Origin of the sequence: Pseudomonas sp. D2002 (assembly GCF_013385735.1) — a bacterium.
In the GTDB taxonomy this organism is placed as follows: Bacteria; Pseudomonadota; Gammaproteobacteria; order Pseudomonadales; family Pseudomonadaceae; genus Aquipseudomonas.
The window spans coordinates 115,344-173,014 of the sequence record NZ_JACAPL010000006.1 but is presented as its reverse complement, the minus strand read 5'-3'; the positions used below and the strand labels follow the sequence as shown (position 1 = coordinate 173,014).

Sequence of the window (57,671 nt, the reverse complement as noted above, 5' to 3'; positions counted from 1 at the left end):
CGAGCACGGTGCCGTGCTTGATGGCTTTCCAGATAACCGGCTCGTTCTTCTCGGAGAGGTCGATGCACTTGGCATAGCAACCGCCTTCGATGTTGAACACCACGCCTTCGCCCCAGCCGTGTTCGTCGTCACCGATCAGGTAACGGCTTTCGTCGGCCGACAGCGTGGTTTTACCAGTGCCCGACAGACCGAAGAACAGGGTCACGTCGCCTGCTTCGCCGATGTTGGCGGCGCAGTGCATTGGCAGCACGTCGGCGGCCGGCAGCAGGAAGTTCTGCACCGAGAACATGGCTTTTTTCATTTCACCGGCGTAGCGCATGCCGGCGATCAGGACTTTTTTCTGTGCGAAGTTGAGGATCACGCAACCGTCGGAGTTGGTGCCGTCACGCTCTGGCACGCACTCGAAATTGGCTACGTTAAGCACTTGCCATTCATCACGGCCGGCCGGGTTGTACTGGGCCGGGTTGATGAACAGGCAACGACCGAACAGGTTCTGCCAGGCAGTCTGGGTGGTCATTTTTACGGCCAGGTAGTGGTCTTCTGCAGCCCCTACGTGAACGTGGGAAACGAAATGCTCTTGCGCGTTGTTGAAGGCCTCGACGCGAGCCCACAGCGCATCGAACTTGTCGGCCGGGAACTTGCGGTTGATCGGGCCCCAGGCGATTGCGTCCTGGGTGGAAGGCTCTTCAACGATGAAGCGATCGACCGGCGAACGACCGGTACGGTGACCGGTTTCTACGACCAGCGCGCCAGTATCGGCAAGCACGCCTTCACCGCGCTGCAGGGCTTCTTTAACCAGATCGTCAACACTCAGATCGGTGTATACGGCGTTATTGGCTTGCGTCATGAGGTTCCCCGTCGGCCTATGGCCGAGTGCTCCAAACGTTTTGTAGTAGAAAGTTGCGCACTACTACCGCGAAAAAAGTGGGCCGGATTATGCCAGAAAAGCCCAAAAAGAGTAGGGCCCTCCCGTCAGAACTGCGCTAATCCGGCGTTTGTCAGGTGATTTACCTGTGCTTAAACGTTTTAGTGGCGGGTGTCGGAAGGGGTGTCGATGCCTGCGCCGGCGAATAATTGGGCTACATCGGCCGCATCGAACAGGTAACGCTGGTTGCAGAACTGGCAGTCGATCTCGATATTGCCACCGTGTTCCACCACCAGATTCTGCGCATCTTCCAGGCCCAGGCTGACCAGGGCATTCGCCGAACGCTCGCGCGAGCAGCTGCAACGGAAGCGCAGGCCCTGTGCGTCGAACAGGCGCACGGCCTCTTCGTGGTACAGGCGATGCAGGATGGTTTCGTTGTCCAGGCCCAGCAGCTCTTCCGCGGTCAGGGTGCCGGCCAGGGCAGTCAGTTTGCGCCAGCTGTCGGTGCGCTCATCGTCATCCTTGATGCGGTCGGCCGGCAGTTGCTGCAGCAGCAGGCCACGGGCGCGTTTGCCGTCGGCATTCAGCCAGAACTTGGTGCCGACCTGCTGGGACATCACGAAATAGTTGGTGAAGCAGTCCGACAGGGTTTCGCCGTCAAGGTCGACGATGCCCTGGTAGCGCTGGCCTTCAGTCGGGTCGACGGTAATCGCCAGCACGCCGTTGGCCATCAGGTCGGACAGGGTCGCGTCCGGCGCAATGCGGTCGGCGTCGTAACGGGCCAGGCCACGGATTTCGCGCTCGCTGGAGCACTCGATCATCAGCATCGGCACCGGCCCTTCGGAACGCGCCTGCAGAATCAGCAAACCGTCGAACTTCATGGTGCCCACCAGCAGCGAAGCCGCCGCCATCAGCTCACCGAGCAGCTGCGCGACCGGCTCCGGATAGGGGTGCTTGGCAAGGACTTCGGCATAGCTGCGCTCCAGCGAGACCAGTTCGCCGCGGGCGTCGTTCTCGTCGAAGATGAAGCGTTGGGTGAAGTCGGTATCCGGTAGATCAGTCATAGGTCTGGGTATCTGAATTGATGACAAATTGATTACAAGGTTTATAAAATTAACCGCTTTAGCACCATATTGGTGCGGCTTTCTCCTGAAAACGGAGAGCTAAATAGAGCGAAGAGGGACAGTTTATGAACAATCCGGGTTTGTTCCAAGCCAAGTGGAACCTCCGGCGATGGGCTCTGTGCAATCTACTCGCTATCGGCCTGCTGTGTTTTTGGCTGTGGCCCACGGGCCAGATGCTGTGTGTGATTTTCGACGAATGGCTGTTCCATCTGCTTAATGATCCACTGGCGAGCAATTCGGCATGGCTGCATGTGTGGGCTGTCGCCAGCTTGCGGCCATTTGACGCGGTGGTCGGGGTGATTCTGCTGGCGCTGTTGATTCGCGGTGACTGGGTGTTCAAGGCGGTGCAGGTGCGCCAGGCATTCTTTGGCTTTTTGGGCATTCTGCTGTTGCTGCTGTTCATCCGCATGCTGTTTTCCAAACTCGCGGCGCAGATGGGCTGGCAGCACAGCAGCCCGTCGATGGTGATCAGCGGAGCCATTCATATGAGTGACTCCTTCCCAGGGCTTGAGAAAACCTGGGAACTGAAGGACCGTTCAAGCCAGAGCTTCCCCGGCGATCATGCTTCAGTCCTGCTGATTTGGGGCATGTTCATGACGGTGTTTGCCAAGCGTATTGGCCAGGTGCTGGTGATCTGGGGTTTGGCGCTGCTGTTCATGATGCCGCGGCTGGTAGCGGGCGCGCATTGGGGGCAGGACGATTACATCGGTGGCGTGTTGCTGGCGCTGTTGGCACTGGGCTGGGGTTATTACACGCCGTTTGCGGCGAAGGTGTCCGGTGCGTTGTTGCGGGTGACGGCGCCGATCTTCGGGTTGCTGGGCAAGCTGCCGGTGATTGGGCGATTGAGCGTGATGCGCCAAACTGCGTAACTGCACAGGCTCAATGTGGGAGCGGGCTTGCTCGCGAATGCGGTATGTCAGGTTAAGAGTTTTTCACTGATCCACCGCTTTCGCGAGCAAGCCCGCTCCCACATTTGATCTCCATTGGCCGGAAGATGTGCGCAATCAATCGTCATTGCCGCTGCCGCGAAACTTGAACAAATCGCGGCGCTGTTTCTTGCTCGGCTTGCCATCGGTGGTCATTCCGGTGGCACCGGCCTTGCGCATGGCCGCTGCGTTTTCGCGCTTGGCAATGCTGGCTTCGGTCTCGGTGTATAGCGCCTGCGCCTCGGGTGCACCACGGCGCACAACGGAAAGCGCCTGCACCACCACGGTCTTTTCATCAAACCCTGCACGAATCTGCAGTTCATCACCGACGCGCGGTTCCTTGCCCGGCTTGCAGCGCTCGCCGCGATGATGCACCTTGCCACTCTCGATGGCGGCCTTGGCCAAGGCACGGGTTTTAAAGAAACGCGCCGCCCACAGCCACTTGTCCAAACGGACTTTTTCTTCCTCTTCCTGCTTTTGAGCCACTTGAATTCCTCGCTCTGAAAAATGTCGCAACTTTACCGTTGAAGCTCTTCGACGCATAAACCCCAACGCTCACCTAAGATACGCCAGGCACCACCCTGTTTTCGCGAGGATACGCTGTGACCGACTTCCCCACTTCACTCACCTCGCCCAATCAGCGCTGCGTGGGTTGCCAGCAAAGCGAACCCCTGGGTTTCGATTTTGCGTTCGCCTATCAGCCTATCGTAGACCTTCGCGACCATTCGATCTTCGCCCATGAAGCGTTGGTGCGCGGCCCTCAGGGCGAAGGCGCGCTGTCGGTGCTGGATCAAGTCAACCAAACCAACCGTTACCGCTTCGACCAGCGCTGTCGCACCCAGGCGATTGCCGGGGCCGCAGCCTTGGGGATGCAAACCCATCTGTCGATCAACTTCATGCCCAATGCCGTGTACCGGCCGGAACTGTGCATCCGCAGCACCCTGGAGGCAGCCCGGGCGCACAACTTTCCGCTGGACCAGCTGATTTTCGAGACGCTGGAAAGCGAGCACGTAGATAACTATCGCCATTTGACCAATATTCTGCGTGAATACCGCGAATTCGGCTTCAAGACCGCCATCGACGATTTCGGCGCGGGCTATTCGGGGCTGAACCTGCTGGCCGATTTCCAACCTGACTTGATCAAACTCGACATGGCGCTGATTCGCGATGTCGACAAGGATCGTGTCCGCCAGGTCATCGTCCAGGGGATTGTCACAATCTGTGAGCAGTTGGGCGTTACTGTCATTGCCGAAGGCATCGAAAGTGCTGGCGAGCGCGACTTCCTGTCCGACTGCGGAATATTTCTGATGCAGGGTTATTGGTTCGCCAAGCCTGCATTCAAAGCCCTGGCCGAGGTTCCACCTCACGCCTGGGCGAACTGATCGGTTACCCATATTGAAGACATTTGACCATTTGACCGTTGTGGGTCTGCGTGAGTGGGTGGCACTTCCCGATTTGGGAGTGGCAGGCCTGCGCGCCAAGATCGACACCGGCGCCAGCACCTCAAGCCTGCACGCCACCGATATCGAGCCGTTTGAGCGCGACGGCGAGAAGTGGGTGCGCTTTACCGCGCACCTGGGCAGCGTAGTGCAACTGCGTCACCGTCGCTGCGAAGCGCCCTTGGTGACGATGAAAACCATCAAGAGCTCCAACGGCCATGCGCAGGTGCGCTATGTGATCAGCACAACGCTGGCGTTGGGTGATCGGGTGTGGCGGGTGGAGTTCACCCTCGCCTGCCGCAAAGCCATGCGTTACCGCCTGTTGCTGGGTTCCAAAGCGTTGATTGACGGCCACCTGGTGGTCAATCCCGGCGTCAAATACGTTCAAGACAAGCCGGTGTTCCCGGTCTCTACCATTTCTGCCCCAGGTGCTGCATGAAGATTGCTGTGCTGTCGCGAAACCCGCGTCTGTATTCCACCCGCCGCCTGGTTGAGGCCGGCACCGAACGTGGCCACGAAATGGTGGTGATCGACACGTTGCGTGCCTACATGAACATTGCCAGCCACAAGCCGCAGATCCATTACCGGGGCAAGCCGCTGGAAGGCTTCGATGCGGTAATCCCGCGTATCGGCGCCTCAGTGACGTTTTATGGCTGCGCGGTGTTGCGCCAGTTTGAAATGATGGGCGTATTTCCCCTGAATGAATCGGTGGCCATCGCTCGCTCGCGGGACAAGCTGCGTTCGCTGCAACTGCTGTCGCGTCGCGGTATCGGCCTGCCGGTGACGGGCTTTGCCCACTCCCCCGACGACATCCCCGACCTGATCGACATGGTCAACGGCGCGCCGCTGGTGATCAAAGTGCTCGAAGGCACCCAAGGCATCGGCGTGGTGCTGTGTGAAACCGCAACCGCGGCGGAATCGGTGATCGAGGCATTCATGGGTCTCAAGCAGAACATCATGGTGCAGGAATACATCAAGGAAGCCGGCGGTGCGGATATCCGCTGCTTCGTGGTGGGTGACAAGGTGATTGCGGCGATGAAGCGCCAGGCCAAGCCGGGGGAGTTCCGTTCCAACCTGCACCGTGGCGGCAGCGCCAGCCTGATCAAGATCACCCCGGAAGAACGCATGACCGCGCTGCGGGCGGCCAAGGTAATGGGGCTGGCCGTAGCGGGTGTGGATATCTTGCGCTCCAACCACGGGCCGTTGGTGATGGAGGTGAATTCATCCCCAGGGCTTGAAGGGATTGAGACCACCACCGGGAAGGATGTGGCGGGGATCATCATTCAGCATCTGGAGAAGAATGGTGGGCCGAATATGACGCGGACCAAGGGTAAGGGCTGATACAGAGCAAGCTTTCTCACACTGCAAAACTAATGTGGGAGCGGGCTTGCTCGCGAATGCGCCGGATCAGTCAATATATCTGTTGACTGACACTCTGCCTTCGCGAGCAAGCCCGCTCCCACATTTGATTTTTGTCGCTTATTAAACCGCGTCTCTCGGCAGCATCAAGCCCAGCGGCAACCGCACGCGCGCTTCCAGGCCGCCCTCTTCGCGGTTGCGCAGTTCAACATTGCCGCCATGCATCGAGGCAATCCGCCGCACAATCGCCAGGCCCAAGCCTGTGCCCTTGCCACCGCGAGCTCGATCGCCACGGGTGAACGGGTTGAAAATCCCTTCCAGTTCCGCCGGGTCGATGCCCGTGCCACGGTCCATCACACTCAGCACCACATACGGCGCAGCACTGTCGCCGGACACATACGCCGCCACTTCCACATCGGAACCGGCATGGTGCAAGGCATTGCCGATCAGGTTGTTCAACAGGCGCTTCATCGACACCCGGCGCAACGCGAACGGCTGGATCGGCTCCAGGCGCATACGCACTTGTTCGCCGTTCTGGTTGTAGGGCGCCACCACCTCACGCACCAGGTCCGTGAGATCGACTTCTTCCACGACCTCATCGCGGCCATCACGGATGAACGCCAGGAACTGATCGAGAATCGCGTCCATGTCCTCGATGTCACGCACCATGTCATCGGTCAGGTCGTTATGGTTGCCCATCAACTCCAGGGACAGCCGCAACCGCGTCAACGGCGTGCGCAGGTCGTGGGACACGCCCGCCAGCATCAGCTCGCGCTCGCGGCCGGCCTGTTCGACATCTTCCGCCATCTGGTTGAAGGCGCCGTACACTTCGGTCATCTCACTGGGCGTGTCGCTGACCGGCAGGCGCACACTGCGGCCCTGCCCCAGTTGGCGTGCTGCGAATACCAGGCGTTTGAGCGGTTGGTTAAGCTGACGCACGAAAATCCACGCAGACGCCGTTGAAAGCAGCCCGATGGCGAGGAACCAGCCCAGCACGTTCCAGATCTTCTGCCCACGCAACGGGTGCGGGTACAGCGGCACTTTCAGCCAATCCTGCCCCAGGCTCGGTGCCCGCACCCACAACGCCGGTGAGACATGCATACGCAGCCGCACCTCGGTGTCTTCACCCAGTTCGGCCTGCATCTGGCGCTGATAAATCTCACTGTAGGGCCAATGCTGTTCGCCTTCCGGCACGCCTGCGCCGGCCACACGCACCAGGGTCGCAGCCTTGGCGATCTTTTCGCGATTCTCTGGGTCGGCCGCCCAATAGGCGCGCAACGTCAGGGCGACGCCGTGGCTGTACTGCCTGTCTACCAGCACGTCTTCGTTCATCAACAGATAAACCAGCGTCAGCGCCTTGGAAAACAGAACGACGATCAGCACCAGCCAAAGGGTGCGTGAGAAGAAACTTTGCGGGAACCACAACGGGGTTTTCATAGGAGACTGCCAGACAGCTTGCAGAAACGAGCGGCGCTCGCAGAAATGCAGACGCCGGGCAGCCCGTTGACCCTTATGGAGTCAAACGCCGGGCTGCCCGCGCCTGCAAATCATCGATTACTTGGTTGCAGTGCCATCCGGCACAAACACATAACCCACGCCCCACACCGTCTGGATATAACGCGGCTTGGACGGATCGGGCTCGATCATGCGGCGCAGACGGGAAATCTGCACGTCGATGGAGCGCTCCAGGGCGTCCCATTCCCGACCACGGGCCAGGTTCATCAGCTTATCGCGCGTCAGCGGTTGGCGAGCGTTCATCACCAGAGCCTTGAGCACGGCGAATTCGCCGGTGGTCAGCATGTGCACTTCTTCGCCACGCTTGAGCTCACGGGTCGCCAGCGACAGTTCGTAGTCGCCAAAGGTGACGCTTTCATCTTCGCTGCCTGGCGCGCCCGGGACCGGGGCAGCCTGGCGGCGCAATACGGCTTTGACCCGTGCCATCAGCTCGTCCGGATTGAACGGCTTGGCCAGGTAGTCATCAGCGCCCAGCTCGAGGCCCTTGATGCGGCTCAGCTCATCGCCCTTGGCGGTGAGCATGATGATTGGAATCTGGTTGTTCGCACCGCGCAGGCGTTTGCAGGCGGTGAGGCCGTCTTCGCCGGGCAGCATCAGGTCGAGCACGACCAGATTGAACACTTCACGCCCCAACAGGCGGTCCATCTGCTCAGTGTTCGGCACCGCGCGGGCACGGTAGCCCTTGGAGTTGAAGAAACGCTCCAGCAGGCTGCTCAGCCCCGGATCGTCGTCAACGATGAGAATTTTTTCGCCTTCAGCAGTTTGTGCAGTGCTGCTCATTAGATGCTCCTCTTATCTCGGCGCGCATTATGGCGTAGCTGCCGTTATACGCACCGTGTGCATTGTTAGCAGATTTTTCCTCTACCGCCAGCGAACCCTTACCCTGCAACCTGCGGCGCATTCCCCACCCGAGGCGGAACGCTGGTTATAATGCGCCGCCTTTGTGCAGGGTAATGTCAGACTTTACTGCTTACTGCCTTATTCGTTTTTTTCAGCGGCGGGCAGCAAATTTCCGATTTCGAGGGTCAATAGGCAGCCTCTTGACCCAGGCAGCGGCGCCAGACGGGCCGCTCAACCAGCCTCGCAAGGCCTTGTTTTCCGGGCCTGCGAGCTGCTTTCAGAATTTCAGGTGGTTTTATGGACAGCATCAACAGCCGCATCGCCGAGGAACTCGGTGTACGCCCACAACAGGTCGAAGCGGCCGTCGCTCTACTGGATGAAGGCTCTACGGTGCCCTTCATCGCCCGTTACCGTAAAGAAGTGACCGGCAGCCTCGACGACACCCAGTTGCGTCACCTGGAAGAGCGCCTGCGCTACCTGCGAGAACTCGACGAACGGCGTATCAGCATCCTCGCCAGCATTGAGGAACAAGGCAAGCTGACCCCGCAACTGGAACGCGACATCAAGCTCGCCGACACCAAAACGCGCCTCGAAGACCTTTACCTGCCGTACAAACAGAAGCGCCGCACCAAGGGCCAGATCGCCCTGGAAGCCGGCCTTGGCGACCTGGCTGACGGCCTGTTCAATGACCCGTCGCTGACCCCGGAAACCGAAGCCGCGCGCTTCATCGACGCAGAGAAAGGCGTCGCCGACGTCAAGGCTGCCCTCGAAGGCGCCAAGTACATCCTGATGGAGCGCTTCGCCGAGAACGCCGGCCTGCTGGAAAAACTGCGCACCTACCTCAAGCAGGAAGCCACCCTCAGCGCCCGCGTCATCGCCGGCAAAGAGGAAGAAGGCGCCAAGTTCCGCGACTATTTCGAACACGACGAACCGCTCAAGAGCATGCCGTCCCACCGTGCGCTGGCGATTTTCCGCGGCCGCAACGAAGGCATTCTCAGCTCCGCACTGAAAGTCGGTGACGAGCTGCCGGGCACCATGCACCCGTGCGAAGGCATGATCGGTCAACAATTCGGCATCCAGAATCAGAACCGTCCTGCGGACAAATGGCTCGGTGAAGTCGTGCGCTGGACCTGGAAGGTCAAGCTCTACACCCATCTGGAAACCGACCTGCTCGGCGAACTGCGCGACGGCGCCGAAACCGAGGCGATCAACGTTTTCGCCCACAACCTGCATGACCTGCTGCTGGCCGCCCCGGCCGGCCCGCGCGCAACCCTGGGCCTCGACCCCGGCCTGCGCACCGGCTGCAAGGTCGCGGTGGTCGACTCCACCGGCAAATTGCTCGACCACGCCACCGTGTACCCACACGTGCCGCACAACAAGTGGGATCAGACCCTGGCCATCCTGGCTGCCCTGTGCGCCAAGCATTCGGTGGACCTGATCGCCATCGGCAACGGCACCGCCAGCCGTGAAACCGACAAGTTGGCCGCCGAGCTGATCAAAAAATACCCAGCCATGAAGATGACCAAGGTGATGGTCTCCGAGGCCGGCGCGTCGGTGTACTCCGCCTCGGAACTGGCTTCCAAGGAATTCCCGGACCTCGACGTGTCGATCCGTGGCGCCGTCTCCATCGCCCGTCGCCTGCAGGATCCGCTGGCCGAGCTGGTGAAGATCGACCCTAAATCCATCGGCGTCGGCCAGTACCAGCACGACGTGTCGCAGCTGAAACTGGCGCGCGGCCTGGACGCGGTGGTGGAAGACTGCGTGAACAAGGTCGGCGTGGACGTGAACACCGCCTCGGTGGCACTGCTGGCCCGTATCTCCGGCCTGAACACCACACTGGCGCAGAACATCGTCACTCACCGTGACGAAAACGGCGCGTTCAAAACCCGCGCGGCGCTGAAAAAAGTCGCTCGCCTGGGTGAAAAAACCTTTGAACAGGCCGCCGGCTTCCTGCGCGTGATGAACGGCGACAACCCGCTGGACGCCTCGGCGGTTCACCCGGAAGCCTATCCGCTGGTGCAACGCATTGCCGCCGAGACCGACCGCGACATCCGCTCGCTGATCGGCGACGCCGCGTTCCTCAAGCGCCTGGACCCTAAGAAGTACACCGACGAAACCTTCGGCGTGCCGACCATCACCGACATCCTGCAAGAGCTGGAAAAACCTGGCCGCGACCCGCGTCCCGAGTTCAAGACCGCCGAGTTCCAGGACGGCGTCGAAGACCTCAAGGACCTGCAGCTGGGCATGATCCTCGAAGGCGTGGTCACCAACGTGACCAACTTCGGCGCCTTTGTGGACATCGGCGTGCATCAGGACGGTTTGGTGCATATCTCTGCGCTTTCGGAGAAGTTCATCAAAGACCCACGCGAAGCGGTGAAAGCCGGTGATGTGGTCAAGGTCAAGGTGATGGAAGTTGATATCCCGCGCAAACGCGTGGGCCTGTCGATGCGCATGAGCGACACCCCCGGCGAGAAAATCGACGGTGCCCGTGGCGCACGCCCAGGTTCGGCGCCGCGCCAGTCGCAAAACAACGCGCCACGCAAAGAAACCGCCACCGCAGCGCCGAGCAACAACGCCATGGCGTCGCTGTTTGCCAATGCCAAACAGTTGAAGAAACGTTGATGGAAATCCCGGCCGGTTTGACCCAGAGCGCGTTCAGCGAACTGATCGGCTGCCGCCTGCAACGCCTTGAAGAAGGCGTTGCCGAGGTGGCCCTGACCCTGGAGCCGCACTTGCGCAACCGCGCGGGCAAGCTCCACGGCGGGGCAATTTTCAGCCTGGTGGACATCACCATGGGTCTGGCGTGTTCCAGCGCCCATGGTTTCGACCAGCAGAGCGCGACTATCGAGTGCAAAATCAACTATATCCGAGCTGTGTCGGATGGCGACGTGCTGTGCACCAGTCGCGTGATTCACGCCGGTCGACGTACGTTGGTGGTCGAAGCCGATGTGCATCAAGGCGAAAGACTTGTCGCAAAAGCACAAGGCACCTTCGCTGTCCTCTAGCTCCCCGCCCTCGATTTGAGTTAATTTCGGCGCTGCGACAACAGCGTCGGAATTTTCTTGCTGCGCTATAGCCCAATTCATGGAGTGAAGTAGGCTTTTCCAAAGCGGGTCAAATCGACTCAAAACCAGGCGATAACGCCAGTTTCAACTTCACCCTTGTAGACCGTCCTGCCCACCCCCATATTGGGGCGACTGACGCGTGAAGGAATCCAACTTGAGCGAACTTCTCAACCGCCGCCTGGCCTTGCTCGGCAAGCGCGAACACCTCTCCCTGCTAGAGCAGTGCTTGCACGGCATCGAGCGCGAATGCCTACGCGTCACCGGTGAGGGTCGCCTGGCACAAACGCCGCACCCCGAAGCCTTGGGCGCCGCGCTGACCAACGAATTGATCACCACCGACTACTCGGAATCGCTGCTGGAGTTCATCACTCCCGCCCTGCCCAACCCGGCCGATACCCTGAGCAGCCTGGACAAGATCCATCGCTTTGCCTACAGCAAGCTCGGCAACGAGTACCTGTGGAGCCCTTCGATGCCGTGCCCGTTGCCGGCCGAAGAAGATATTCCGATTGCCTACTACGGCACCTCCAATATCGGCCAGCTCAAGTACGTGTACCGCAAGGGCCTGGCCCTGCGCTACGGCAAGACCATGCAGTGCATTGCCGGCATCCACTACAATTTTTCGCTGCCGGAAGAGTTGTGGCCGCTGCTCAAGGAGACTGAAGGTTTCGTCGGCACCGACCGCGACTACCAGTCCACAGCCTATATCGCGCTGATCCGTAACTTCCGCCGCTACAGCTGGCTTTTGATGTACCTGTTCGGTGCCTCACCAGCCCTGGACGCCGGCTTCCTGCGCGGTCGTTCGCACCAGTTGGAAGTGCTCGACGCCGACACGCTGTACCTGCCGTACGCCACCAGCCTGCGCATGAGCGACCTGGGTTACCAGAGCAACGCCCAGGCCGGCCTGACGCCGTGCTACAACGATTTGAGCAGCTACACCGACAGCCTGCGCGAAGCGGTGGCAACGCCCTACGCGCCATACGTCGAAGTCGGCACGCATAAGGACGGTGAGTGGGTTCAGCTCAACACCAACATCCTGCAGATCGAAAACGAGTACTACTCCAACATCCGCCCCAAGCGTGTGACTTATACCGGCGAGCGGCCGATCCAGGCGCTGATGGCGCGTGGCATCCAGTACATCGAAGTGCGTTGCCTGGACATCAACCCGTTCCTGCCGATGGGCATCGACCTGCCGGAGTCGCGTTTCCTCGATGCGTTCCTGCTGTATTGCGCGCTGAACGACAGCCCGCTGTTCGCCAACAACGAGTGCGGCAACGCCACCTCCAACTTCCTCAGCGTGGTCAAGGAAGGCCGTCGCCCAGGCCTGCAATTGCAGCGTCAGGGCCAGCCTGTGGACATGAAGGAATGGGCCACCGAGTTGCTGGAGCAGATTGCGCCGTTGGCGGCGTTGCTGGACGAGAGCCACGGCATCACCGAGCACAGCCAGGCGCTGGACGCCCAGTTGGCGAAGGTCAAGGATTCGTCCCTGACGCCGTCGGCCCAAGTGTTGGCGGCAATGGCCGAGCGCAAGGAGAGTTTTGCGCAGTTCTCCCTGCACCAGAGCGAGGTGCATGCCGAGTACTTCCGTAAAGAGCCGTTGGCGGCTGAAGAGCAGGCGCGTTTTGAAACGTTGGCGCGCACTTCGCTGGCGCAGCAGGCGGAGCTTGAACAGAACGAAGTCGGCGATTTTGATGTGTTTGTCGGGTCGTATCAGGCGAGCATTCTGGCGATCAGCAACTAGAAGTCTTGCACAAAACCCTGTGGGAGCGGGCTTGCTCGCAAATGCGGTGGATCAGTCGAAATATTTAGTGACTGACACTCCGCATTCGCGAGCAAGCCCGCTCCCACATTTGGCCTGTGCGAACTCGTGGTTTGCGCTTACTTCCTCTCATAAGCTAATTCGAAAATGTTATTTATTTTCTGATTCTTAGATCATTTAGTCTCCTCACACGCCGACCCTCGGCCGCCTGATTGAGGAGCTTCCCCTTGAAACTGTTAACCCCTCTGCGCCTCTTGGCCGCATTGTCCCTGGCCGGTGCCAGCCTGTTTGCCCAGGCGGCGGATGTAACCATCGCTTACCAGACCACCGTGGACCCGGCGAAAGTCGCCCAGGCCGACGGCGCGTACGAAAAAGCCACCAACGCCAAAATCGACTGGCGCAAATTCGACAATGGCGCCGACATCATCGCCGCCATCGCCTCCGGTGATGTGCAGATCGGCTACCTCGGTTCCAGCCCCCTGACCGCAGCTGTCACTCGCAAAGTCCCGGTGGAAACCTTCCTCGTCGCCACCCAGATCGGCGGCGCCGAAGCCCTGGTGGCGCGCAACGGTTCGGGGATCAACAGCCCGCAGGACCTGATCGGCAAAAAAATCGCCGTGCCATTCGTGTCCACCGGCCACTACAGCCTGCTGGCCGCGCTGAAGCACTGGAACATCGACCCGTCGAAAGTGACCATCCTCAACCTCGCGCCACCGGCCATCATCGCCGCCTGGAAACGCGGTGATATCGACGCCACCTACGTGTGGGACCCAGCCCTGGGCGTGGCCAAGGAAAACGGCAAAGTGCTGATCACCTCCGGCGAGCTGGCCAAGTTCGGCGCGCCGACCTTCGACGCCTGGATCGTGCGCAAAGACTTCGCCGAGAAGCACCCGGAAATCGTCACCGCCTTCGCCAAGGTCACGCTGGATGCCTACGCCGCGTACCGCAAAGACCCACAAGCCTGGCTCGCCGACAAAGGCAACGTCGACAAACTGGTGAAACTCTCCGGCGCCAAGGCCAGTGACATCCCACTGCTGCTGCAAGGCAACGTCTACCCGCTGGCCGCTGACCAAGTGACCCTGCTGGGCGCACCGACCACCAAGGCCGTTACCGACACCGCCGCGTTCCTCAAGGAACAAGGCAAGGTCGACGCTGTGCTGCCGGACTACGCCCCTTACGTCAGCGCCAAGTTCATCACCAACTGATTCAGGAGTTCATTGCGATGGCCTTGCTACAACTGGAGCGCATCAGCGCACAGTACCCAGGCGCCACAGAACCGGTACTGTCTGACATTTCACTCGACCTTGGGCCCCAGCAATTGCTGGTGGCCCTCGGCCCGTCCGGCAGTGGCAAGACCTCGCTGTTGAACCTGATTGCCGGTTTCGTCGAGCCTTCTGCCGGGCGCATCACCCTCGATGGCGTGCCGGTCAAAGGCCCGAGTGCCGAGCGTGGCGTGGTGTTCCAGGACGACGCCCTGCTGCCCTGGCAGGACGTGCTCGCCAACGTCGGTTTCGGCCTCGAGCTGGCTGGCGTACCCAAGGCGCAACGCGAAGTGCGCGCCAAGGAAATGCTCGCCCTGGTCGACCTGGCGGGTTTTGACAACCGTCGTATCTGGCAGCTTTCCGGTGGTCAGAAACAACGTGTGGGCCTGGCCCGCGCCCTGGCAGCCGACCCGCGTGTCTTGCTGATGGACGAACCCTTCGGCGCCCTCGATGCCTTCACCCGCGAACAGATGCAGGAGTTGCTGCTGCAAGTCTGGCGGCGCACAGCCAAGCCGGTGTTCCTGATTACCCACGACATTGAAGAAGCGGTGTTCCTCGCCACCGATTTGATCCTGCTGGCGCCCAACCCGGGCCAAATCGTCGAGCGTCTGCACCTGGACTTCGGCCAGCGCTACGCCGCCGGTGAATCGGCACGCGCGATCAAATCCGACCCGCGCTTTATCGAAACCCGCGAACACGTGCTGGGCAAAGTGTTCTCGCAACGGCAGGTGTCCGCATGAGCAGTTACGAACTCCCCGTCACCGCCGCCAGGCCGGTGGCCCACCCGGTGATTCCGGTGCGTCGCAGCCTGAGCACGCGCTGGATCAGCGTACTTACCTTGGTCGCCTTGCTGGCGATCTGGTGGGCGGTGACCGCCACGGGTTTGATCGAACCGTTGTTCCTGCCGCCACCGTCCGCCGTGCTGCAAAAAGGCTGGCTGCTGGCGACCACGGGCTACATGGATTCCACCTTGTGGCAGCACTTGGGCGCAAGCCTGCAGCGCATAGGTCTGGGTCTCGGCTTTGCGGTGCTGACGGCCGTGCCGGTGGGCATTGCCATTGGCGCAAACCGTATCGCACGCGGCATTCTCGACCCGCTGATTGAGTTCTATCGGCCGATTCCGCCGCTGGCCTATCTGCCGCTGATCGTGATCTGGTGCGGCATCGGCGAGCTGTCCAAGGTACTGCTGATTTACCTGGCGATCTTCGCGCCCATTGCCATCGCCACCGCGACCGGCGTGCGCACCGTCGACCCGGCCAAATTGCGTGCTGCGCAGTCGTTGGGTGCCACCCGTGCCCAGCTGATTCGCCATGTAATCCTGCCGAGCGCCCTGCCCGACATTCTGACCGGCGTGCGCATCGGCCTCGGTGTGGGCTGGTCGACACTGGTCGCGGCCGAGTTGATCGCGGCCACCAGCGGCTTGGGTTTCATGGTGCAGTCGGCGGCGCAGTTCCTCGTCACCGACGTTGTAGTGCTGGGGATTTTGGTGATCGCCCTGATCGCCTTCGCCATGGAAATGGGCCTGCGCGCCCTGCAGCGCAAATTAGTGCCTTGGCATGGCCAGGCACACTGAGTGAGAACAGCATGAGCAGCCTGACCGTTACCCCGATAAGCACCGCCCTGGGCGCCCTGATCAGCGGTGTCGATATCACCCGGCCGCTGAACCCCGAAGAACGTGACGCCATCGAGCACGCGCTGCTCGAACACTCGGTGCTGTTCTTCAGAGGCCAAGCCATCACCCCGCAGCAACAGGCGCGGTTCGCGGCGAACTTTGGTGACCTGCACATTCACCCGATTTACCCCAACGTGCCGGAACAGCCGGAAGTGCTGATCCTCGACACCGCCGTGACCGACGTGCGCGACAACGCGGTATGGCACACCGACGTGACCTTCCTGCCCACTCCCGCCCTCGGCGCGGTGCTCAGCGCCAAGCTGCTGCCGGCGTTTGGCGGCGACACGTTGTGGGCCAGCGGCATTGCGGCGTATGAAGCGCTGTCAGAGCCATTCAAGCGCCTGCTTGATGGTTTGACGGCGACCCACGATTTCACCAAATCCTTTCCGCTGGAGCGCTTTGGCAACACTGCCGAAGACTTGGCGCGCTGGGAAGAAACCCGCAAAAAAAACCCGCCGCTGTCGCACCCGGTGGTGCGCACGCATCCGGTGAGCGGGCGCAAATCGCTGTTTGTCAGTGATGGGTTTACGACGAAAATCAATGAGCTGGAACCGGCCGAAAGCGAAGCCATCCTCAAGCTGTTGTTTGCTCACGCGACGCGGCCGGAATTCACCATCCGCTGGCGCTGGCAGGAGCATGACGTAGCGTTCTGGGATAACCGCGTGACGCAGCATTACGCGGTGGATGACTACCGGCCGCAACGCCGCGTGATGCATCGCGCCACGATCCTCGGCGACGTGCCTTTTTAGGGCCAGGCCACTACCAAATGTGGGAGCTGGCTTGCCTGCGATAGCGGTAAACCAGCCACTACTTCATCGACTGACCCACCGCCATCGCGGGCAAGCCCGGCTCCCACAGTGTTCGAGTAGATCGTTCCCACGCTCTGCGTGGGAATGCAGCCCAGGACGCTCTGCGTCTGCTTGTAGAGCCGTGACGCGTAGCGTCACAGGAGGCATTCCCACGCAGAGCGTGGGAACGATCGGGTGGGTTACTCAGCGGTGGATGGCTTTTCCCACAAGTTAATCCCGCCTTCCTGCGCAAACCGATCAATCTCCGCCAGCTCTTCGGCACTGAAGCTCAGGTTCTTCAACGCGCCGACGTTCTCGATGATTTGCTCCGGCCGGCTCGCGCCGATCAGCGCACTGGTCACCCGCGGGTCACGCAGGGTCCAGGCCAGCGCCAGTTGCGCCAGGCTCTGGCCGCGACGCTTGGCGATTTCATTCAGCGCGCGCACGTGGGCGATGTTGGCGTCGGACAGGTGCTTGGCTTGCAGCGAACCACCCCCTGGGCGATTAACCCGCGCATCGGCCGGTACGCCGTTGAGGTACTTGTCGGTCAGCAAACCCTGGGCCAGCGGCGTGAACGCAATCACCCCGGCACCGAGTTCTTCGGTGGTGTCCAGCAGGTCTTTTTCCACCCAGCGGTTGAGCAGGTTGTAAGCGGGTTGGTGGATCAGCAGCGGCACTTTCCACTCTTGAAGCAGCGCCGCCATCTCACGGGTTTTCACGCCGGAGTATGAAGAGATGCCGATGTACAACGCCTTGCCCTGTTGCACGGCGGTGGCGAGGGCGCTGGCGGTTTCTTCCAGCGGGGTGTCGGCGTCGAAACGGTGGGAATAGAAAATATCCACATAGTCGACGCCCAGGCGTTGCAGGCTCTGGTCCAGGCTCGCCAATACGTATTTGCGCGAACCGCCGCCCTGGCCGTAAGGGCCGGGCCACATGTCCCAGCCGGCTTTGCTCGAGATGATCAATTCATCACGATAGTGCTTGAAGTCTTCGCGCAGCAAACGGCCGAAGTTGATCTCGGCGCTGCCGTAGGGCGGGCCGTAGTTGTTGGCCAGGTCGAAGTGGTTGATCCCCAGGTCGAACGCGGTGCGTAGCAAGGCGCGCTGGGTGTCGATCGGAGTGCTGTCGCCAAAGTTGTGCCACAGCCCCAGGGACAGTGCAGGCAGCACCAATCCACTGCGGCCTACGCGGCGATAAGGGATAGATTCATAGCGGTTTTCGGCAGCAATGTACGTCATCGAATCCTCTCTGGGCTTAGGGCAAATAAGGCCTGGGAATAAGGTTATTCCCAGGCCTTTTAACCAGCTGAATCGCTTAACTATGCCCTTCTCTTTTACAGCAATTCCCTACCAAAGTGGAACGACGTAGCTCACATAGAAGCGGTTTTCATCTTGCACGGTGGCACCGGTAATATCCGGGCTGGCATGGGCATTTTTCCAGGTCACGCCCAGGCCTTTGAGGGTGCCGGTGGGTACTTGGTAGGCCACGGCAATGTTGCGCTCCCATTCGCTGGTGGTGCCTTGCGCCGTGCGGATGTCATCGCCGTGTGCGTAGGCCGCAGAGAACGTCAGGCCGGTGAGGCCGAGCTTGCCGAAATCATATTTGTACTGCGCCAGCCAGGTGCGCTCGCCGGCGTGCTGGAATTTGTTCAGCTGCATATTGGTCAGCGCCGGGGTGTCGGCGCCCGAGCCTGGGCCCTGCCGCGCGTCGCCGCTGTTCAGGCCGGAATCCAGGTACGGGAAGTCGCTGTCGCCGCTGTTTTTCTGGATACCGAGGCCCACGGTGTGACCGTCCAGGCTGTAACTCTCAAGCAAGCTGGCGGTGGTCTGGTTGATGCGGCCTTTGCTGGTGCCGTCACCGTAGAGGCCGGCGCCGGCAAAGTCCTTGTCGCCATCGGCGTTGGCACCGACACCCAGGCTGCGGAACACGCGCACATCAGTGTCGAATGCACCCACGGCCACCGCGTCATGACGCTTGGCGCCGAGGAAAAACTGCTGGTAGTAATCCTCAAGGTTGGAGTACCACAGGCTCACGGTGGTGTTCTGGATGCCGGTGTAGTCCGCACCGCCGAACAGGAAGCGATCGCTCTCTTTGGTGCCGCCGGCGGTGATCATGCCCTGGTCGCCGGTTTCGTTGCGGATCTTGGTCTTGAAGATATCGCCGCCGGTGAAGGTGAAGTCGGTAAGGTCCTTGGACACCAGTTGCACACCGGTATTGGTCTGCTGGTACAGGCGGCCGTCGGTGTTGGCCAGCACCGGGTTGTTGCCATACAGCGTGCCCACGCGCAGCTCATCCTTGGCGAAACGCATCTTGAATGTGGGGCTGAGTACACCGAACTGGTCGGCGGATTTGCCGTTGTCCAGCGGGAACATGCTGCCGGGGTAGCGGCCTTGGTGATCCTTGTCGTTAAGGTCGCCGCCGGAGTCGAGTTTCAAGCCGTAGAACGCCTGCAGATCGAGGCCGAAACCGACCGGCCCCTCGGTGAAGCCGGACTTGAAGTTGAACTCGAAACCCTGGCCCCAATCACGCACGCTGTGGGCCTTGGCATTGCTGTTGACCACATCACGCCCCTGCTGGTTGAGGTAGCGATTGAGCAGGGTCACATCGGCGTGGCTGTCGTCGATAAAATCGGCGTGGGCGGACAGCATAAAGCTCGCCATGGCGGCACCCACCATGGGGCTTATTAACGTCTTCATTGTTACCGGTCTCCGTCACTGTTCTGAAATGAAAGCGTCAAACGCTTCACACAATTACGCAGTGGCCAGATGACAGTTCGGAGTCAAATCGGGGTTTCGACGAATGAAATTAAATTTAAAAAAAGCCCCGTAGAACGGGGCTTTGCGAGCTTTTTTGTGAGAGCGGGCTTGCCCGCGATGCAGTCAACTCGGTGCCTCTCAAACACCGAGCATGATCGTTCCCACGCTCTGCGTGGGAACGCATCCCGTGACGCTCCGCGTCACTTGCGCGCAGGGCTTGAACCTTGCGCCAACAGAGAGGCGCGGAGCGCCTCGGGCGGCGTTCCCACGCGGAGCGTAGGAACGATCATTTAAAAAAGCCCCGTAGAACGGGGCTTTACGAGCTTTTTTGTGGGAGCGGGCTTGCCCGCGACGCAGTCAACTCGGTGTCTCTCAAACACCGAGCATGATCGTTCCCACGCTCTGCGTGGGAACGCATCCCGTGACGCTGCGCGTCACCCGCGCGCAGGGCTTGAACCTTGCGCCAACAGAGAGGCGCGGAGCGCCTCGGGCGGCATTCCCACGCGGAGCGTAGGAACGATCACTTAAAAAAGCCCCGTAGAACGGGGCTTTGCGAGCTTTTTTGTGGGAGCGGGCTTGCCCGCGATGCAGGCAACTCGGTGCCTCTCAAACACCGAGCATGATCGTTCCCACGCTCTGCGTGGGAACGCATCCCGTGACGCTGCGCGTCACCCGCACGCAGGGCTTGAACCTTGCGCCAACAGAGAGGCGCGGAGCGCCTCGGGCGGCGTTCCCACGCGGAGCGTAGGAACGATCATTTAAAAAAGCCCCGTAGAACGGGGCTTTGCGAGCTTTTTTGTGAGAGCGGGCTTGCCCGCGATGCAGTCAACTCGGTGCCTCTCAAACACCGAGCATGATCGTTCCCACGCTCTGCGTGGGAACGCAGCCCGTGACGCTGCGCGTCACCCGCACGCAGGGCTTGAACCTTGCGCCAACAGAGAGGCGCGGAGCGCCTCGGGCGGCATTCCCACGCGGAGCGTAGGAACGATCATTTAAGTGCGAACTAGCGCACCAGGTGCAGGAACTGCAGGTGCCGCTCGTACTGGTCAAGGATGTCGTTGATGATCTGCTCCTTGGTGTAGCCCACCAGGTCGTAGTCCTGGCTACCCTCGCTCAAATGCACTTCCGCCCGATAGTAGCGGCGGTTGTTGAGCTGCTTGGAGCCCATGCCACCGCGCGCAAAGGACGGCGTGAAGTAACCGCGCATCTGCACCTGGTAAACGAACGGATGCTCTTCACCGTGGCCGATTTCCAGGCTGACGCTGTCGTTGGACGGGTCAGGCTGGGTGACGACGCTGAGGCCTTTTTCGACAAACACCGCCGTCACTTCTTCGATGGCCGGGCGCACCGTAGTCTCAAGGAACCGGTACACCTCATCGCGCGACGGGAAATGCACCGCCTGGCTCAAACGCTGGCGCCAACCGCCCGTGCCCTTGCGTGAGCCCGACACCGGCGCCAGCGAATGCAACTGCGCGATCTGCTTTTGCGACTCGAGGTAGAAGGCTTTGTGCAGCCCCCACATCATCAGCAGCAAAATCAGCGAGAACGGCAACGACGTCAGCACCACCGCGGATTTCAGCGAGTCGATACTGCCGGCAAACAGCAACGCACTGGTGACCAGCGCGGTCATCGCGCCCCAGAACACCCGCAGCCACTTTGGCCCGTCCTCATCGGCATTGCCGCCTTTGGACGACAAGGTCGACAGCACCACGGTGCCGGAATCCGCCGAGGTGACGAAGAACACGAAGCTGATAAACACCGTGACCGCGATGACGGTCTTGCTCCACGGGTAGGTTTCCAGCAGCAGGTACAGACTCATCGACGGGTCGTCGATGGCCGACTGGCCGAGGGCGGTCAAACCGTGGTTGAGCACTTGGTCGATAGCGCTGTTGCCGAAGATCGACATCCACGCCAGGGTGAAGCCCAGTGGGATCAGCAGCACGCCAAACACGAATTCGCGGATGGTACGGCCACGGGAAATCCGCGCGATAAACAGACCTACAAAGGGCGACCACGCGATCCACCAGGCCCAATAGAACACCGTCCAACCGCCCAGCCAGTCGCTGGGTTTGTCGTAGGCGTACACATCGAAACTCTTGGTCGGCAAGGCGCCCAGGTAATCACCGATGTTCTGGATCAGGGTGTTGAGCAAGTGCTGGGTGGGACCTGCGAACAACACGAACAGCAGCAGCGCGCAGGCCAGCAGCATGTTGATGTCGGACATCACCCGCACGCCCTTGTCGACGCCGGCGACGGCGACGAGGATCGCGGCGCCCATCATCAGCGTGATCAGGCCAACCTGGATCCACTGGGTGTGGGCAATGCCAAACAGGTAATCCAACCCGGAGTTGAGGTGCAACACGCCAAAGCCCATGTCGGCGCCCAGGCCAAACACCGTGGCGATGATGCCGAAGCCGTCCACCGCGTAGCCGATGGGGCCGTTGATGCGTTTGCCGATCAGCGGGTACAGCGCCGAGCGCAACGCCAGCGGCAGGTTATGCCGGTAGGCGAAGTACGCCAGGGCCATGCCGACAAAGGCAAACACGCCCCAGCCGTGCAGGCCCCAGTGCAGAAACAGAATCTGCATGGCCTGGCGCGCGGCATCGGCGTTCATCGGCGCGCCCTGGGGCGGTTGCACCAGGTGCGTCAGCGGCTCGGAAACGCAGAAGAAGAACAGCGTGATGCTGATCCCGGCGGCGAACAACATGCCGGCCCAGGACAGGTAACTGAACTCGGGCTCGTCGTGGTCGGCACCGAGTTTTATCTTGCCGTAGCCCGATAGCGCGGTGACCACCACGAAGACCAGGTACAGCGTCATCGCGAGCATGTAGTACCAGCCGACCGTATTGGCCGCCCAGTTTTGCGCGGCCAGCAGCCAGGCACCGGCCTGTTGCGGGATCGCGATGACAGTGATGCCAAAGAGCAGGATGAAGCTGGCGGCAAAGTAGAAAACGGGCGCATTCATGCGCACCAAGCCGCTGGATGGGGTGGACGATGCACTCATGAACGATGCACCCCGAAGGTGTGGGATGTGGCTGTAAATAACGGACTCAGCAAAGGTAAGCCTCCTGTTGTGAGCGGGCAGCGAACCACCGGTTTAACTTGAACGAACATTCAAGTTAAACATGGATAGGCGGTCTGGGACTAATCGCAGGGCTGAGTGGTAGACAATTCCTACACTAGCTCAAGGATTGGTATGACGGGTGGGGATGGCAAATCGTTCAGCGATTGCGGTGTGAATTCGGAATGCGCTTAAAAATGTGGGAGCGGGCTTGCTCGCGAATGCGGTTTGTCAGAAACATGTTCAGCGACTGACACTCCGCTTTCGCGAGCAAGCCCGCTCCCACAGTTGATCGGTGTTTGGCTCAACGACTACTTCTGCGCCCCATCCTCATGCTGCAGATTCGCCTGGGTAATATTCGCCCCCGCCGGCACGCTGCGGGTCAGCCACACATTGCCGCCAATCGTCGAACCTTTGCCGATGGTGATCCGCCCCAGAATCGTCGCCCCGGCGTAGATCACCACATCGTCTTCTACAATCGGATGGCGTGGATGGCCCTTCTGCAACTGCCCATCTTCATCCGCCGGGAAGCGCTTGGCACCCAAGGTCACTGCCTGATAGATACGCACTCGCTCGCCAATGATCGCGGTTTCGCCAATCACCACGCCCGTGCCGTGATCGATAAAGAAACTCGGGCCGATCTGCGCGCCAGGGTGAATGTCGATGCCGGTGGCCGAGTGCGCAATCTCCGCGCTGATCCGCGCCAGCAATGGCAACCCGGCGCGATACAGGTGGTGCGCCAGGCGATGGTGAATCACCGCCAGAATCCCCGGATAGCACAGCAGCACCTCATCCACACTGCGCGCGGCGGGGTCGCCGTGGTAGGCGGCCAGCACATCGGTGTCCAGCAGGCTGCGCAGGGAAGGCAAGGCCAGGGCAAAATCCTGGATCAGGCGGATGGCCAGGGCGTCGACCTCGCGGTCATCCTGGCCGCCTTGGCGTGCGGCGTAACGCAGCTCCAGGCGCGCCTGGCCGAGCAGGGCATTCAGGGCGACGTCGAGGGTGTGGCCGACGTAGAAATCTTCACTTTCCTCACGCAAGTCCACCGGCCCCAGGCGCATCGGAAACAACGCGCCGCACAGCGACTCGAGAATCTGCGCCACCGCCTCGCGCGACGGCAACTCACGCCCGCCGTGCTCACCACTCAAGCGGCCATTGCGCGTGCGCCACTGGTCTCGGGCGCTGCGCAGTTGGCTGACGATGGTTTGCAACTGCCAATGGCTGGAACGCTCACTCACGGTATTCACTCCTGACGTAATGGCCATCACTTTACGGTATGCACCCTGGCCGCCCTTAAGAACCAATGGTGTGATGTACAGAACCATACGGAATAAGCGATTGGCGGTTGCCCGATGAAAAGTGCCTGCCTATAGTCGCCCAATCACTTAGCCAGCGTGCCTCGCCATGATCAAACAACAGCTCGACCGTTTTAACCGCTTGGAACTGCTGGGCGGCGCCACTGCCCTGGAAAAACTCGAGCGGCTGTCGGCCTGGCTGGGCAGGGATATCTACGTCAAGCGCGATGACACCACGCCGCTGGCCATGGGCGGCAACAAGCTGCGCAAACTCGAATACCTGGCGGCCGATGCCATCGCCCAAGGTGCCGACACCCTGGTCACCGCCGGCGCCATCCAGTCCAACCACGTGCGCCAGACCGCTGCGCTGGCCGCCAAGCTGGGCTTGGGCTGTGTGGCGCTGCTGGAAAACCCCACCGGCACCGAAGACCCTAACTATCTGGGCAACGGCAACCGCCTGCTGCTGGAGCTGTTCGACGCCAAAGTGGAATTGGTCGAGAACCTCGACAACGTCGACGCGCAACTCAACGCCCTCGCCGACCGCCTGCGCAGCAACGGCAAAAAGCCGTACCTGGTGCCTATCGGCGGCTCGAATGCACTGGGCGCGCTGGGTTACGTGCGCGCCGGGCTTGAGCTGGCCGGGCAGATTGAAGACAGCGGTATCGAATTTGCCGCCGTGGTATTGGCCTCAGGCAGCGCGGGCACCCACAGCGGTCTCGCGTTGGCCTTGAGTGAGGTGCTGCCGAATTTGCCGGTGATCGGCGTTACCGTGTCGCGTACCGATGAGGCCCAACGGCCGAAAGTGCAGGGCCTGGCCGAACGCACCGCCGAGTTGCTCGGTGTGGACGTTCCCGAGGCGTTCAACGTGATTTTATGGGACGAATATTTCGGCCCGCGCTACGGCGAACCGAACGCCGGCACCCTCGCTGCGGTCAAGCTATTGGCGAGCCAGGAAGGCCTGCTGCTGGACCCGGTCTACACGGGCAAAGCCATGGCCGGCTTGCTGGATGGCCTCGGGCGTCAGCGGTTTGAGGACGGGCCGATCATATTCCTGCATACCGGCGGGGCGCCGGCGTTGTTCGCCTATGACTCGGTCCTAACGGACTGAACACGGATCAAATGTGGGAGCTGGCTTGCTCGCGAATACGGAGTGCCAGCCAATACATTCGGCGACTGACACACCGCATTCGCGAGCAAGCCCGCTCCCACACTAGATTGATGGCATATTCTAAAAAAACATAACAAATTAATTTTATATTATTTTCAAGTCTTAAAAACTGGCTTTATAGTCGCGCCGAAGGCGAAGACGCGCTTCGCGCTTTAAGGCAGGATACGACTACTGCGTCACCTGCTTCGCTCAACATAAAAACACAGGGGCTGTTCATGACTATTTCTGTATTCCGCCGCACGTTGTTGGTTGGCACATTGGGCCTGGCACTCGGGGCTGGCTGGTTGGGCCAGGCGGTTGCTGGCGAGCAGTTGGATAACATCAAGAAAGCCGGCGAGATCAAGGTTGGCCTGGAAGGCACCTACCCGCCGTTCAGCTTTGTCGGTGAAGACGGCAAGCTCACCGGTTTTGAGGTCGAGTTCTCCGAAGCCCTGGCCAAGAAGCTGGGCGTCAAGGTCAAGCTCAGCGCGACCCCTTGGGACGGTATCCTTGCAGCCCTGGAATCCAAGCGCCTGGACGCTGTGATCAACCAAGTGACCATCTCCGAAGAGCGCAAGAAGAAGTACGACTTCTCCAAGCCCTACACCGTTTCCGGTATTCAGGCGCTGGTGCTGAAGAAAAACGTCGACACCATCAAGACTGCCGACGACCTGGCCGGCAAGAAAGTTGGCGTGGGCCTGGGCACCAACTACGAGCAATGGCTCAAGGACAACCAACCCAAGGCCATCATCAAGACCTATAACGATGACCCAACCAAGTTCCAGGACCTGCGCATCGGCCGTATCGACGCCATCCTGATCGACCGCCTGGCCGCTCTGGAATACGCCAAGAAAGCCCCCGACACCGCCACCGCAGGCGATGCGTTCTCCCGTCAGGAAGCCGGTATTGCCCTGCGCAAAGGCGAGCCTGAACTGCTGGCCGCTGTGAACAAGGCTATCGACGAACTGCGCGCCGACGGCACCTTGAAGAAGCTGTCCGAGAAATACTTCAACGCTGACGTCACTCAATAATGGAAGCAGGTTTCCAACTCGCGCTGGACTCCGCGCCCTTTCTGCTCAAGGGCGCGTATTACACGGTGATTCTTAGCCTCGGCGGGATGTTCTTCGGCTTGCTGCTGGGCTTCGGCCTGGCCTTGATGCGCTTGTCGCGCTTCAAGCTGGTCAGTTGGATCGCTCGCGTCTACGTGTCGTTCTTTCGCGGCACGCCCTTGCTGGTGCAGCTGTTTTTAATCTACTACGGCTTACCGCAAGTGGGCATCGAGCTGGATCCGATTCCGGCCGCCATGATCGGCTTCTCGCTGAACATGGCGGCTTACGCCTGTGAAATCCTGCGCGCCGCGATCAGCTCCATCGAGCGCGGCCAATGGGAAGCTGCGGCCAGTATCGGCATGACCCGCGCGCAGACCCTGCGCCGGGCCATCCTGCCGCAGGCCATGCGTACGGCGCTGCCGCCGTTGGGCAACAGCTTTATCTCGCTGGTCAAGGACACGGCGCTGGCCGCTACCATCCAGGTGCCCGAGCTGTTTCGCCAGGCTCAACTGGTGTCTGCGCGCACCTTCGAAATTTTCACCATGTACCTCTCCGCTGCCCTGATCTACTGGATCCTGGCAAGCATCCTGGCGCACTTTCAAAATCGCCTGGAAGACCGGGTCAACCGGCATGACCTGGAGTCTTGAAGCATGATCGTGGTTGAAAAACTGACCAAACAATTCAAGGGTCAGGTGGTGCTCAACGGCATCGACCTTGAGGTCAAGGAAGGCGAAGTCGTCGCCATCATTGGCCCCAGTGGTTCGGGCAAGACCACCTTCCTGCGCTGCCTGAATTTCCTCGAAGAGCCCACCAGCGGCCGCATCAAGGTGGGTGACATCGAGATCGACAGCAGCAAGCCGCTCAACCAGCAACAAGGCCTGGTGCGGCGCTTGCGCCAGCACGTGGGTTTTGTGTTCCAGAACTTCAACCTGTTCCCCCACCGCACCGCGCTGGAAAACGTCATCGAAGGCCCGATCGTGGTCAAGAAGATGCCACGTGAAGCGGCAACCGAGCTGGGCCGCAAGTTGCTGGCCAGGGTGGGCCTGGCGGGCAAGGAAGCGGCCTATCCGCGGCGTTTGTCCGGCGGCCAGCAGCAGCGTGTGGCGATTGCCCGTGCATTGGCCATGGAGCCGGAGGTGATTCTGTTCGACGAACCCACCTCGGCCCTCGACCCGGAACTGGTCGGTGAAGTACTGGCGACCATCCGCAGCCTGGCTGAAGAGAACCGCACCATGGTCATCGTCACCCACGAAATGAGCTTTGCCCGCGATGTCGCCAATCGGGTGATCTTCTTCGACAAGGGCGTGATCGTGGAACAAGGCGAAGCCAAGGCGCTGTTCGCCAACCCGAAGGAAGAACGCACCAAGCAGTTCCTGAGCAAATTCCTCGCCCACTGACACCCGAAAAACCTGTGTGGGAGCTGGCTTGCCTGCGATGCAGGCACCTGGGTGTGTCAGCCACACCGCAGCGATGCTATCGCAGGCAAGCCAGCTCCCACCCAAGCGCGTTCCTACATGAAATCCTCGCGCTAACGCATAAAACGCACCGCCGAATCCACCTTAAAATCCCCCGCCTCGTCAGCTCTTTCTGAATCTGCTCCAGCCCGCCGTTTAGCCTTCTGCCGCCATTGACGCCCCAGGGGCAACCCTCTTATCTAGCACCCAGAGGATTGGATCCTATCCTGGCTATTCACTGAATCGTTCCTTTCGGCACCTGTGCGCAAACGCGTACCGGCGCCGGAACGATTGCTGCTGGCTGCATCAAGGAGATTACTTATGACGCGCACTGCAACCCTGGCCATGCTCACCGCCCCAACCCTGCCCCAGGCCCATCGACACGGCATCAACGCCCTCGCCGCCACCCAATTGCAGGTGGATATCGCCCCGTACCCCGGCATGGAGGAAGGCGACCTGATCGAGCTGTTCTGGAACAACTGCTTTGCCGACTCCCGGCGCGTAACGGCGTGCAAAATCGGCACAGCCACTCACCTGCGAGTACCCGAAAGTTTTGTGCTGGACGGCCCCGCGCAGGTTCACTACCAAGTCATGCAGATCGGCCACGGCCCGGCACGCTCGGCCTTGACGCGGGTGCAGGTGAAAACCAATTATCCGGGTGGCCAGCCGGTGTTCCCGCCCAACCACGAAAACAACGACGAAAACCAGAACCTCGCCCCCGTCGACCTGCCTGAAACCATCCGCCGCTACGGCGTCAACGGTCGCCAGGTATTGCGCGGTATTCCGTTGAGCATCGAACCCTACCTGAACATGGCCAGTGGTGACGCGATCACGTTGCGTTGGGGTGACGTGCGCCTGGACCTGCCGAAAATCGAGGCACAAGACGTTGGCCTGGCGGTGCACGTGTGGGTGCCTTCGACGGTCATTATCGAGGCCGGCGACGACAGCCGCCTGGACGTGACGTACTGCATTCTTGACCGCGTCGGCAATAATTCGCGCTGGGCACCGGCGCGCACCCTGAACATTTCCGCCTGTTCGCCACAGACCCCGCCCCGCCCGGCCAGGGCCGCATCGGCCTACCAACCGCGCCAACCCGGTTCGCCTTGTGAACCAGGGTGACGACCCTTCTATGCATATTCCTAGAAGTTAGTTTATTTAAAGATTTAACACGCTTAGGGTATATACACCGGACCACCGGACATCTCTGATTTTTCTGTTTTTATTTCATTGAATGCGAGGTCGGTATGGTCAGAATTACCCCGGTGCATAACGCCAGGGCATTACGTGCAGCCAAGGAGCGGCGCTGATGTCTAACTTGGCTCTAACACCCCCCCAGAGTGATCTGGATGTAGCCCCACTACTTTTGCCGGCCGCTGTGCTGCGCGACGACGCCCAAGCGTTGAGCGCAGCCCGCGAACTGGCCCAGGCCGCGCGCCTGCAGGCCGCCAAGCGCGACCAGCAGCGCAAGCTGCCATGGGCGCAGATCGAACAGTTCACCCGCAGCGGGCTCGGCAGTATTTCCATCCCGCGTGAATACGGCGGCCCACAGGTTTCATTCGTGACCCTGGCCGAGGTGTTCGCGATCATCAGTGCGGCAGACCCGGCCCTTGGGCAGATCCCGCAGAACCACTTCGGCATCCTGCACGTGCTGCAGGGCGCCGCCACCGAGCGCCAGAAAAAGCAGCTGTTCCAGAGCGTGCTCGACGGCTGGCGCATCGGCAACGGCGGCCCGGAACGCGGCACCAAAAACACGCTGGAGCTCAAGGCGCGCATCACCGCCGAGGGCGACGGCTATGTCATCAGCGGCCAGAAGTTCTACTCCACCGGCGCGCTGTTTGCCCATTGGGTGGCGGTGAAGGCACTGAACGATGACGGCAAACAAGTCATGGCGTTTGTGCGCCGTGGCACCGAAGGGCTGCGCATCGTCGACGACTGGTCGGGCTTTGGCCAACGCACCACGGCCAGCGGCACGGTGCTGCTCGACCGCGTGCCGGTGGACGCCGAGCTGGTGGTCGACAACTGGCGGATCGGCGAAAGCCCGAACATCCAGGGCGCTGTCTCGCAATTGATCCAGGCTGCCATCGACGCCGGCATCGCCCGTGGCGCCCTGGACGACACCATCGCCTTCGTGCGCGAACGCTCACGCCCGTGGATCGACGCCAAGGTCGAACGCGCCAGTGATGACCTGTATGTGATCGCCGACATCGGCAAGCTGAAAATCGAATTGCATGCCGCCGAAGCGCTGCTGCGCAAGGCCGGCAAGGTGCTGGACGAGGTCAGCGCCGCGCCGATCACTGCGCAATCCGCCGCCCGCGCCTCGATTGCCGTGGCCGAAGCGAAAGTGCTGACCACCGAGGTGTCGCTGCTGGTCAGCGAAAAGCTCTTCGAACTGGCCGGCAGCCGCGCCACCCTCGCCGAATTCAACCTCGACCGCCATTGGCGCAACGCCCGCGTGCACACCCTGCACGACCCGGTGCGCTGGAAGTATCACGCCATCGGCGCCTATCGGCTGAACGGCACGTTGCCGGCTCGCCATTCCTGGATCTGACCGACCAGACATCTGGAGAACATCATGACTTTCTCTACCAACGTCGCGGTTATCACCAGCGATGAACAAGCCCTTATTGTCGCCAGCGACCTGGCCGAAGACTTGTGCCGCGACAGTGCCCAGCGCGACCGCGAACGCCGCCTGCCCTTGCCCGAGCTCGACGTGTTTTCGCGCTCCGGCCTGTGGGGCATCAGCGTGCCGAAGGAACACGGCGGCGCCGGGGTCTCCAACGTCACCCTGGCCAAGGTCATTGCGCTGATCGCCCAGGCCGACGCCTCGCTGGGCCAGATTCCGCAAAACCATTTCTACGCCCTGGAAGTGCTGCGCGTGAATGGCAGCCCGGCGCAGCAAAAACGCCTGTACGCCGAGGTGCTCGCCGGCCAACGCTTCGGCAACGCCCTGGCGGAGCTGGGCACCAAAACCGCTCACGACCGCGTGACCGCCATCACCCGCGATGGCGATGGCTTTCGTATCAGCGGCCGCAAGTTCTATTCCACCGGCGCCATCTACGCGCAACGCATCCCCACCTCAGTGGTGGACGAACACGGTGTGCAGCAACTGGCGTTTGTGCCCCGCAACAGTGAAGGCCTGAGCGTGATCGACGACTGGAGCGGCTTCGGCCAACGCACCACCGGCAGCGGCTCCGTGGTGTTCGATAACGTATGGGTCGCCGCCCAAGACGTAATTCCGTTCCAGAGCGCCTTCGAGCGCCCGACCACCGTCGGCCCGCTGGCGCAGATCCTTCACGCCGCCATCGACACCGGCATCGCCCGCGCCGCCTTCGAAGATGCGCTGCACTTTGTGCGCACCAAGACCCGCCCGTGGATCGATTCCGGCAATGACAAGGCCACCGAAGACCCGCTGACGCTCAAGAGCTTCGGCCACCTGAGCATCCGCCTGCATGCCACCGAAGCCTTGCTGGAACGCGCAGGCGAATACCTCGACCGCGCCCAGGCTGACAGCACTGCCGAAACCGTGGCGGCAGCCTCCATCGCCGTCGCCGAAGTGCGCGCCTTGAGCACTGAAATTTCCCTGGCCGCCGGCAGCACCTTGTTCGAACTGGCCGGCAGCCAGGCCACCCTGGCCGAACACGGCCTGGATCGCCACTGGCGCAACGCCCGCGTGCACACCCTGCACGACCCGGTGCGCTGGAAGTACCATGCGGTGGGCAATTACTACCTCAACGATGAAAACCCGCCACTGCGGGGGACCATCTGATGGCGAAGAAAAAGATCCTGCTCAATGCCTTCAACATGAACTGCATCGGGCACATCAACCATGGCCTGTGGACACACCCACGGGACACCTCGACGCAGTACAAAACCGTCGAGTATTGGACCGAACTGGCGCAAACCCTGGAACGCGGGCTGTTCGATGGTTTGTTCATCGCTGACATTGTCGGCGTGTACGACGTCTACCAGAACAGCATCGACGTGCCGCTCAAAGAGTCGATCCAGCTGCCGGTCAACGACCCCTTGCTGCTGGTCTCGGCCATGGCGGCCGTCACCAAAAACCTCGGCTTCGGCCTCACCGCCAACCTCACCTACGAGCCGCCGTATCTGTTCGCCCGGCGCATGTCCACGCTCGACCACCTGAGCCGTGGCCGGGTTGGCTGGAATATCGTCACCGGCTATCTCGACAGCGCCGCCAAGGCCACGGGCCTGACCGAACAGGTCGAGCACGACCGGCGCTACGACCAGGCCGATGAGTACCTGGAGGTGCTGTACAAACTCTGGGAAGGCAGCTGGGAAGACGACGCGGTCATCAACGACCCACAGGCGCGGGTCTATGCCCAGCCGGGCAAGGTGCACAAGGTTGAACACCACGGCGAGTTTTATCAGGTCGAGGGTTATCACCTCTGCGAGCCGTCGCCGCAGCGCACGCCGGTGCTGTTCCAGGCCGGCAGCTCGGACCGTGGCTTGCTGTTCGCCGGGCGGCATGCCGAGTGCGTATTCATCAGCGGGCAAAACAAGGCCGCGACCAAGGCCCAGGTCGACAAGGTGCGCGCCAGCGCGGTCGAGGCTGGGCGCAACCCGGATGACATCAAGGTGTTCATGGGCCTCAACGTGATCGTTGGCGCCACCGAAGAACAGGCCTGGGCCAAGCATGCCGAGTACCTGAGCTACGCCAGCCCGGAAGCCGGCGTGGCGCACTTCTCGGCGTCCACGGCGATTGATTTTGCCCAATACGAACTGGACGAACCGATCCAGTACGTGAAGAGCAACGCGATCCAGTCGGCCACCAAGAACCTGCAAAACAACGACTGGACCCGACGCAAACTGCTTGAGCAGCACGCCTTGGGCGGCCGCTATATCACCTTGGTCGGCTCGCCCGAGCAGGTCGCTGATGAACTGGAATCGTGGATCAGCGAAACCGGGCTGGATGGCTTCAACCTGACGCGCATTGTCACGCCGGAAAGTTACGTGGACTTCATCGACCTGGTGGTGCCGGAGTTGCAGAAGCGTGGGTCGTACAAGACGGCTTATGAAGCCGGCACCTTGCGCGAAAAAGTCTTCCAAGGCGGCGCCCGCTTACCTGAACAACACACCGGCTCTAATTACCGACACTAAACCAAAACTGTGGATCTTCATCGCTTGCCAAAACACCTTATGACTGGAAATCGATTATGAAAAAGACCCTGCTCACCCACCCAGTCAAAGCACTGGCCCTGGCCCTTGGTTTATTCAGCTCGGCGGTATTCGCCGCCGATGCACCGCTGAAAGTCGGCACCACCGCCGCCTTCGCGATTCCCCTGGAAGCCGCCGTCGCCGAAGCCGGCAAGCAAGGCCTGAAGGTCGAGCTGGTGGAGTTCACCGACTGGATCGCACCCAACGTCAGCCTGGCCGCCGGCGATATCGACGTGAACTACTTCCAGCACATCCCATTCCTGGAAAACGCCAAGGCCGCCGCCGGTTTTGACTTGGTGCCGTATGCGCCGGGCATCATCAATAACGTCGGGCTGTATTCGAAGAAGTACAAAAGCTTCGACGACCTGCCCCAAGGCGCCAGCGTGGCGATTGCCAACGACCCGATCAACAGCGGGCGCGGCCTGCAACTGCTGGCCAAGGCTGGCTTGATCACCCTCAAGCCGGGCGTGGGCTACAAGGCCACCGAAGAAGACATCGTCGCCAACCCGAAGAAGATCAAGATCCTGCAAGTGGAAGCCGTGCAACTGGTGCGCGCCTATGACGACGCCGACCTGGTGCAGGGCTACCCGGCGTATATCCGCCTGTCCAAAACCTTCGATGCCGAGTCGGCGCTGCTGTTCGACGGCCTCGACCACCCGGAATACGTGATTCAGTTCGTGGTCCAGCCCAAAAGCAAAACCGACCCGCGCGTGATTAAGTTCGTCGACATTTACCAGCACTCGCCGGTGGTGCGTGCCGCCCTGGATAAATCCCTCGGCAAGCTCTACCAAGTCGGCTGGGAAGATAAAAAATGACCGCCGCCCACTCTCAACTGCGCGACCTGGGCTTGCCGCCCAGAGACGCCGAGCAGACAGAACTGCACCCGGATTTGAACCGCGCCCATGTGCGTTTTATCAACCTGGGTAAAACCTATGACGGCAGCGTGCATGCCTTGCAAGGCATCGACCTGGCGATCCAGCGCGGTCAAGTGTTCGGCATCATCGGCCGCAGCGGCGCCGGTAAATCCTCGCTGATCCGCACCATCAACCGCCTGGAGCAACCGAGCAGCGGGCGCGTGTTGATTGATCAGGTGGACATCGGCGAATACGACGAAGACCGCCTGGTGGCCCTGCGTCGGCGCATCGGCATGATCTTCCAGCACTTCAACCTGATGTCGGCCAAGACCGTGTGGCAGAACGTCGAGTTGCCGCTGAAAGTCGCCGGCGTGCCCAAGCCACAGCGCGAGCAAAAGGTGCGTGAGCTGCTGGAGCTGGTGGGCTTGCAGGACAAGCACAAGGCTTATCCGGCGCAGCTCTCCGGTGGGCAAAAACAGCGCGTGGGGATCGCCCGCTCGCTGGTGCACGACCCGCAGATTCTGCTGTGCGACGAGGCCACCTCGGCCCTCGACCCGGAAACCACTCAATCGATCCTCGGCCTGCTGCGCGAGATCAACCAGCGCCTGGGCCTGACCATCGTGTTGATCACCCATGAAATGGCGGTGATTCGCGAAATCTGCGACCGCGTGGTGGTGCTCGAACACGGGCGCATCGTTGAGCAAGGCCCGGTGTGGCAAGTGTTCGGCAACCCGCAGCATGAGGTCAGCAAAACCCTGTTGGCGCCGCTGCAACACGGCTTGCCGGAAGAACTGCAAAGCCGCCTGCAACTGACCCAAACCCACGCCGACGCCGCGTTGGTGCTGCGTTTGCAATTCACCGGCAGCGACACCGATGAGCCCGACCTGGCCGCGCTGTTCAGCGCCCTCGGCGGGCGCGTGCGTTTGCTGCAGGGCGGTGTGGAACGGATCCAGGGGCATGCCCTGGGGCAATTACTGCTGGCGGTGAATGGCTCACCGCACACGGCCGAAGAGCTGCGCAATCGCGCCGGGCGTTGGGCACAACAGGTGGAGGTGCTGGGCTATGTGGTTTGATCGCTTATTGCAGGGCGCCATCGACACCTTGTTGATGGTCGGCGTGTCGTCGCTGATCGCATTGCTGGTGGGCATTCCACTGGCAGTATTCCTGGTCACCAGCGACAAGGGCGGCATCTACCAGGCACCCGCGCTGAATCGCGTGCTGGGCGCATTCGTCAATCTGTTCCGCTCCATTCCGTTTTTGATCCTGATGGTGGCGTTGATCCCGTTTACGCGGCTTATCGTCGGCACCACCTATGGCGTGTGGGCCGCCGTGGTCCCGCTGACCATCGCCGCCACACCGTTCTTTGCGCGGATCGCCGAGGTGAGCCTGCGTGAAGTCGACCACGGCTTGATTGAAGCCGCCCAGGCCATGGGCTGCCGCCGCTGGCACATCATCTGGCACGTGCTGTTGCCGGAAGCACTGCCGGGGATCGTTGGCGGGTTTACGATTACGCTGGTGACGATGATCAATTCATCGGCCATGGCCGGCGCCATTGGCGCGGGCGGCTTGGGCGACATTGCCTACCGTTATGGCTACCAGCGTTTTGATACACAGATCATGCTGACCGTGATCGTGCTGCTGGTGATTCTGGTGGCGGTGATTCAGTTGGGTGGCGACCGGTTGGCGCGGGTGCTGAACAAGCGGTGAGGTATAGTCGGGGCATCTTCGATGCCCGGTATTTCCCGTCATGACCCTCAAGCCCGATGACCTCAACCAGATTACATCCGCCACCCTTGGCTATTACAACAAGGTCGCCGAGGACTTCCGTGAAGGCACGCGCGATCATGATGTGAGCCAGAACATCGACGCGTTGCTGCGGCATATCCAGGGCACCGCGCCGTTTACCGTGCTGGACTTCGGCTGCGGGCCGGGGCGGGATTTGCAGACGTTCACGCGCAAGGGCCACGTTGCCGTCGGGCTGGACGGTTCCGAGCGCTTTGCGCAGATGGCGCGCGAGGACAGCGGCTGCGAGGTGTTGCAGCAGGATTTCCTCAAGCTGGATTTGCCCGCTGAGCGCTTCGACGGGATCTTTGCCAATGCGGTGTTGTTTCATATTCCCAAGCAGGAGTTGCCACGGGTGCTCAAGCAACTGCACGGGGCGTTAAAGGCCGGGGGCGTGCTGTTCAGCTCCAACCCACGCGGTGACAACCAGGAAGGCTGGAATGGGCCCAGGTATGGGTCTTATCACGACCTGGCAACGTGGCAGGGGTTGCTGACGGCCGCCGGGTTTGTGGAGTTGGAGCATTACTACCGACCGGCCGGGTTACCGAGGGAACAGCAGCCTTGGTTGGCGAGTGTGTGGCGCAAAATGTAGACCTTCGTCGCTGGTCTGACGCCTTCGCGAGCAAGCCCGCTCCCACATTTGGAATGCATTCCAATGTGGGAGCGGGCTTGCTCGCGAAGGCGTCAGCGGCACAGCTAATCCACCTGGTACACCCTAGGTTTTTCACCCTCTACCAACGCCGTCACACTCTTTCCCGCATACCCTTCTTCGTCCCCTGCAGCAAAGTTCGCCACCAACCGCGTGCCATCGGCAAACGTGGTCTGCTGCACCTGCCGGTCTGCCGTCAGCCAACGAAAATCGGTCATTGCCTGCGTCGCCAAGCGCTCATGCAACGGCCGGAAAAACCGGTCCTGGCGCTGTATCAACGGTATCCGCTGCTTGAGGGTGGCGGCGCTCAAGTGATACAGCGGCGGTACGTTGTACAGCAGCTGGGCCAGCTCGTTCTCAGCCTGCACATTGCTTAATTTCAGGCTGTCGAACAGCCAATGGTGAGTGGTGAGCACCGAGCCGTGGAACACTGCCTGATACAGCGGCAGACGCATCGTCGGGTCGAAATACACCGTGCGAAACGGCTCGTTCAGCGGCACCGGTTTGAAGAACACCGCCGGTTGCTCCGGTGGATACCAGTTGCCCACGTAATAGGGCGACTGCTTGTCCTTGGTCATCTCGCGATCACCCCAACCGATCACCGGCGTCTGCATGCCGTGGGCGAACAGAATGCCCTGGGCCGTCACCGCGTTGCCGTCTTCGGAACCGGCGGGCAGCTTGAGCACAGTGTTCAGCCAACGCGACGCGTCGATATTGCCGTCGGCGTTTTGCGCCTGGGTCATTTCGGCGCCATTTCGGTAGCTGTCGAAGACCATGCTGGTCGCATAGGCATCCAGGAACCAGGCGTTGAAACCGGCCTTGGCTTGCACGGCCTTCACGCGGGCCTCCAGCAGCGGCCTTACGCAGCGCGGGTCGGTGTAATGGCCAGATTGTTGAAAGCCGGTCTTGAGCTTGCCGTCCTTTAACACAATGGCGCAGTCGCGATAGGCCTTGCTGCCCAGGTGGGCGGTGGACCAGTCCGGGTTTTCGCTGCTGGATAACGCAGTTTCATAGGAGTCATACGGCGCCATCAGGTAGCCGGCTTTCACGCCCGCCTGAATCGCTTCGGGGTGCCAGAGGCCGCCTTCCCAGCCTTCGCCCAGGGTCAGCAGCAAGCGCTTTAGCCCAGCGTCTTGCAGCGCCTTCACGGTTTTGCCCGACAGCGTACTGCCCCAGGTGCCGGGGCTGTCGCTCAAGGCGCCGGCAAACGCTATGGCCAGTTCACGGCGCAGTACGCCATAACCGTCAGCAAGTTTGAGCATGTCCGGCTCGTCGGTGGCCTGCCAGGTTTGCCGGGCCTTTTGGTTGATCGCTGCGTTGAGACCACGCAGCAGTACACTCTTTTGATAGCGGTCCAATGGGCGCGACTGAGTCAGTACCTGCGTGGTCTCTTTGTCCAGCAAGCCCTTGAGTGCGTGGCCGCGCAGTACCTTCACCAACAGCGGCCAGTCACGCACATCGTCCGGCCCCAACAGGTCATTGCCCCACAGATAGACATGGCTGGCGCCCAGCAGTTTTTCAGCCTCCGGTGTCTGGCGCAGCTTGTCCGTCAGCGGTTCATAGCGCCCTTGCTCCACCAGCCATTCGCGGTAGCGTTTAGCACCCGCCAAAGGGTCGGCAGCGCCCAAGTGCAGGCGCAACGTCATCGGCGCCCCAGGCTCAAGCGCGGTGAACTGGTGCGCTACTGTCAGCGCCAGCCCGCCACCGTCTGCCTGCCATTGCAGGCGGTTGTGATAGGGATTGGTGAGCAACCAGTTAAGCGTGAAGCGGCCATGATCAACGCCCCATAACGGCAGGCTGAGATCCTGCGTGGTGTTGACCTCGCCCTGTTCCAGCAAAAACGCGTTCCACACGGCGTTGCCGGCGGGCACGTAATGCCCTTCGGCCAAAGGCCAGATCAAGCCTTTACCGATGGCCTCGGCAGGTTGGCGCAGCAGGTGCAGCTCACCGGGTTCGCGCGCACTGATACTCAGGGCAAGGTCGCGCTGCTCGAGGCGAGCGGTCAGGTGGTAGGCGCCGTTATCCCACTGCCAAGTGATGTGTTCAGCATCGGCTTGCAGTTCAGTGACTGCATGTGCGGTGACACCGCTGGAGGCCTGCACCGGCGCCTCGCCCGCCGGCGTGACTCGCAGCGCCAGCGTGGCGGGGTCGATTTCGACATGCCACTGGGCGTTTTCCAGCACGGTGCCAGCCAAGGCCAGCGGAGACAGCAACAGGCAAAAAGCCAACATCAGAGCGCGCATCACACGGGCCTTCCAAATAGGAACAGGCCCGGAGGGTAAAACACTTATTGCCAGCCAAATGTAGGGAAAGTGTTTCCAGGAACCTTCCCACATCGTTGCAGGAAGGTCCCAAGCATCAGGCCTGTTGTTTTTTCGGCTCGCGAATCTTGTACCAGGCCACGTAAAGCGCCGGCAGGAACAGCAGCGTCAGCAAGGTGGCGATGATAATCCCGCCGATCATCGCGTAAGCCATCGGCCCCCAGAACACTTCCCGCGCAATCGGGATCATGCCCAGGCTGGCCGCCGCTGCGGTCAGCAGGATAGGCCGGCGCCGGTGCTCGGTGGCTTCCACCACCGCGTCCCACGGCGTGTAGCCGTCGCGCTCATACGCATCGATCTGCGTCACCAGAATCACCGAGTTGCGAATGATGATACCGATCAGCGCGAGGATGCCGAGGATCGCCACAAAGCCCATGGGCGTGCCCGTGGGAATCAACGCCAGCACCACACCGATCAGCCCCAATGGCGCGACACTCGCCACCAGGAACATCTTCTGCACGCTGTGCAGCTGGATCATCAGGAAGGTCGCCATCAAGAACAGCATCAGCGGCACTACTTTGGCGATGGGGCCTTGGGCCTTGCCGCTTTCTTCAACGGTGCCGCCGGTGGCAACCTTGTAACCCACCGGCAGCTCGGCGCTGAACTTGTCGATCTCGGGTTTGAGTTGCTTGACCAGGTCGGTCGGCTGTATCTCATCACGCACCGAGGCCTTGACGGTGATGGTCGGTTTGCGATCGCGGCGCCACACCAGCGGCTGCTCCAGTTCGTAACGCACCGTGGCGAACGCCAGCAGCGGAATCGAGGTGCCGTTGGGCGTGACAATCTGCAGGTTCTGCAGGGTTTCCGGGGTGCCGCGTTCGGCGTCCTCGGCGCGGCCGACCACGTTGATCAGGTAGATATCGTCGTGCACCTGGGTCACCGACGCACCACTGACCACGCTGTTCATCAACTGCGCCACGTCTTCCGACGACAGCCCCAGTTGCCGCGCCTTGTCCTGGGCGATGTCCACGCGCAGCACTTTGCCCGGCTCGTTCCAGTCGTAGATGATCTCGCCCAGGTGGGTGTTTTTATCCAGCAAGGTCGCCAGCTCAATGGCGTGTTTGCGTACCTGATCGGTGTCTTTGCCGGATACACGATATTGAATCGGGCGCCCCACCGGCGGGCCCATTTCCAGTGGCTGCACATAGCTGCCAATGCCGACAAAGTCATCACGCAGGCGTTTTTGCAGGCGCGCAATCAACGCGCCGCGCTCTTCGAGGCCTTTGCTGACGATCACCAGCTGCGCGTAATAGGGGTTTTCCAACTGCTGGTCGAGGGGCAGGTAGAAACGAATCGCGCCCTGGCCGATGTAGGTGCTCCAACGGGCAATGTCCGGGTCGTCCTTGATGATCGCTTCGAGGCGGTCGACGGCCTTGCGGGTTTCGTTGATCGAGGCGTTTTGCGGCAGGTTAAGGTCGACGAGGATTTCCGGGCGATCCGACGACGGGAAAAACTGGTTCTGCACAAACTGCATGGAAAACACCGACGCCACAAACAAGCCCACGGTGATGCCAATCGCCCACCAGCGGTTACGCATGGCCCAGAGCATGCCGCCATTGAACGCGCGGCCGATGCGCCCCGGCTCTTTGTTTTCGGGTTTAACGTTGGCGCTGAGGATATGCACGCCGATTACCGGCGCGAACAGCACCGCCACCACCCACGACACCAGCATCGCCACGGCAATCACCGCGAACAGGGTGAAGGTGTACTCGCCCGCCGAGCTGGCGTTGAGGCCGATGGGCACAAAGCCGGCCACGGTCACCAGCGTGCCGGTGAGCATCGGGAACGCGGTCGAGGTATAGGCATAGGTCGCCGCCTGCTCCTTGGTTTCACCTTTTTCCAGGCGCGTGATCATCATCTCCACGGTGATCATCGCGTCGTCCACCAGCAGGCCGAGGGCGATGATCAACGCGCCCAGCGACACTCGCTGCATGGTGATGCCGCTGTATTCCATAAACACGAACACCAGCGCCAGCACCAAGGGGATCGAGCACGCCACCACCAGCCCGGCGCGCATGCCGAGGCTGATAAAGCTCACCACCAGCACGATGATCACCGCTTCAAACAGCGCGCTGGTAAAGCCGCCGACGGCCTCTTCCACCACCTCTGCCTGGTCGGAGACTTTGTGCACACCGACGCCCACTGGCAGGTCGGCGGTCAGCTCATCCATACGCTGGTGCAAAGCCTTGCCGAACGACTGAATATTGCCGCCCTTCTGCATGGCGATGGCCAAGCCAATCGCCGGCTGGCCGTTGAACCGGAACATCGGCCGCGCCGGGTCGACATAGCCACGGCTGATGTCAGCGATGTCCGCCAAGCGATAGAAACGGTCATTGAGCCGCAGGTTGACGTTGGCCAGGTCTTTCTCTGACGCGAACTGCCCCGAAGTGCGCACGGAAATCCGCTCCGGCCCGGCCTCGATCACCCCGGCGGGCGTTACGGCGTTCTGCGATTGCAGGCTCTGCACGACCTGGCGCTGATCAATCCCCAATGCCGCGAGTTTGCGCGTGGAGAAATTCAGGTAGATCACTTCGTCTTGCTGGCCGATCATCTCGACCTTGCCCAGGCCCGGCACCGAGCGGATTTCGGCGCGCACTTGCTCCACGTAGTCACGCAGTTGGCGCATCGATAAACCGTCGCCGGTAAATGCGTAGACCGAACCGAACACGTCACCGAACTCATCGTTGAACGACGGCCCCTGCAAGCCCTGGGGGAAGGTGCCGCGAATGTCATCGATCTTCTTGCGCACCTGATACCAGATATCCGGGATGGCCTTGGCACTGGTGGTGTCTTTGAGGAACACGAACACCGTGGACTCGCCCGGCCGCGTGTAGCTTTTCACGTAGTCGAGGGAGTCGAGTTCTTCGAGTTTTTTCTCGATGCGGTCGGTGACCTGCTTGAGGGTTTCTTCCTGGGTCGCGCCCGGCCAACGGGTCTGGATCACCATGGTTTTGATGGTGAACGAGGGGTCTTCCTCGCGGCCCAGGTTCATGTAGGAGAACACGCCCATCAACAGCGCGACGAACATCAAGTACCAGACGAAGGACTGATGCTTGAGGGCCCAGTCGGATAAGTTGAAGCTCCCTTTCATCGCGGGCTGTCCTCGTCGATTTTGACTTTTTGCCCAGGCTTCAGGCTGTTCACGCCAGCGGTGACGATGCGTTCGCCGGGTTTGACGCCGCCGTTGAGCAGCGCGCTGTTGGCGTCACGGCTGACCACCGTGATGTCGCGCGGCTGCACGGTCTGGCTTTGGGTGTCGAGCAGCCAGATGCGGGTCTTGCCGTCGACTTCTTGCAGGGCGCTCAGCGGCAGCTCGATACGCGGTGCGATGGCGCTGCTCAAGGTCACGCTGATCGCCGTGCCGAGGCGAAACGCGGGCGGCGTTTCGGTCAGGGTCAAGCGTGCGCGACGGGTGCGCGTGGCGCTTTGGGCCTGGGGTTCGATCTCGCGCACGATGGCGGTGGTGTTGACGCTCGGGTCGAGTTGCCCGGCGACCAGAAACACGACGTCCGGTGGGAGCCGCTCGGCGAGCCCGGCCGGCAGGTCGATTACTGCTTCCTTGATATCCGGGCGCGCCAGGGTCACCACTTGCTGGCCGGCGCTGACCACTTGGCCGGCCTCGGCATTCCAGGCGGTGACGATGCCGGCGTGGTCGGTGCGCAGTTCGGCATAGTTGAGCTGGTCCTTGGCCTGGTTGACCGAAGCCTTGGCCTGGTCGAGGGTGGCCTGGGTGGTTTTCAGGTCGGTCTGGGCCACGTCCAGCTGAGCTTGGGCGCCAACCCCACGGTTGAACAATTCCTGCTGGCGGCGGGCGTTGGCCTGGGCATTGATGAATTGCGCCTGCACGCGGGCGAGGTCGCCTTGGGCCGAGCGCAACTGGTTTTGCTGGTCGGTGGGGTCGAGCACGGCGAGCACGGCGCCCTTCTCGACTTCGGCGCCCACGTCCACCGCGCGCCTGGCGATGCGGCCGGGTACACGGAAGCCCAGGTTGCTTTCGTAGCGCGCCTGAATCGTACCGGCGAAGCGGCCGAGGTTTTCCTGGTCTTCGGCCTTCACTTCCATGGACAGCACCGGGCGCACCGGTTCGGGCGCAGGTTCTTCCTTGGAGCAGGCGGCCAACAACAGGCTGGCGGCAAGCACTGCCGTCAGGCGCTTCATGGCTGGGCTCCTTGCTGGGCGATCTCGACGACCATGCCGGGGTGCAGCAATTGCCCACCGGCCACCACAACTTTTTCGCCGCCCTTGAGGCCGTCGCCGATAATCACTTTGCCGGTGAGGTAACGCGCCACGCTGACCTTGTGCAGCTGCGCTTTGCCGTCACCGTCGACCAACCACACGGCGGGTTCGTTGAGGTCTTTGGTCAGCGCCGACCAGGGCAGCTCGATACTGGCTTTGGCCGGGCCATTGGCAGTCGCACTCACCACCGAGCCCAGTTGCATGCCGTTGGGCAGGGATTGCAGGGCGATCTTGACCTGCACGGTGCCGGTATTGGCCGCCACTGCCGGCGTGACTTCGCGGACTTTGCCCACGGCCTTGATGCTCGGGTTATCCAGCAGGCTCACGGTGATCGGCGCATCCGGCGGCGGCTCTACCAGCAGCGACTCATAGACATTGAACACTGCATCACGCTCGCCATCGGTGGCCAGGCTGAAAATCGGCACGGTGGCTTGCACAACCTGGCCGACTTCAGCCTGGCGCGCAGTAATCACGCCGGGCGCATCGGCGACCAGCGCGGTGTAACCGAGTTGTTCGCGGGCATTGGCCAGTTGCGCCTGGGCGGCGGCCAGGGCGCTTTGGCTGCTGCGCAGCGCGGCCTGGGCGGCGTCATATTCGCTGCGGCTGGTGTAGCCCTTGGGCAGCAGTTTTTCCTGGCGCACAAAGGCGGCGGCGGTCTGTTTGACGCGTGCCTGTTCGGCCACGACCTGGGCCTGGGCAGAGTCGACGTTGGTCTGCAAATCCTTGGGGTCGAGCTTGGCCAGCACTTGCTTGGCGGTGACGCGGTCGCCCACGTCGACCATGCGCTGGATGATCTTGCCGCCCACGCGGAAGGACAAATCGGTTTGCACACGGGCCTGGATATCACCGGTAAGGGTCACCGCTGCGGCGAAATCCGCCGGCTGCACGGTCTGCACAAACACACGCGAATGCTCCTTGGGCGCGGCCTTTTCCTGGCCACAGCCGCTCAGCAGCGCCAACACGCCAAGACTGAGTAAAAATATCGAAGTGCGACCGCCCATGCAGGCTCCTTTTGCGTGACGCGATGTGCCAGTGTGTATGCGACTGTGAGCTTAGATCAGGGTTCCTTATCTGCATGGAGGATCCCATACTCCAATGGTTCCCATATCGACTGATTACTTATGCTGAAAACCCTGGCGGTGGCCAATTACCGCTCGATCAATAAATTGGTGGTGCCCCTGGACCGACTGAACCTGGTCACCGGCCCCAACGGCAGCGGCAAGTCCAACTTGTACCGCGCCCTGCGCCTGCTGGCGGAAACCGCTCAGGGCGGCGTGATCAATGCGCTGGCGCGTGAAGGTGGGCTGGATTCAACCTTCTGGGCCGGGCCGGAAACCATCAGCCGGCGCATGCGTGAGGGCGAGGTCGCCGTACAAGCCACCACCCGCCAGGACGTGAAGCGTCTGCGCCTGGGATTTGCCGGGGAAGATTTCAGCTACGCCATCTCCATGGGGTTGCCGTCACCCGGCATCAGTTATTTCTCCCTAGACCCCGAGATAAAAAAAGAATGCATCTGGGCCGGCCACCTCTATCGCCCCGCCAGCCTGCTGGTGCAGCGCTCCGGGCCGATGGTTCGGGCGCGTGAAGGGCGCAACTGGGACGTACTGGCCCAGCACACGCCCAACTATCACAGCCTGTTCGACCAGGTCGGCAGCCTGCGCGGCTCGCCGGAAGTGTTACTGCTGCGCGAAAGCATTCGCGGCTGGCGCTTTTATGATCACTTTCGCAGCGACGTGGACGCGCCCGTTCGCCAACCGCAATTGGGCACGCGCACGCCGGTGTTGCATCACGATGGTCGGGATTTGGCGGCAGCGTTGCAGACCATTCGCGAAATCGGCGACCCCGAGGCGTTGCAGCGGGCCGTCAGTGACGCGTTCCCCGGAGCGCGGCTGAATATCGAGCCGCTGCAGGGCGGGCGCTTTGCGATTGAGTTTTATCAGGAAGGCTTGCTGCGGCCCTTGTCGGCGGCAGAGTTGTCGGACGGGACGTTGCGTTATTTGCTGCTGATCGCGGCGCTGCTCACGCCACGGCCGCCGACCATGATGGTGCTGAACGAGCCGGAAACCAGCCTGCACCCGGACTTGCTGCCGGCGTTGGCGCGCTTGATTATCCAGGCTTCCCAGCATTGCCAAGTGTGGGTGGTGTCGCATGCCAGCCGCTTGATTGCGGCGTTGCAGCAGGATGAGGGGTGTAATTCGATTGTGCTGGAAAAGGTGATGGGCGAAACGCGGATTGTCGGGCAGGGGATTTTGGATGCACCGGCGTGGCATTGGCCGGAATAAGTGGAATGAAGATCGTCCCCACGCTCTGCGTGGGAACGCCTCCTGTGACGCTCCGCGTCACGAGTTTAAAAGCTGACGCGGAGCGTCAAGAGCTGCATTCCCACGCAGAGCGTGGGAACGATCATCAACCCTGCCACTTGCCGCCTTCAACAATCACACTCTCAGGCTTGGTGTCATCGCTCAGCTCTTTACGCACATATTGGTCATACAGCTTGAGCAAGAACTTCTCTTCACCCAGCTTCGCCAACTCGGCATTCACCCAGTCACGCAGTTCGATGTTGCCCTTTTTCACCGCGGGCGCAATCGGCGCTTCATCACCGAGTTTTTCTTCCAGCACGCGGTAGCCAGGGTTCTGCTTGGCCCAGCTGAACAGCACCAGGTTGTCCTGCGCATACGCATCACCACGGCCAGCCGACAGCGCTTGCAGCGACTCGGAGTTTTTCTCGAACTTGAGCAATTTCCAGTCCGGGTGGTTTTTGGTCAGCCAGATGTCGGCCGTTGTACCGGTAGTGACGATGGTGGTGCGGGTGGCCAGGTCATCCAGGCTTTTCACCGCGCTGTCTTTAGGCACCAGGGCCTGCACCGCCACTTTCAGGTTGGGGTTGGTGAAGTCCACCGCTTCCTTGCGCTCCGGCGTCACGGTCATGTTGGCGAGGATCAGGTCGACCTTGTCGCTCTGCAGGAATGGAATCCGGCTGGCCGGCTCGACCGCGACGAATTCGACCTTGTTTTCATCACCCAGCAAATCCTTGGCGAATTGGCGGCCTATGTCGGTATCGAAGCCGACATAGCGACCGGCTTCGTTCACAAAGCCGAACGGCGGCTTGTCGGTGAATACGCCGACGATCAGCTTGTCGCGCGCCTTGATCTTGTCGATGTAGCTCGCCGCGGCAGCCGCTGGCTTGGCAGGCTCTTCGGCCTTTTTATCGCAGCCGGCGAGTAAGGCGACGGCAAACAGTGGCAGCAGTAACTTTTTCATATCAGCTCCAGTTCCTTGGCTTTCTTGGGCAGTGTTGAAACAAAGGAGAACTTCTCCAGGAACTGCTGCGCGCGTGCGGTTTGCGGGTTCGTAAAGAATTCTTCGGGGGTATTGTGTTCGAGGATGCGACCGGCCTCCATAAACACCACGCGGTCGGTGACGGCGCGGGCGAAGGCCATTTCATGGGTGACGATCAACAAGGTCATGCCATCGCGGGCCAGGCCCTGAATCACCTCCAGCACTTCCTTGACCATTTCCGGGTCGAGGGCGGCGGTGACTTCGTCAAACAGCATCACTTGCGGGTTCATGCACAGCGAACGAACGATGGCGATGCGTTGCTGCTGACCGCCGGACAGCTGACGCGGGAAGGCGTCGCGCTTGTCGGCCAGGCCCACACGTTCGAGGAGTTTTTCCGCTTGGGCGCGGGCTTCGCGGGGCTCGCGTTTTTGCACTTTCAGCGGGCCGAGCAGGATGTTGTCGAGCACACTCATGTGCGGGAACAGGTGATAACTCTGGAACACCATGCCCACGTCCTGACGCACCTGGCGCCAGTCGGTGTTTTTATCCAGCAGCTCTTTGCCGGCAAAACGCAGGCTGCCGCTGTGCGCGACTTCCAGCCCGTTAAGGCAGCGTAGCAAAGTGCTTTTGCCACAGCCGCTGGGGCCGAGGATCACCACCACTTCGCCGCTTTGCACGCTCAGGTCGATGCCCTTGAGCACCTGTTGCTCGCCAAAGAATTTGTTGAAACCCTGGAATTCGATCAATGCGCTCATGCTTGGGCCCAGCGCCGTTCCAGCACCTTGGAGGCGGCCGACAACGGGTAGCAGATAAAGAAGAAAAACAGGAACAGCACGCCGTAGATCAGTACCGACTCATAGGTGCGTTCGATGATTTGCTGGCCGACCTTGATCACGTCCACCACGCCGATCAGCACCGCCAGCGAGCTGGTCTTGATGATGCGCGTGTAGACGTTGATGGTCGGCGGCGTCATGCGCTTGAGGGCTTGGGGCAGCAGCACGTAGCCGTACAGCTGCGGGTCGGACAAGCCGATCGACAAACCGGCCTCGCGCTGGCCACGTGGCAGCGAATGCAACGCGCCGCGTACCACTTCGCCGACCTCGCTGGCCCCCCACAGCGACAGCACCAGCACCGCGCACCAGAAACTCGGAATGCTCAGGCCGAAGAAAATCGGCAAACCGAAAAACAGCAGGTACAACCACACCAGCACCGGGATCGCGCGGAACAGTTCCAGGTACACCCGCAGTACCGCGTTAATCAGCTTGTTATTCAGCGTACGCAGCACGCCGTACAGCACGCCACCAACGGTGCTGAAGGCGATGCTCAAAAATGAAATCGACAGGGTTTGCGCAGCGCCCTTGCCCAGTTGCGGCAACGACACCCACAACAACTCAAGACCCGAACTGGCCATGCTGGAGCCTCCTTTCCAGGCGGCTGAGCAGCAGCGACAGCGGCAAGAACAACAGCACGCAGATCAGCGTCAGCACGGCGAGCATTTCGTAGGTTTTGTAGTAGAGCGCGATGTAGCTTTTGGTGGTGTAGAGAATCTCCGGCACCGCCACGGCGGAGACCACGGTGGTCTCCTTGAGCAGGAAGATGAAATTGGCGAACAGCGCCGGCAGGCTGAGGATGCCGGCCTGGGGCAGGATCACGTGGCGCAACAGTTGCCAGTCGGACAGGCCGATGGACTTGCCCGACTCGATCTGCGCCAGCGGAACGGCTTCCACACCGGCGCGCAGCACTTCGGTGAGGTAGGCGCCGCCAAGGAAGGTCATGGTGATAATCGCCGCCCAGAACCCGGAGATATTGAACCCCAGGGCCGGCAAGGCGAAGTACACGAAGAACAGTTGGATCAGCAGCGGCGTGTTGCGCGCCAACTCCACATACAGCGCCACCAGGCGCGACAGGTAAGGCGTGCGAAACACCAGCAGCGCCGCGTTGATCAGCGCCACCAGCAGCGAGGTGGCAATGGCGATCAGGCCCACTTGCAGCGTCACCCCCACGGCTTTGAGAAACGCCGGCAAGGTGCTGAGGATAAAAGCGAAATCGAAGGTCATCTTGGGTCCATGACGCCGCAAGGGTAATGCAGCGAGCGCAGTACGAGCCGACGTGGGTAACGCCGGGTAGCGCGAACTTTAAAGGTATAAAAAGCAAAATTTAAATACCCAAATAGCATATTGATATCACGCAAAAAGATAACCGCAGGGTTCGCGGGTTTGGCCGCTGGCGGCTATGGTCTTGGGGTCGCAGGAAAGCTGTTTTTTCGAAGGAATGAGAAAATGAACGAAGCGAAACCGATTGATCCGCAGGAGCTGGTGAAGTGGTTGGTGGCGTTGCGTCGGGCGATTAATAGCCGCAATCTCTGAAACGCTGAAGTTTCAATGTGGGAGCGGGCTTGCTCGCGAATGCGGTGGATCAGTCAGAACATCTGTTACTGACAGACCGTATTCGCGAGCAAGCCCGCTCCGACAGTTTAAAAGCGTGACGCAGAGCATCACAGGAAGCATTCCCACGCGGAGCGTGGGAACGATCAAAAAAAACGCCGACGCTGTAGTAGCCGTCGGCGTTCAAACCTTGAAGGGGGTTTTGGTTACATCAGAACGCAGGCACTACCGCGCCGTTGTACTTCTTCTCGATAAAAGCTTTAACTTCCGGGCTGGTCAGCGCCTTGGCCAGTTTCTGGATAGCGTCGCTGTCCTTGTTATCCGGGCGGGCCACCAGGAAGTTCACGTACGGCGACTTGGCGTCTTCGATGATCAGCGCGTCTTTGGCTGGGTTCAGGCCAGCTTCCAGCGCGTAGTTGGTGTTGATCACATCCAGGTCAACCTGATCCAGCACACGTGGCAGCAGCGCCGATTCCAGCTCTTTGAATTTCAGGTTTTTCGGGTTGCTGGCGATGTCTTTTGGCGTAGCCAGTGCATTGGTCGGGTCTTTCAGCGTAATCAGACCGTTCTTTTGCAGCAGCAACAGGGCACGGCCGGCGTTGGAGCCTTCGTTCGGGATAGCTACGGTGGCGCCATTTTTGAGTTCAGAAATATTCTTGATCTTTTTCGAGTAACCGCCGATTGGCTCAACGTGCACGCCGATCACAGTGACCAGGTTGGTGCCCTTGCCCTTGTTGAAGTTTTCCAGGTACGGCAGGGTCTGGAAGTAGTTGGCGTCCAGGCGCTTCTCGGCAACCTGCGTGTTGGGTTGTACATAGTCGGTGAAAACCTTGATCTCCAGGTCCACGCCTTCTTTGGCCAGGGTCGGTTTCACCAGCTCAAGGATCTCGGCGTGCGGGATCGGCGTGGCGGCAACCACCAGTTTCTCGTTGGCCTGGGCGAAGCTTGCAGTCAGGGCAGCCGCCAGTGCGGTAAACAACAGAACCTTTTTCATGCAGTGTCCTTATCGAAATTCCGGGGCGTCTCTGACGACCGTTTTTTATGGTGTGCCAGCGAAGTGCTATCGCGGCGTGGGATGGACAATACCTAGATTTTTTATTCCCGAACAATATCTTTTATTCACGTTGATATTCCATTTTGTTCATGTAGCCGCTGTTCATCTAGAAAGCTGAGCAAGGCTTGCCGCTCGGCGGCGCTGGCACTGGCGAAAATCCGCTGCACTTGCGCCAGCGGCGAGCCCGCCGACGGCAGGTTCAGGTGCTCGGGCAAAATTTCATCGCCACTGCTCACCAGCAGCGCAAAGTGAATAACATTTTCCAGCTCGCGGGTATTGCCCGGCCAGCTGTGGTGTTCCAGCACGCGCTGGGCGGCGTCGCTGATCAGCGGCACCGGCAGGTCCAGGCGCTGGCTGTAGATGCCGAGGAAGTATTCGGCCAGGGACAGGATGTCGCCGACCCGCTCGCGCAACGCCGGCAGGTCGAGCTGGCCTTCGCTCAAATAATGGAACAGCCGCTCATGAAACTTGCCCGCGGCCACGGCCTGGGCCAGGTCGATGCTGGTGGCGGCGACCAGGCGCACGTCTACCGGGCTGGGCTGATGGGCGCCAACGCGGGTGACTTCATGGTTCTCCAGGGCGGCGAGCAATTTCACCTGAATCGGCAGCGGCAAGTCGCCGATCTCATCCAGGTACAAGGTGCCGCCGTTGGCCGAACCAAACCACCCCGCCCGGCTGCTCGCCGCGCCGCTATGGCTGCCGGCTGCGTAGCCGAACAGTTCGGCATCGGCGTAAGTGGGGCTGATCGCACCGCAGTTGACCGAGACAAATAACCCGGTGCGGTCGCTGCCACGGTGGATATGCCGCGCCAGCAGCTCTTTACCACTACCGGTCTCACCGCGAATCAACACGGGCAAGGCACGCGGCGCCAGGTTTTCAAGCTGTTCACGCAGTAGACGCGAGCGCGGGTCGACAAACACCAGTGCCTTGGCGCGGATGCTCAGCGGGCTTTTTTCGGCGTCGGGGAAGGTCAGCAGTGGCTGGCCGAAGGTTTCATGACTCATGGCAGGCTCCCGCCCCAAATCCACTCAGGGACGGGGCGTTGAAAAGAATTTAGGCGCTGCGCCGGGCGTGATGCTCAAGGCGGTTTTGCAGGCGATAGAGGTAAGCGAAACCCTGCTCCCAACGCTGGTGGCCGGACTTCACATTGATATGCCCGGCGCCCGACAGGATGCCGGCTTCGGCACCCCAATTGCGCGCCAGCTCCAGCGCCCGAGAGGCGCTGACGGCGCTGTCGTTGTCGGAACTGACCACCTGGCTGGGAAACGGCAGCAGGTCGGTCGGGATCGGCGCGAAGTTGCGCAAGGCCGGTGAACAGGCCGGGCGTTCGACATCCGCCGGGGCCACCAGCAAGGCGCCACGTACCTGACGCAAAAATTGCACGGGCGCGGTGGCTGCCCAATGGGCGGCGGTGATGCAGCCCAGGCTATGGGCGATGAGAATGACAGGCGTGCTGTCGGCGGCGATGGCCTCGGCCAGTGCGGCCACCCAGTCTTCGCGACGTGGCGTCAGCCAGTCGGCCTGCTCCACGCGCGCGCTGTTGGGCAGGCTGTTCTGCCAATGACTTTGCCAATGATCTTCTGGCGATCCTTGCCAGCCCGGCACGATCAGATAACGAATCGACTCGCTGTGCATGGGTGTGCCCTCCTGCAGCGTTTAACGTTGCTGACCAGTATAGGGACGGGGGTTATATTCGTTAAGGAATAAGAAGCTATTTATTAATAACCAAAAACTCAACCCAAAAAATAACCAAACTGTGGGAGCTGGCTTGCCTGCGATAGCGGTATGTCAGCCAATACATCTGTAGCTGAGAGATCGCTATCGCAGGCAAGCCAGCTCCCACATTGACCGGGTCACACTGTGGAACTTGAGGCGTTGGGTAAATTTCAGGCAAAAAAAAGGCCGCACCCTGCCAAGGAGACGGCCAAAAAATTGTCGAGGCATTTGAAACTAACGTGCGGTAATCACCGACAACTTGGTGATGCCCGCGCGCTCGATAGACGCCATGGCTCGCGCCACTTCGCCGTAGTTCACTCCATCGTCAGCCTGCAGTTGCACCCGCACATCGGGGTCCTTCGCCTTGGCCGACTGCAGGTTGAATTCCAGCAAGTCCGGCTGGATTTCGTCCTTGTTGATAAACAGTTTGCCGGCGCCGTCGATGCTCACCACCAGCGGGTCTTTCTGCTCCACCGGGGCCACAGCCTGGGTCTTTGGCAGGTTGATCGGGATCGAATTGGTCAGCAGCGGCGCGGTGACGATAAACACCACCAGCAGCACCAGCATCACATCCACCAACGGCGTGACGTTGATCTCGCTCAGCACCTCATCACTGTCTTGCGTGGAGAAGGCCATCTCAGGATGCCTCCTTCACTTTTTGCGGGGTGCCGGCCGCGCTTTTGGTCAGCGCAGGGTGCAGCAGCACTCGGAAGGAATTCTTCTGCGCCAGGCTGTAGAAGTCGTGGGCAAAGTCATCCAGGTCGGCAGCCGTCAGCTTCAGGCGGCGCAGGAAGTAGTTGTAGACCAGCACCGCCGGCACCGCGACGGCGATACCGACGCCCGTGGCCACCAGCGCCGCACCAATCGGGCCGGCCACGGTTTCCAGGCTGGCGGAACCGGCGGCGCTGATCCCCTTCAGCGCTTCCATGATCCCCCACACGGTGCCGAACAGGCCGATAAACGGCGAGGTGCTGCCGATACTGGCGACCACGGCCAGGCCGGTTTCCAGCGAGCGTCGTTCCCGCACGATCTGCTGGCGCAGGGCGCGCTCAAGGCGGTCCTGATGGTTGATGGCCTGGCTCAAGTCCGCTGCGTGCGGCGCATCACCGACCTGGATTGCGGCATAACCGGCCTGGGCCACACGGGCGGCAGCACCGGGTTGGGTTTCGGCCAGTTCGGCGGCCGAGTCGAGACTCGACGCCGCCCAGAACTGTTTGTGGAATTTGCGATCCTGGGCCTTGAGGCGACCGAACTGCAGGCCCTTGAGCAAGGCGAAGCCCCAGGTCGCGACCGAAAAGACCACCAGCAGCCAGATCACCGCGCTTTCGATGGATTCAAGTGGAGATGCTAATGCCATGATGTTTTCCCTCTGTACAGGTCGCGGCGTGTGCAACACACCGCAGCGCAATAGTTAGTGAATCTTGAAATCGATCGGTACGCTGACCCAGCCGTCCTGGGCCACATCGCCCTGCTTGGCCGGCACGAAGCTCCAACGCTTCACGGCGGCCAGTGCGGCGTCATCGAGTTGCTGGCGCCCGCTGCTTTTCTGGATCTGGATCTCACCCGGCTTGCCGCTGGCCAACACATGCACCCTGAGTAACACCGTGCCTTCCCAACCCCGGCGCTGAGCCAGTGACGGGTACTCCGGCGCCGGGTTCTTCAGGTACGCGGCGTTCGCCGACGCGGGTGTAACCGGTGCAGGCGACGGCGGTGCGGCCGGCGCGGGCGGAGCAGGTGGCGCAGGCTTCGGTGGCGCGGGCGGCTGCTCGACCGGCTTCGGTGCGGGCTTGGGCTCGGGCTTCGGAACTGGCTTGGGTTTAGGCTTTGGAATCGGTTTCGGCGGCGCCGGCTTAGCGGCCAATTCATCCACCACCGGCGGCGGTGGCTCAACCACAGGCGGCGGCGGTGGTGGCGGCACGGGCGGTGGCGGTTCAACCACCGGCGGCGCAGGCTGGGAAAATTCGATGGTCATCGGCGGGATCTCCGGCGGCACAATCGGCAGCACCGGCGTCGGCTTCTGGCTCACCCAATAGATCACCGCAGCGTGCAACGCCAACACCAGCAAGCCCAGCAGAAGGCCTTCGCGGCGACTCGAGAAGCGCTTCGGGGTTTGCTGCAAACGCAACTGCCCCAACGGCGCGCGGTGCGGCCGGCCAAGGTCGACCAACTCACCACTCGGTGCCTGGCGCCACTGCGCCTCGGGTGCACTGGCGGCGGTCTGGACATTGCCCATTGATTCACTCCCTACGGTTTTCACACAAAAAACCGACAGGCCTGCAATAGCGGCCGTCGAGGGCTGAATCATCGGGGCCAGACGCTTATCTCATAAAGTAATCTTTAAAGTTATACATAGATCAAAATTGAATATGAGAAACATCCTGAAGCGCCAAAACCACGTCCTGCGTGGCCTGTGACGAAGGCGCTGTTTTTCGATGCTTTTCAGGCATAAAAAATATTCAGAAAAGGCATGGATTGTGGCCAGCCCCTCGCCACAAAAACGGCGCTTGTCGAGCGTTTTACGCTGGACTGTTGGCGCATAAATCAAGCAATTGGCGTTGCAATGTCTGCCCGGCTGCACCCAACCCGCTGCGCCCATACAACGCCAGCCGCACGCCTTGCACCCTGGGCAAACCGCTGTCTTCACCGAGTACCACATGCCCGGCCTGCACCACCCGTCGCGGCAGCAAACTGATGCCCAACCCCGCCGCCACTGCGGAACACACACTGGCCAGACTGGCGCTGGAATAGCCGATGCGCCAATGCCAGCCGCCCACTTCCAAGTGGTGCAGCATTTCATTGCGGTACAACCCGCCCACCGGAAACGCCACCAAGGGCAGCGGCTCGCGCCCGAATGACGGCGTACTGCGGCTGTCCACCCAGCACAACGGTTCCGGCCACGACGCCACGCAGTCGTCGCTGTCACCCATTTGCTTGACCAGCAGCACATCGAATTCGCCCGCTCGGTACTGGCGCTGCAATTGCGGCCCAAGGCCGCTGGTGACTTCCAGGCGCAAGCGCGGAAAGGCCGCCACGAACGCCGACAGCAACGGCATCAGGCGTTCGGCGGCAAAGTCCTCCGGCACACCCAGGCGCAGTACGCCGTCGCTTTGCTGGTTGATCAATACGTCGGCAGCCTCTTCATGCAGCGCGAGGATACGTCGAGCGTAGGCCAGCAAGCGCTCGCCCTCGGCGGTGGCCACCACGCGACGCTGCTCGCGGTCCAGCAACTGGCACGCTACCGCCTCTTCCAGGCGGCGGATCTGCTGGCTCACGGTGGATTGAGTCACGTGCAGGCGCTCGGCAGCGCGGGTGAAATTGCCGCAGTCCACCACGGCAACAAAACTGCGTAACAACACGGGGTCGAACATGGCGCGTCACCATTCCATTTGCCACTGACTGGCATGGTTATATTTAATTTCAGAATACCCCGCCGCCTGGCCATACTTCTTGCCTCTTTTTTGCGCACCCGCAGGTCCTGCATGCCGCTTAACCCGTCATTCCTGAGCAAACTCGCGGGCTGGGGCCTGCTGGTCGTGCTCGGCCTCAACCTACGTCCCATCCTCAGCTCCATTAGCCCGTTGCTCGGCGAGATTCGCCAGGCCACCGGGCTGAGCTTCCAGAGCAGCGCCCTGCTCACCAGCCTGCCCGTGGTGTGCATGGGCCTGGTGGCGCTGGTCGGCGTGCGCGTGGAAGCACGCCTGGGCGAACGGCGCGGCATTGCGTTGGGCTTGATGATGATTCTGCTGGCGTGCCTGGCGCGCTGGCTGATGGGCCAGGCGTCGGCGCTGCTGGTCACGGCGTTGCTCGGCGGTGCCGGTGTGGCACTGATCCAGGCGCTGGTGCCGGCGATGATCAAGCGTGAGTTTCATCACCGCGTGCCGGTAGCGATGGGTGTGTATTCAGCGTCGTTGATGGCCGGTGGTGGCTTGGCCGCGCTGCTCAGCCCGCTGGTGGCCACGTATTTCCAGCAATGGCAGGCGGGGCTCGGCGTATGGCTGTTGCCGGCGCTGGCCGCGTTGCTGCTGTGGGCTTTTTTACCGCTCGGTGCGGCCCGAAGCGCCCGCGTGATGCCGACGTTCAAAGGCCTGCGCAATCGGCGCGCCTGGCTGTTGGCGCTGTATTTTGGCTTGGTGAATTGCGGCTACATGAGCCTGGTGGCGTGGCTGCCTGCGTACTACCAGCAACTGGGCTGGGGCGTGCTGCCGAGTGGTTCGTTGCTGGCGTTCATGACCATCTTCCAGGTAATCGCCGCGCTGTTGATGCCGGTGCTGGCGCAACGCGGTATCGACCGACGCCCGCTGCTTGGCATCAGCCTGCTGGCGCAAACCATCGGCTACCTCGGCCTGATCATCGCGCCGCTGGACTATCCGCACCTGTGGGTAGCGTTGTGCGGCTTCGGCCTGGGCGCCTGTTTTGCCCTGAGCCTGTTGCTGACCCTCGACCACCACCGCGACCCACGCCAAGCCGGGCAACTGGCGGCCTTCGTGCAGGGCGTGGGCTTTTTGATCAACGCGGTTTCGCCATGGCTGACCGGCTGGCTGCGTGAACTCACCGGCCACTTTGTCAGCGCCTGGGTGGTGCTGACGGTAACGGCAGTGGCAATGCTGGTGGTGACGCGGGTGTTCAGCCCGGCCACCTATCGCACCGGGTCAGAAGTCGTAGCGCCCAGTCACGCCTAAGGTGCGCGGCGTGCCCAAGAGGCCTTCATAGCCGCCATTGCCGCCGGTCCACAGCGTGGTGTAGTAGGTTTTGTCGAAGGCGTTTTTCAGCCACAACGACACGTCCCACTGCCCTTGCTGGTAGTTGCCGCGCAGGCCGGTGGACAGGTTCACCACGGCATAGGCGGGAATCTGCCCGTAGTCGGAATCCTCGACCGTGCCTACCGCTTTGGAGCGGAACGCGTAGCTGGCAGTCACGTAGGGTTCGAAGCCGTTATCCAGGTTCCACTTGTATTCGCCGTTGGCGTTGGCGATCCACTTCGAGGCGCCGACCACCTGGTGGCCGGTCAAGTCGCAGGACGCCGGCGCGCCTGGGCGCAGGCTGACTTCCGGTGGGCACGGCGCATCTTTGTAAGACAGGTAACTCACGTCGTTAAACGAGCCGTTGAGGTTCAGCGTCAGGCCCTTGATCGGCACCAACGTGCTTTCCACTTCAACACCCCGCGAGCGCACAGAGCCGGCGTTGGTCAGGTACTGCACGCGGTTGTCCTGGTCGTAGGCGTTGGTCTGGTAGCCGTTGACCTGGGTCCAGAACAGGTTGGCGTTGAGCTGCAGGCGGCGATCCCACAGCGTGCTCTTGAAGCCCAGCTCGGCGTTGTTGGCGCGCTCGGTGCCGATCAGCAACGAGTCGGCGCCGGCCGTCGGCGCGGAGCCCACGGCCAGGTTAACGCCACCGGATTTTTCGCCATGAGACAGCGTGGCGTAGCCGAGCAGGTTTTCGTTGAAGTGATAACTGAGGTTCAGCAGCCCCGAGGGTGTCGCGCTGTATTGGCTGAGGTCGCCCGAGTCATACACACCGGCACGCCCACGCCGCGCGGTGGCAGCGGCGCCGGTCACCGCAGCACCACCCAGCGGCGCATTGCGCGTGACCCAGGCGCTTTTCTCTTCATAGGTGCCGCGCAGCCCGGCGGTGAAATCCAGGCGCTCGGTGAGGTGCCAGGTGCCTTGGGCGAACAGGGCAAAACTGTCGGTGCGAATGTACCCGTTGCCTACGCTGCTCACATTGTTCAACGCCCCCGTCGGCGTGCCGTTCCAGATATCGGCCTTGGGCCCGTAATAGGCAAAGGATTTGTTATCCAGCGAATTGCCGAAGTAATAGGCGCCCAGCACATAGTCGAAGAAGCCACCGGTAGGCGAGGCCAGACGGAATTCCTGGGACCACTGTTTATCTTCCACCGACACACCGGCGTTGTACGACGCGGGCACGTTGAGCCCGTCGTCATTGCGCGGGGTGAAATTCCACCAGCGGTAGGAACTGACCGAGGTCAGGGTGAAGTCGCTCGGCAGCGTCCAGTTGGCCTCCAGCGATGTGCCGCCTTGGAACACGGTGACGTGCTGGTCGCTGTCCAGGTTGACCTTGCGATGGGTGCCGTCCACCAGTGTCGCGCCCGCCGCCGTCGCCCGGGCCTGGTAGAGGTTGGTGCCATTGATGGTCGGCCCGGTGCTGTAGAGCACGCGGGTGCCGGCGCTGGAATCTTCCTCGTTGTAGTCGCCGATCCAGCGCAGGTTGAAGGACTCGTTGGGCTTGTACAGCAGCTGCCCGCGAAAGCCCTGGCGTGAGCCGCCATTGAGATCGTGACCGTTGTATTCATTTTTGATATCGCCGTCACTGCGCGTGCGATAAGCCGAAAAACGCCCGGCCAAATCATCGGTGAGCGGGCCGGAAATCGTGCCCTTGGTTTGGAAATAACCGTCCTCGCCCAACGAGGTTTCAATGCTGCGTTCCGGGGTAAAACTCGGCGCGCGGGTGCTGATGTTGATCACCCCAGCCGTGGTGTTTTTGCCGAACAGCGTGCCTTGCGGGCCACGCAACACTTCAAGCTGTTCGATGTCCATCAAGTCAAACACCGCCATGCCCGGTCGCCCGAGGTACACGTTGTCGATGTACAGCCCCACGCTGCCTTCCAGGCCGTCGCTGGCCGGGTTGTTGCCCAAGCCGCGAATCGACACGCTGGACTGGCGCGCATGCATATAGGCGACGTTGACGCTGGGCACCAACTGCTGCAAATCCTGAATCCGATAAACCCGCTGACTCTCCAGCGCCTGGCCGCCGATCACGCTCATGGGCGTGGGCACTTCCTGGGCGCTTTCGGTACGCCGCCGGGCGGTCACAGTGACGGTCTCAAGCTG

General features: G+C 61.3%; 50 protein-coding genes (2 of these 50 cut by a window edge). 25 read left to right on the top strand and 25 right to left on the bottom strand.

The genetic code is table 11. From position 1 onward, the window contains the following. On the bottom strand, positions 1-847 hold the 5' portion of the coding sequence (locus HX783_RS13755) for a phosphoenolpyruvate carboxykinase (RefSeq protein ID WP_159953666.1). 695 nt of this gene lie to the left of the window's left edge; 847 of the gene's 1,542 nt are visible here — the first part of the coding sequence; its start codon is at positions 845-847; its stop codon lies off the left edge, out of view. 179 nt (positions 848-1,026) lie between these two features. Then, complete coding sequence (gene hslO / locus HX783_RS13750) at positions 1,027-1,929, bottom strand: Hsp33 family molecular chaperone HslO (protein ID WP_159953665.1); 903 nt, start codon at positions 1,927-1,929, stop codon at positions 1,027-1,029. Between the two features lie 125 nt (positions 1,930-2,054). Here hslO and HX783_RS13745 point away from each other — a divergent pair, with 125 nt between their 5' ends. Then, positions 2,055-2,858: a phosphatase PAP2 family protein gene (locus tag HX783_RS13745; RefSeq protein WP_177017218.1), complete on the top strand. Its 804-nt coding sequence runs from the start codon at positions 2,055-2,057 to the stop codon at positions 2,856-2,858. Between the two features lie 135 nt (positions 2,859-2,993). On the opposite strand, the gene HX783_RS13740 is transcribed toward HX783_RS13745, so the two are convergent. Next, positions 2,994-3,401 (bottom strand): RNA-binding S4 domain-containing protein, encoded by a 408-nt coding sequence (locus HX783_RS13740; protein WP_053255749.1) that lies wholly within the window; start codon positions 3,399-3,401, stop codon positions 2,994-2,996. Positions 3,402-3,517: 116 nt separating this feature from the next. Between HX783_RS13740 and HX783_RS13735 the strand changes: the two genes are divergently transcribed. The 3 genes from HX783_RS13735 to rimK are packed head-to-tail and all read left to right on the top strand — an operon-like array spanning position 3,518 to position 5,695. Continuing rightward, positions 3,518-4,297, top strand: coding sequence for an EAL domain-containing protein (locus HX783_RS13735; RefSeq protein WP_177017217.1), 780 nt, complete (start codon positions 3,518-3,520; stop codon positions 4,295-4,297). A 31-nt stretch (positions 4,298-4,328) separates the two neighbouring features. Next, a complete protein-coding gene (locus HX783_RS13730) occupies positions 4,329-4,793 on the top strand; it encodes an ATP-dependent zinc protease (RefSeq protein ID WP_174245656.1) in 465 nt (154 codons plus the stop codon). Then, positions 4,790-5,695 (top strand): 30S ribosomal protein S6--L-glutamate ligase, encoded by a 906-nt coding sequence (rimK, locus tag HX783_RS13725; protein WP_025855543.1) that lies wholly within the window; start codon positions 4,790-4,792, stop codon positions 5,693-5,695. Before HX783_RS13730 ends, rimK begins: the two co-directional genes overlap by 4 nt. A 141-nt stretch (positions 5,696-5,836) precedes the next feature. Here rimK and HX783_RS13720 read toward each other — a convergent pair whose 3' ends face one another. Next, complete coding sequence (locus tag HX783_RS13720; RefSeq protein WP_159953661.1) at positions 5,837-7,150, bottom strand: ATP-binding protein; 1,314 nt, start codon at positions 7,148-7,150, stop codon at positions 5,837-5,839. Positions 7,151-7,267: 117 nt separating this feature from the next. Next, positions 7,268-8,008, bottom strand: a complete 741-nt coding sequence (ompR, locus tag HX783_RS13715) for a two-component system response regulator OmpR (protein ID WP_053255745.1) — start codon at positions 8,006-8,008, stop codon at positions 7,268-7,270. A 357-nt stretch (positions 8,009-8,365) separates the two neighbouring features. Between ompR and HX783_RS13710 the strand changes: the two genes are divergently transcribed. The 7 genes from HX783_RS13710 (at position 8,366) to tauD (ending at position 16,572) form a co-directional block, all read left to right on the top strand. Then, positions 8,366-10,690, top strand: a complete 2,325-nt coding sequence (locus HX783_RS13710; RefSeq protein WP_159953660.1) for a Tex family protein — start codon at positions 8,366-8,368, stop codon at positions 10,688-10,690. Continuing rightward, complete coding sequence (locus HX783_RS13705) at positions 10,690-11,073, top strand: PaaI family thioesterase (protein ID WP_177017216.1); 384 nt, start codon at positions 10,690-10,692, stop codon at positions 11,071-11,073. The genes HX783_RS13710 and HX783_RS13705 overlap by 1 nt, the downstream gene beginning before the upstream one ends. Before the next feature lie 214 nt (positions 11,074-11,287). Next, positions 11,288-12,871, top strand: coding sequence for a glutamate--cysteine ligase (gshA, locus tag HX783_RS13700; protein ID WP_177017215.1), 1,584 nt, complete (start codon positions 11,288-11,290; stop codon positions 12,869-12,871). A gap of 245 nt (positions 12,872-13,116) precedes the next feature. Further along, entirely contained in the window at positions 13,117-14,094 is a 978-nt protein-coding gene (gene tauA, locus HX783_RS13695) for a taurine ABC transporter substrate-binding protein (RefSeq protein ID WP_056858186.1), read from the top strand. A 17-nt stretch (positions 14,095-14,111) separates the two neighbouring features. Beyond that, a complete protein-coding gene (gene tauB / locus HX783_RS13690; protein WP_159953657.1) occupies positions 14,112-14,891 on the top strand; it encodes a taurine ABC transporter ATP-binding subunit in 780 nt (259 codons plus the stop codon). Further along, complete coding sequence (tauC, locus tag HX783_RS13685; protein ID WP_177017214.1) at positions 14,888-15,724, top strand: taurine ABC transporter permease TauC; 837 nt, start codon at positions 14,888-14,890, stop codon at positions 15,722-15,724. The genes tauB and tauC overlap by 4 nt, the downstream gene beginning before the upstream one ends. An 11-nt stretch (positions 15,725-15,735) precedes the next feature. Next, entirely contained in the window at positions 15,736-16,572 is an 837-nt protein-coding gene (gene tauD / locus HX783_RS13680; protein ID WP_159953655.1) for a taurine dioxygenase, read from the top strand. A 239-nt stretch (positions 16,573-16,811) separates the two neighbouring features. Here the strand turns inward: tauD and mgrA are convergent, their stop codons facing one another. From mgrA to epsC, 4 genes are all read right to left on the bottom strand, one after another. Then, a complete protein-coding gene (gene mgrA / locus HX783_RS13675) occupies positions 16,812-17,849 on the bottom strand; it encodes an L-glyceraldehyde 3-phosphate reductase (RefSeq protein WP_159953654.1) in 1,038 nt (345 codons plus the stop codon). Between the two features lie 108 nt (positions 17,850-17,957). Beyond that, a complete protein-coding gene (locus HX783_RS13670; protein ID WP_177017464.1) occupies positions 17,958-19,286 on the bottom strand; it encodes an OprD family outer membrane porin in 1,329 nt (442 codons plus the stop codon). Between the two features lie 1,084 nt (positions 19,287-20,370). Next, positions 20,371-22,332 carry a choline transporter BetT gene (gene betT / locus HX783_RS13665; RefSeq protein ID WP_174245655.1) on the bottom strand — a complete coding sequence of 654 codons (1,962 nt, stop codon included), beginning with the start codon at positions 22,330-22,332 and terminating at the stop codon, positions 20,371-20,373. 407 nt (positions 22,333-22,739) lie between these two features. Continuing rightward, complete coding sequence (epsC, locus tag HX783_RS13660) at positions 22,740-23,666, bottom strand: serine O-acetyltransferase EpsC (protein ID WP_159953652.1); 927 nt, start codon at positions 23,664-23,666, stop codon at positions 22,740-22,742. 166 nt (positions 23,667-23,832) lie between these two features. Between epsC and HX783_RS13655 the strand changes: the two genes are divergently transcribed. The 12 genes from HX783_RS13655 to HX783_RS13600 all read left to right on the top strand — a co-directional run bounded on the left by HX783_RS13655 (position 23,833) and on the right by HX783_RS13600 (position 35,776). Continuing rightward, on the top strand, positions 23,833-24,831 hold the full coding sequence (locus tag HX783_RS13655; protein WP_177017213.1) for a D-cysteine desulfhydrase: 999 nt from the start codon (positions 23,833-23,835) through the stop codon (positions 24,829-24,831). Between the two features lie 275 nt (positions 24,832-25,106). Beyond that, entirely contained in the window at positions 25,107-25,901 is a 795-nt protein-coding gene (gene tcyJ / locus HX783_RS13650) for a cystine ABC transporter substrate-binding protein (RefSeq protein WP_177017212.1), read from the top strand. After that, a complete protein-coding gene (gene tcyL / locus HX783_RS13645; protein WP_106577395.1) occupies positions 25,901-26,566 on the top strand; it encodes a cystine ABC transporter permease in 666 nt (221 codons plus the stop codon). Before tcyJ ends, tcyL begins: the two co-directional genes overlap by 1 nt. A gap of 3 nt (positions 26,567-26,569) precedes the next feature. Further along, positions 26,570-27,316, top strand: coding sequence for an L-cystine ABC transporter ATP-binding protein TcyN (gene tcyN / locus HX783_RS13640; RefSeq protein ID WP_159953649.1), 747 nt, complete (start codon positions 26,570-26,572; stop codon positions 27,314-27,316). Between the two features lie 378 nt (positions 27,317-27,694). Next, positions 27,695-28,492, top strand: a complete 798-nt coding sequence (locus tag HX783_RS13635; RefSeq protein WP_177017211.1) for a hypothetical protein — start codon at positions 27,695-27,697, stop codon at positions 28,490-28,492. A gap of 187 nt (positions 28,493-28,679) precedes the next feature. Next, entirely contained in the window at positions 28,680-29,921 is a 1,242-nt protein-coding gene (locus tag HX783_RS13630) for an SfnB family sulfur acquisition oxidoreductase (RefSeq protein ID WP_177017210.1), read from the top strand. A gap of 24 nt (positions 29,922-29,945) precedes the next feature. Beyond that, a complete protein-coding gene (locus HX783_RS13625) occupies positions 29,946-31,139 on the top strand; it encodes an SfnB family sulfur acquisition oxidoreductase (protein ID WP_177017209.1) in 1,194 nt (397 codons plus the stop codon). Next, positions 31,139-32,491, top strand: a complete 1,353-nt coding sequence (locus tag HX783_RS13620; RefSeq protein WP_177017208.1) for an LLM class flavin-dependent oxidoreductase — start codon at positions 31,139-31,141, stop codon at positions 32,489-32,491. The genes HX783_RS13625 and HX783_RS13620 overlap by 1 nt, the downstream gene beginning before the upstream one ends. Before the next feature lie 56 nt (positions 32,492-32,547). Beyond that, complete coding sequence (locus HX783_RS13615) at positions 32,548-33,363, top strand: MetQ/NlpA family ABC transporter substrate-binding protein (RefSeq protein WP_177017207.1); 816 nt, start codon at positions 32,548-32,550, stop codon at positions 33,361-33,363. Then, positions 33,360-34,475 (top strand): methionine ABC transporter ATP-binding protein, encoded by a 1,116-nt coding sequence (locus tag HX783_RS13610; protein WP_177017206.1) that lies wholly within the window; start codon positions 33,360-33,362, stop codon positions 34,473-34,475. The genes HX783_RS13615 and HX783_RS13610 overlap by 4 nt, the downstream gene beginning before the upstream one ends. Beyond that, the gene (locus tag HX783_RS13605) at positions 34,465-35,109 is read left to right on the top strand and encodes a methionine ABC transporter permease (protein WP_071482532.1); all 645 of its coding nucleotides are present in this window, start codon (positions 34,465-34,467) and stop codon (positions 35,107-35,109) included. The genes HX783_RS13610 and HX783_RS13605 overlap by 11 nt, the downstream gene beginning before the upstream one ends. A gap of 40 nt (positions 35,110-35,149) precedes the next feature. Next, a complete protein-coding gene (locus HX783_RS13600; protein ID WP_177017205.1) occupies positions 35,150-35,776 on the top strand; it encodes a bifunctional 2-polyprenyl-6-hydroxyphenol methylase/3-demethylubiquinol 3-O-methyltransferase UbiG in 627 nt (208 codons plus the stop codon). Between the two features lie 104 nt (positions 35,777-35,880). Here the strand turns inward: HX783_RS13600 and HX783_RS13595 are convergent, their stop codons facing one another. The 4 genes from HX783_RS13595 to HX783_RS13580 form a co-directional block, all read right to left on the bottom strand. Continuing rightward, a complete protein-coding gene (locus HX783_RS13595; RefSeq protein ID WP_177017204.1) occupies positions 35,881-38,076 on the bottom strand; it encodes a glycoside hydrolase in 2,196 nt (731 codons plus the stop codon). Positions 38,077-38,191: 115 nt separating this feature from the next. Next, a complete protein-coding gene (locus HX783_RS13590) occupies positions 38,192-41,245 on the bottom strand; it encodes an efflux RND transporter permease subunit (protein ID WP_177017203.1) in 3,054 nt (1,017 codons plus the stop codon). Then, positions 41,242-42,312 (bottom strand): efflux RND transporter periplasmic adaptor subunit, encoded by a 1,071-nt coding sequence (locus HX783_RS13585; protein ID WP_177017202.1) that lies wholly within the window; start codon positions 42,310-42,312, stop codon positions 41,242-41,244. Before HX783_RS13585 ends, HX783_RS13590 begins: the two co-directional genes overlap by 4 nt. Then, positions 42,309-43,391, bottom strand: coding sequence for an efflux RND transporter periplasmic adaptor subunit (locus tag HX783_RS13580; protein ID WP_177017201.1), 1,083 nt, complete (start codon positions 43,389-43,391; stop codon positions 42,309-42,311). Before HX783_RS13580 ends, HX783_RS13585 begins: the two co-directional genes overlap by 4 nt. 120 nt (positions 43,392-43,511) lie before the next feature. Between HX783_RS13580 and HX783_RS13575 the strand changes: the two genes are divergently transcribed. Further along, a complete protein-coding gene (locus tag HX783_RS13575; protein ID WP_159953637.1) occupies positions 43,512-44,672 on the top strand; it encodes an AAA family ATPase in 1,161 nt (386 codons plus the stop codon). 124 nt (positions 44,673-44,796) lie between these two features. Here HX783_RS13575 and HX783_RS13570 read toward each other — a convergent pair whose 3' ends face one another. From HX783_RS13570 to HX783_RS13520, 11 genes are all read right to left on the bottom strand, one after another. Next, positions 44,797-45,651: a transporter substrate-binding domain-containing protein gene (locus tag HX783_RS13570; RefSeq protein ID WP_159953636.1), complete on the bottom strand. Its 855-nt coding sequence runs from the start codon at positions 45,649-45,651 to the stop codon at positions 44,797-44,799. Further along, on the bottom strand, positions 45,648-46,424 hold the full coding sequence (locus HX783_RS13565) for an amino acid ABC transporter ATP-binding protein (protein WP_177017200.1): 777 nt from the start codon (positions 46,422-46,424) through the stop codon (positions 45,648-45,650). Before HX783_RS13565 ends, HX783_RS13570 begins: the two co-directional genes overlap by 4 nt. Next, the gene (locus tag HX783_RS13560; protein ID WP_159960790.1) at positions 46,421-47,080 is read right to left on the bottom strand and encodes an amino acid ABC transporter permease; all 660 of its coding nucleotides are present in this window, start codon (positions 47,078-47,080) and stop codon (positions 46,421-46,423) included. Before HX783_RS13560 ends, HX783_RS13565 begins: the two co-directional genes overlap by 4 nt. Beyond that, positions 47,061-47,726 (bottom strand): amino acid ABC transporter permease, encoded by a 666-nt coding sequence (locus HX783_RS13555; protein ID WP_003187615.1) that lies wholly within the window; start codon positions 47,724-47,726, stop codon positions 47,061-47,063. Before HX783_RS13555 ends, HX783_RS13560 begins: the two co-directional genes overlap by 20 nt. Positions 47,727-48,264: 538 nt before the next feature. Continuing rightward, the gene (locus HX783_RS13550) at positions 48,265-49,047 is read right to left on the bottom strand and encodes a MetQ/NlpA family ABC transporter substrate-binding protein (RefSeq protein ID WP_177017199.1); all 783 of its coding nucleotides are present in this window, start codon (positions 49,045-49,047) and stop codon (positions 48,265-48,267) included. Positions 49,048-49,172: 125 nt separating this feature from the next. Beyond that, positions 49,173-50,111: a sigma 54-interacting transcriptional regulator gene (locus tag HX783_RS13545; protein ID WP_177017198.1), complete on the bottom strand. Its 939-nt coding sequence runs from the start codon at positions 50,109-50,111 to the stop codon at positions 49,173-49,175. Between the two features lie 49 nt (positions 50,112-50,160). Beyond that, complete coding sequence (locus tag HX783_RS13540; protein WP_177017197.1) at positions 50,161-50,742, bottom strand: alpha/beta hydrolase; 582 nt, start codon at positions 50,740-50,742, stop codon at positions 50,161-50,163. Between the two features lie 315 nt (positions 50,743-51,057). Next, positions 51,058-51,459, bottom strand: a complete 402-nt coding sequence (locus HX783_RS13535; protein WP_005783751.1) for a biopolymer transporter ExbD — start codon at positions 51,457-51,459, stop codon at positions 51,058-51,060. Position 51,460: 1 nt separating this feature from the next. Further along, positions 51,461-52,183 (bottom strand): MotA/TolQ/ExbB proton channel family protein, encoded by a 723-nt coding sequence (locus HX783_RS13530; protein ID WP_159961287.1) that lies wholly within the window; start codon positions 52,181-52,183, stop codon positions 51,461-51,463. A gap of 51 nt (positions 52,184-52,234) precedes the next feature. Continuing rightward, the gene (locus HX783_RS13525; RefSeq protein WP_177017196.1) at positions 52,235-53,056 is read right to left on the bottom strand and encodes an energy transducer TonB; all 822 of its coding nucleotides are present in this window, start codon (positions 53,054-53,056) and stop codon (positions 52,235-52,237) included. 283 nt (positions 53,057-53,339) lie between these two features. Beyond that, positions 53,340-54,191, bottom strand: coding sequence for a LysR family transcriptional regulator (locus HX783_RS13520; protein WP_177017195.1), 852 nt, complete (start codon positions 54,189-54,191; stop codon positions 53,340-53,342). 111 nt (positions 54,192-54,302) lie between these two features. On the opposite strand from HX783_RS13520, the gene HX783_RS13515 reads away from it, so the two are divergent. Further along, a complete protein-coding gene (locus HX783_RS13515) occupies positions 54,303-55,502 on the top strand; it encodes a CynX/NimT family MFS transporter (RefSeq protein WP_177017194.1) in 1,200 nt (399 codons plus the stop codon). Here HX783_RS13515 and HX783_RS13510 read toward each other — a convergent pair. Continuing rightward, positions 55,473-57,671 carry the 3' portion of a TonB-dependent receptor gene (locus HX783_RS13510; RefSeq protein WP_177017193.1) on the bottom strand. 117 nt of this gene lie beyond the right edge of the window, so 2,199 of the gene's 2,316 nt are visible here — the last part of the coding sequence; the start codon falls outside the window, past its right edge; the stop codon is at positions 55,473-55,475. The genes HX783_RS13515 and HX783_RS13510 overlap by 30 nt on opposite strands.

What these genes read in the sequence shown, in the direction of transcription:
- hslO (WP_159953665.1), bottom strand. Translation starts at nt 1,929, where the DNA reads ATGACTGATCTACCGGATACCGACTTCACCCAACGCTTCATCTTCGAC.
- HX783_RS13610 (WP_177017206.1), top strand. Translation starts at nt 33,360, where the DNA reads ATGACCGCCGCCCACTCTCAACTGCGCGACCTGGGCTTGCCGCCCAGA.
- HX783_RS13630 (WP_177017210.1), top strand. Translation starts at nt 28,680, where the DNA reads ATGTCTAACTTGGCTCTAACACCCCCCCAGAGTGATCTGGATGTAGCC.
- tcyL (WP_106577395.1), top strand. Translation starts at nt 25,901, where the DNA reads ATGGAAGCAGGTTTCCAACTCGCGCTGGACTCCGCGCCCTTTCTGCTC.
- ompR (WP_053255745.1), bottom strand. Translation starts at nt 8,008, where the DNA reads ATGAGCAGCACTGCACAAACTGCTGAAGGCGAAAAAATTCTCATCGTT.
- HX783_RS13540 (WP_177017197.1), bottom strand. Translation starts at nt 50,742, where the DNA reads ATGCACAGCGAGTCGATTCGTTATCTGATCGTGCCGGGCTGGCAAGGA.
- HX783_RS13625 (WP_177017209.1), top strand. Translation starts at nt 29,946, where the DNA reads ATGACTTTCTCTACCAACGTCGCGGTTATCACCAGCGATGAACAAGCC.
- HX783_RS13585 (WP_177017202.1), bottom strand. Translation starts at nt 42,312, where the DNA reads ATGAAGCGCCTGACGGCAGTGCTTGCCGCCAGCCTGTTGTTGGCCGCC.
- HX783_RS13565 (WP_177017200.1), bottom strand. Translation starts at nt 46,424, where the DNA reads ATGAGCGCATTGATCGAATTCCAGGGTTTCAACAAATTCTTTGGCGAG.
- HX783_RS13655 (WP_177017213.1), top strand. Translation starts at nt 23,833, where the DNA reads ATGATCAAACAACAGCTCGACCGTTTTAACCGCTTGGAACTGCTGGGC.
- HX783_RS13550 (WP_177017199.1), bottom strand. Translation starts at nt 49,047, where the DNA reads ATGAAAAAGGTTCTGTTGTTTACCGCACTGGCGGCTGCCCTGACTGCA.
- HX783_RS13535 (WP_005783751.1), bottom strand. Translation starts at nt 51,459, where the DNA reads ATGGCCTTCTCCACGCAAGACAGTGATGAGGTGCTGAGCGAGATCAAC.
- HX783_RS13620 (WP_177017208.1), top strand. Translation starts at nt 31,139, where the DNA reads ATGGCGAAGAAAAAGATCCTGCTCAATGCCTTCAACATGAACTGCATC.
- HX783_RS13525 (WP_177017196.1), bottom strand. Translation starts at nt 53,056, where the DNA reads ATGGGCAATGTCCAGACCGCCGCCAGTGCACCCGAGGCGCAGTGGCGC.
- HX783_RS13545 (WP_177017198.1), bottom strand. Translation starts at nt 50,111, where the DNA reads ATGAGTCATGAAACCTTCGGCCAGCCACTGCTGACCTTCCCCGACGCC.
- HX783_RS13580 (WP_177017201.1), bottom strand. Translation starts at nt 43,391, where the DNA reads ATGGGCGGTCGCACTTCGATATTTTTACTCAGTCTTGGCGTGTTGGCG.
- mgrA (WP_159953654.1), bottom strand. Translation starts at nt 17,849, where the DNA reads ATGACGTACATTGCTGCCGAAAACCGCTATGAATCTATCCCTTATCGC.
- HX783_RS13560 (WP_159960790.1), bottom strand. Translation starts at nt 47,080, where the DNA reads ATGGCCAGTTCGGGTCTTGAGTTGTTGTGGGTGTCGTTGCCGCAACTG.
- HX783_RS13590 (WP_177017203.1), bottom strand. Translation starts at nt 41,245, where the DNA reads ATGAAAGGGAGCTTCAACTTATCCGACTGGGCCCTCAAGCATCAGTCC.
- HX783_RS13615 (WP_177017207.1), top strand. Translation starts at nt 32,548, where the DNA reads ATGAAAAAGACCCTGCTCACCCACCCAGTCAAAGCACTGGCCCTGGCC.
- HX783_RS13670 (WP_177017464.1), bottom strand. Translation starts at nt 19,286, where the DNA reads ATGGTGGGTGCCGCCATGGCGAGCTTTATGCTGTCCGCCCACGCCGAT.
- HX783_RS13635 (WP_177017211.1), top strand. Translation starts at nt 27,695, where the DNA reads ATGACGCGCACTGCAACCCTGGCCATGCTCACCGCCCCAACCCTGCCC.
- HX783_RS13720 (WP_159953661.1), bottom strand. Translation starts at nt 7,150, where the DNA reads ATGAAAACCCCGTTGTGGTTCCCGCAAAGTTTCTTCTCACGCACCCTT.
- tauC (WP_177017214.1), top strand. Translation starts at nt 14,888, where the DNA reads ATGAGCAGTTACGAACTCCCCGTCACCGCCGCCAGGCCGGTGGCCCAC.
- rimK (WP_025855543.1), top strand. Translation starts at nt 4,790, where the DNA reads ATGAAGATTGCTGTGCTGTCGCGAAACCCGCGTCTGTATTCCACCCGC.
- HX783_RS13595 (WP_177017204.1), bottom strand. Translation starts at nt 38,076, where the DNA reads ATGCGCGCTCTGATGTTGGCTTTTTGCCTGTTGCTGTCTCCGCTGGCC.
- HX783_RS13600 (WP_177017205.1), top strand. Translation starts at nt 35,150, where the DNA reads ATGACCCTCAAGCCCGATGACCTCAACCAGATTACATCCGCCACCCTT.
- HX783_RS13570 (WP_159953636.1), bottom strand. Translation starts at nt 45,651, where the DNA reads ATGAAAAAGTTACTGCTGCCACTGTTTGCCGTCGCCTTACTCGCCGGC.
- tauB (WP_159953657.1), top strand. Translation starts at nt 14,112, where the DNA reads ATGGCCTTGCTACAACTGGAGCGCATCAGCGCACAGTACCCAGGCGCC.
- tcyN (WP_159953649.1), top strand. Translation starts at nt 26,570, where the DNA reads ATGATCGTGGTTGAAAAACTGACCAAACAATTCAAGGGTCAGGTGGTG.
- HX783_RS13555 (WP_003187615.1), bottom strand. Translation starts at nt 47,726, where the DNA reads ATGACCTTCGATTTCGCTTTTATCCTCAGCACCTTGCCGGCGTTTCTC.
- HX783_RS13520 (WP_177017195.1), bottom strand. Translation starts at nt 54,191, where the DNA reads ATGTTCGACCCCGTGTTGTTACGCAGTTTTGTTGCCGTGGTGGACTGC.
- HX783_RS13515 (WP_177017194.1), top strand. Translation starts at nt 54,303, where the DNA reads ATGCCGCTTAACCCGTCATTCCTGAGCAAACTCGCGGGCTGGGGCCTG.
- HX783_RS13710 (WP_159953660.1), top strand. Translation starts at nt 8,366, where the DNA reads ATGGACAGCATCAACAGCCGCATCGCCGAGGAACTCGGTGTACGCCCA.
- tauD (WP_159953655.1), top strand. Translation starts at nt 15,736, where the DNA reads ATGAGCAGCCTGACCGTTACCCCGATAAGCACCGCCCTGGGCGCCCTG.
- HX783_RS13705 (WP_177017216.1), top strand. Translation starts at nt 10,690, where the DNA reads ATGGAAATCCCGGCCGGTTTGACCCAGAGCGCGTTCAGCGAACTGATC.
- HX783_RS13745 (WP_177017218.1), top strand. Translation starts at nt 2,055, where the DNA reads ATGAACAATCCGGGTTTGTTCCAAGCCAAGTGGAACCTCCGGCGATGG.
- HX783_RS13575 (WP_159953637.1), top strand. Translation starts at nt 43,512, where the DNA reads ATGCTGAAAACCCTGGCGGTGGCCAATTACCGCTCGATCAATAAATTG.
- betT (WP_174245655.1), bottom strand. Translation starts at nt 22,332, where the DNA reads ATGAATGCGCCCGTTTTCTACTTTGCCGCCAGCTTCATCCTGCTCTTT.
- tcyJ (WP_177017212.1), top strand. Translation starts at nt 25,107, where the DNA reads ATGACTATTTCTGTATTCCGCCGCACGTTGTTGGTTGGCACATTGGGC.
- HX783_RS13605 (WP_071482532.1), top strand. Translation starts at nt 34,465, where the DNA reads ATGTGGTTTGATCGCTTATTGCAGGGCGCCATCGACACCTTGTTGATG.